Origin of the sequence: Streptomyces ferrugineus, from assembly GCF_015160855.1 — a bacterium.
In the GTDB taxonomy this organism is placed as follows: domain Bacteria; phylum Actinomycetota; class Actinomycetes; order Streptomycetales; family Streptomycetaceae; genus Streptomyces; species Streptomyces ferrugineus.
Genome location: NZ_CP063373.1, coordinates 9,277,345 through 9,333,624 on the forward strand (window position 1 = coordinate 9,277,345; position 56,280 = coordinate 9,333,624).

Genomic DNA, 56,280 nt, shown 5'->3' on the forward strand with positions numbered 1-56,280 from the left:
GCGCGCCCTGGTAGACGTCCGGCGTCCACATGTGGAACGGCACCGCGCCCACCTTGAACAGCAGGCCCATCACGATCATGGCGGCGCCGATGAGCAGCAGCGCGTCGTTGCCCATCGTGTCCGCGAGCGCCGGCGTGATCTCCGGCACCGTGCCGTCGACGACCTGCGCGATCGTCGCGTAGGAGACGGAGCCCGCGTAGCCGTAGAGCAGCGCGATGCCGAACAGTGTGAACGCGGAGGCGAAGGCGCCCAGCAGGAAGTACTTGACCGCGGCCTCCTGCGACATGAGCCGCTTGCGGCGGGCCAGCGCGCACATCAGGTACAGCGGGAGCGAGAACACCTCCAGGGCGATGAACAGCGTCAGCAGGTCGTTGGCCGCCGGGAAGACCAGCATGCCCGCGACGGCGAACATCAGCAGCGGGAACACCTCGGTGGTGGTGAACCCGGCCTTCACCGCGGCCTTCTCGCTGTCGCTGCCCGGCACGGAGGCGGCCTGCGCGGCGAAGGAGTCGACCCGATTACCGTGCGCCGCCGGATCGAGCCGCCGCTCGGCGAACGTGAACAGGCCGACCAGTGCGGCCAGCAGGATCGTGCCCTGGAGGAACAGGGCCGGTCCGTCGACGGCGATCGCGCCCATCGCCGCGATGCCCGACTTCGTCGTGGCGTATCCGTTGGCCGACAGCGCCACGACCGCGGCGAAGGCCGCGACGAGCGCCACGGCGGCGACGAACACCTGCGTGTAGTAACGCGCCTTGCGCGGCAGCACCGCCTCGATCAGCACCCCGACGACCGCCGCGCCGACGACGATCAGGGTGGGCGAGAGCTGGGCGTACTCGATCTTCGGCGTGTCGATCTTCGAGATCGGGTCGGCCGCGGTTGTCCACAGGCTGTGGACGGCTGTTGCGCTCACTTGGCCGCCTCCACCTCGGGCTGGGGATCCTTCTTCTGTACGTCGGACATGGTCTGCTCGACCGCCGGGTTGACGATGTCCGTGACGGGCTTCGGGTAGACGCCCAGGAAGATCAGCAGTACGACCAGCGGGGCGACGACCACGAGTTCGCGCACCCTGAGGTCGGGCATCGCGGAGACCTCCGGCTTCACCGGGCCCGTCATCGTCCGCTGGTAGAGGACGAGGGTGTAGAGCGCGGCGAGCACGATGCCGAAGGTGGCGATGATCCCGACCACCGGGTAGCGCGTGAACGTGCCGACCAGGACGAGGAACTCACTGACGAAGGGCGCCAGGCCCGGCAGCGACAGGGTCGCCAGGCCGCCGATCAGGAAGGTGCCGGCGAGCACCGGGGCGACCTTCTGCACACCGCCGTAGTCGGCGATGAGCCGCGAGCCGCGCCGCGAGATCAGGAAGCCGGCCACCAGCATCAACGCGGCGGTGGAGATGCCGTGGTTGACCATGTACAGCGTCGCGCCGGACTGGCCCTGGCTGGTCATCGCGAAGATGCCCATGATGATGAAGCCGAAGTGCGAGATCGACGCGTAGGCGATCAGGCGCTTCATGTCCCGCTGGCCGACCGCGAGCAGCGCCCCGTAGACGATGCTGATCAACGCCAGGACGAGGATCGCGGGCGTCGCCCACTTGCTGGCCTCCGGGAAGAGCTGGAGGCAGAAGCGGAGCATCGCGAAGGTGCCCACCTTGTCGACGACCGCGGTGATCAGGACGGCGACCGGAGCGGTGGCCTCCTGCATCGCGTTGGGCAGCCAGGTGTGCAGCGGCCACAGCGGCGCCTTCACCGCGAAGGCGAAGAAGAAGCCGAGGAACAGCCAGCGCTCGGTGTTGGTCGCCATGTCCAGCGAGCCGTTGGCACGCGCCTCGGCGATCTCCGTGAGGGAGAAGTTCCCGGCGACCACATAGAGGCCGATCACCGCGGCCAGCATGATCAGACCGCCGACCAGGTTGTAGAGCAGGAACTTCACCGCGGCGTACGACCGTTGCGTCGACGCCACCTTCTCGCCGTGCTCGTGGGCACGGTCCCCGAAGCCGCCGATGAGGAAGTACATCGGGATGAGCATGGCTTCGAAGAAGATGTAGAAGAGGAAGACGTCGGTGGCCTCGAAGGAGAGGATCACCATCGCCTCGACGGCCAGGATCAGGGCGAAGAAGCCCTGCGTGGGCCGCCAGCGCCTGCTTCCGGTCTCCAGCGGGTCGGCGTCGTGCCAGCCCGCGAGGACGATGAACGGAATCAGCAGCGCCGTCAGCGCGATCAGGGCGACCGCGATGCCGTCCACGCCGAGTTCGTAGCGGACTCCGAAGTCCGCGATCCAGGCGTGGGATTCGGTGAGCTGGTAGCGGTCGCCGTCCGGGTCGAAGCGGACCAGGACGGTGATCGCGAGGGCGAGTGTGCCGAGCGAGACGAGCAGCGCCAGCCATTTGGCGACGGTGCGCCGCGCGGCCGGTACGGCGGCCGTGGCGATCGCCCCGATCGCCGGGAGCACCGCCGTGGCTGTCAGCAGAGGAAAGGACATCGGTATCAGACCGCCCTCATCAGCAGGGTCGCGGCGATGAGGATCGCCGCACCGCCGAACATCGAGACCGCGTACGAGCGCGCGAAGCCGTTCTGGAGCCTGCGCATCCGTCCGGACAGGCCGCCGACCGAGGCCGCCGTGCCGTTGACGACACCGTCGACCAGGGTGTGGTCGACGTACACCAGGGAGCGCGTGAGGTGTTCGCCGCCGCGTACGAGGACGACGTGGTTGAAGTCGTCCTGGAGCAGGTCGCGCCGGGCGGCCCGGGTGAGCAGCGACCCGCGCGGGGCGACGACCGGGACCGGGCGGCGTCCGTACTGCGCGTAGGCGAAGGCGACGCCGATGACCATGCACGCGACGGTGGCGCCGGTGACCGCTCCCGCGCTGATGGGCGGGTGGCCGTGGGCGTGCCCGGTGATGGGCTCCAGCCAGTGGATGAAGCGGTCGCCGATGCTGAAGAACCCACCGGCGGCCACCGATCCGACGGCCAGCACGATCATGGGGATCGTCATGACCCTGGGCGACTCGTGCGGATGCGGCTCGTTGCCGTTCTCGTCGGGCTGCCAGCGCTTCTCGCCGAAGAAGGTCATCAGCATCACGCGGGTCATGTAGAACGCCGTGATCGCCGCGCCCAGCAGTGCGCAGCCGCCGAGGATCCAGCCCTCGGTGCCGCCCTTGGCGAACGCCGCCTCGATGATCTTGTCCTTGGAGAAGAAGCCGGACAGACCGGGGAAGCCGATGATCGCGAGGTAGCCGAGGCCGAAGGTGACGAAGGTGACCGGCATGTACTTGCGCAGGCCGCCGTACTTGCGCATGTCGACCTCGTCGTTCATGCCGTGCATGACGGAGCCGGCGCCGAGGAAGAGCCCGGCCTTGAAGAAGCCGTGCGTCACCAGGTGCATGATCGCGAAGACGTAGCCGATCGGGCCGAGGCCCGCGGCGAGGATCATGTAGCCGATCTGCGACATGGTCGAGCCGGCCAGCGCCTTCTTGATGTCGTCCTTCGCGCAACCGACGATCGCACCGAACAGGAGCGTGACGGCGCCGACGATCGTGACCACCAGTTGTGCGTCGGGCGCGGCGTTGAAGATGACGCCGGAGCGGACGATCAGGTAGACGCCCGCGGTCACCATGGTCGCGGCGTGGATGAGGGCCGAGACCGGGGTCGGGCCCTCCATCGCGTCCCCGAGCCAGGACTGCAGCGGTACCTGGGCGGACTTGCCGCACGCGGCGAGCAGCAGCATCAGGCCGATGGCAGTGAGCTTGCCCTCGTTGGCGTCACCGACCAGGCCGGCCTCGCCGTGGGTGCCGAGCAGCGGACCGAAGGCGAAGGTGCCGAACCACAGGAACATCAGCATGATCGCGATGGACAGGCCCATGTCGCCGACGCGGTTGACCAGGAAGGCCTTCTTCGCGGCGGTGGCGGCGCTGGGCTTGTGCTGCCAGAAGCCGATCAGCAGGTACGACGCGAGACCGACGCCCTCCCAGCCGACGTACAGCAGCAGATAGTTGTCCGCGAGGACGAGCAGCAGCATCGCCGCGAGGAACAGGTTCAGATAGCCGAAGAAGCGGCGGCGCCGCTCGTCGTGCTCCATGTACCCGACCGAGTACAGGTGGATCAGCGAGCCGACGCCGGTGATCAGCAGCACGAACGTCATCGACAGCTGGTCCAGGCGGAAGGCGACGTCCGCCTGGAAGCCCTCGACCGGGACCCAGGTGAACAGATGCTGGGTCAGCGTCCGGTCCTCGGCGCCCTTGCCGAGCAGGTCGGCGAAGAGGATCACGCCGAAGACGAAGGAGACGAACGACAGGAGCGTGCCGATCCACTGGCCGACGGCGTCCAGGCGCCGGCCGCCGCACAGCAGGAGGGCCGCTCCGAGCAATGGCGCCGCGACCAGCAGCGCAATCAGGTTCTCCACGATTCTTCCGACCCCTTAGAGCTTCATCAGGCTGGCGTCGTCGACCGAGGCCGAGTGGCGGGAACGGAACAGCGACACGATGATCGCCAGCCCGACGACGACCTCCGCGGCGGCGACGACCATCGTGAAGAAGGCGATGATCTGGCCGTCGAGATTGCCGTGCATCCGGGAGAAGGCGACGAGCGCGAGGTTGCAGGCGTTGAGCATCAGCTCGATGCACATGAACACGACGATCGCGTTACGCCTGATCAGCACGCCGGTGGCGCCGATCGTGAACAGCAGGGCCGCGAGGTAGAGGTAGTTGACCGGATTCACTTGGACGCCTCCTCGGGCCGCTTGAAGGTCGACGGCTCGATCGCGGTCCGCTCCAGCCGTTCCTCCGCGCGCTGCTCCAGTGCCCGCAGGTCGTTGAGCGCCTCGGTGGACACGTCGCGGATCTGGCCGCGTTCGCGCAGCGTCTTGCTGACCGTGAGGTCGGACGGGGTGCCGTCGGGCAGCAGGCCCGCGATGTCCACGGCGTTGTGCCGGGCGTACACGCCGGGTGCCGGCAGCGGCGGGACGTGCTTGCCCTCGCGCACGCGCTCTTCGGCCATCTCGCGCTGGGTCTTGGCGCGCTCGGTGCGCTCGCGGTGGGTGAGCAGCATCGCGCCGACGGTGGCCGTGATGAGCAGGGCGCCGGTGATCTCGAAGGCGAAGACGTACTTGGTGAAGATGAGGGCCGCCAGGCCCTCCACATTGCCGTTCGCGTTCGCCTGGGCGAGGCCGCCGAACTCCTTCAGGGAGGCGTTCCCGATACCCGCGGTCAGCAGAATGCCGAAGCCGAGCCCACAGAGAAGGGCCAGCCAGCGCTGGCCCTTGATGGTCTCCTTCAGGGAGTCCGCGGCCGTGACGCCGACGAGCATCACCACGAACAGGAACAGCATCATGATCGCGCCGGTGTAGACGATGATCTGCACGACGCCCAGGAAGTAGGCGCCGTTGGCGAGGTAGAACACCGCCAGAACGATCATGGTCGCGGCGAGGCACAGCGCACTGTGCACGGCCTTCTTCATGAACACGGTGCACAGGGCGCCGATGACGGCGACGGTGCCGAGGATCCAGAACTGGACGGCCTCGCCGGTCGAGGTGGAGTAGGCGGCGAGCTGCGCGCTCATGCGTCCACCTCCTCTTCCTCGGCCTTCTCGCCCTTGGACACGGCGACCTGGCGCTCGGTCCCCGGCGCGGCCTCCGTCACCAGCCCCCGGTAGTAGTCCTGCTCGTCGGTCCCCGGGTAGATGGCGTGGGGCGTGTCGACCATGCCGTCCTCGAGCCCCGCCAGCAGCTGCTCCTTGGTGTAGATGAGGTTGGCGCGGCTGGAGTCCGCGAGCTCGAACTCGTTGGTCATCGTCAGCGCGCGCGTGGGGCACGCCTCGATGCACAGGCCGCACAGGATGCAGCGGGCGTAGTTGATCTGGTACACGCGCCCGTACCGCTCGCCCGGCGAGTAGCGCTCCTCGTCGGTGTTGTCGGCGCCCTCCACATAGATGGCGTCGGCGGGGCAGGCCCAGGCGCACAGCTCGCAGCCGACGCACTTCTCCAGGCCGTCCGGATGGCGGTTGAGCTGGTGCCGTCCGTGGAATCGCGGAGCGGTGGTCTTCTGCTGCTCCGGGTACTGCTCGGTCAGCCGCTTCTTGAACATGGCCTTGAAGGTCACGCCGAAGCCGGCCACGGGGTTCAGGAAACCGGGCTTGGTCTCCTTGGGCTCCTCAGCCATCGGACGCCTCCTTTCCATCCAGAGATCCGTCACTCTGAGTATCGGGCCCGCCACTGACAATCAGCTCCCGCTCGCGGTGCGAGCGGCGCCGCGGCACCGGCGGCAACTCCTGTCCCGGCAGCGGCGGTACGGGGAATCCGCCCGCCATCGCGTCGAACGCGGCCGGTTCCTCGGCGGCCCTCTCGGCCCCCTTGGCCCTCTCGCGGAACATGTCGGCGACAAAGGAGAGCAGGAGCAGCGCGAGGACGCCACCGCCGACGTAGAGGGCGATGTCGGCGAAGTCGTAGTTCTCGTTCCGCAGCGTCCGCACGGTCGCGACCAGCATCAGCCAGACGACGGAGACCGGGATGAGAACCTTCCAGCCGAGCTTCATGAGCTGGTCGTAGCGGACGCGGGGCAGCGTGCCGCGCAGCCAGATGAAGAAGAACAGCAGCAGCTGGACCTTGATCACGAACCAGAGCAGCGGCCACCAGCCGTGGTTCGCGCCCTCCCAGAAGGCGCTGACCGGATACGGGGCCCGCCAGCCGCCCAGGAAGAGCGTCACCGACACGGCCGCGACCGTCACCATGTTCACGTACTCGGCGAGCATGAACATCGCGAACTTGATGGACGAGTACTCGGTGTTGAAGCCGCCGACCAGGTCGCCCTCGGACTCCGGCATGTCGAAGGGGGCGCGGTTGGTCTCGCCGACCATCGTCACGACGTAGATCAGGAAGGACACCGGCAGCAGCACCACGTACCAGCGGTCCTGCTGCGCCTCGACGATCGCCGAGGTCGACATCGAGCCGGAGTAGAGGAACACCGAGGCGAAGGCGGCGCCCATGGCGATCTCGTACGAGATCATCTGCGCGCAGGAACGCAGTCCGCCGAGCAGCGGGTAGGTGGATCCGGAACTCCAGCCCGCCAGCACGATGCCGTAGATGCCGACCGAGGCGACCGCGAGGATGTAGAGCATCGCGATCGGCAGATCGGTGAGCTGCATCGTGGTGCGCTGGCCGAAGATCGAGATCTCGTTGCCGGCCGGGCCGAAGGGGATCACCGCGATCGCCATGAAGGCCGGGATGGCCGCGACGATCGGCGCGAGGATGTAGACCACCTTGTCCGCGCGTTTGACGATGACGTCTTCCTTGAGCATCAGCTTGATGCCGTCGGCGAGCGACTGGAGCATGCCCCAGGGGCCGTGCCGGTTGGGGCCGATGCGAAGCTGCATCCAGGCGACGACCTTGCGCTCCCAGACGATGGAGAACAGCACGGTCACCATAAGGAAGGCGAAGCAGAACACCGCCTTGATGACGACCAGCCACCAGGGGTCGCGGCCGAACATCGAGAGGTCTTCAGCGGCGAGGAAAGGGCTCATGCCTCCACCTCCTCGGGGGCCTCGGACGTCAGGGTCGCCGGGCCGATGCGGACGAGTGAGCCGGGCAGCGCCCCGGTGTCGGAGGCGACGCCACCGCCCACGGAGTTCAGCGGGAGCCACACCACCCGGTCGGGCATCTCCGTGATCTGCAGTGGAAGTTCGACGGCTCCGGAGGGGCCGGTCACGGCGAGGGCGTCGCCGTCCTTCACGCCGGCCTCGGCGGCCGTCGCGGCCGACAAGCGCGCGTGGGCGGCGTGCCGGGTTCCGGCGAGCGCCTCGTCGCCCTGCTGCAGGAGGCCGTGGTCGAGCAGCAGCCGGTGCCCGGCCAGCACGGCCTCACCGGCGGCCGGCCGCGGCAACTGGGCGGCGATCGCCAGGGGCTCGGTGGCCCGCGGTCCGTCCCAGGGGCCGAGCCGGTCGATCTCCGCGCGCGTGGTGCGCAGATCCGGCAGACCCAGGTGTACGTCCATGGCGTCGGCCAGCATCTGCAGCACGCGCGCGTCGGTCGGGGCGAGGCGCCGGGTCATCTGGTCGGGCTTGAGCGCGGCCTCGAAGAAGCGCACCCGGCCCTCCCAGTTGAGGAAGGTGCCGGCCTTCTCCGCGACCGCGGCGACCGGCAGCACGACATCGGCGAGTTCGGTCACCTCGCCGGGCCGCAGCTCCAGCGACACCACGAAGCCGACCTCGGCGAGCGCCTCACGCGCGCGTGCCGGGTCGGGCAGGTCGGCGACCTCGACACCCGCGACGAGCAGGGCCTGGAGTTCGCCGGTCGCGGCGGCCTCGACGATCTGGCCGGTGTCGCGGCCGTAGCGCAGGGGGAGTTCGGCAAGGCCCCAGACGGCGGCGACCTCCTCACGCGCGCGTGGGTCGGTCGCGGGACGTCCGCCCGGCAGCAGCGACGGCAGCGCGCCCGCCTCGAGGGCACCGCGCTCCCCGGCCCGGCGCGGCACCCACACCAGCTCGGCGCCGATCGCGGTCGCGGCCCGTACGGCGGCGGTGAGCCCGCCCGCCACGGCGGCCAGCCGCTCGCCGACGACGATCACCGCGCCCTCGGCCCGCAGCTCCTCGGCGGCCTTGGCGCCCGCCTCGTCCAGGCCGACGCCGCTCGCGAGGGCGTCCAGCCACTCGGTCTCGGTGCCGGGAGCGGCGGGCAGCAGCGTGCCGCCCGCCTTCTCCAGGCCGCGTGTCGCGTGCGTGGCGAGGGAGAAGACCTTCTGGCCGTGCCTGCGCCAGGCCTTGCGCAGCCGCAGGAAGATGCCGGGCGCCTCCTCCTCGGCCTCGAAGCCGGCCAGCAGCACGGCCGGTGCCTTCTCCAGGAAGGCGTACGTGGCGCCCGTACCGTCCAGGTCGCGGCCGTGACCGGCGACCCGCGCGGCGAGGAAGTCGGCCTCCTCGCTGCTGTGCACGCGCGCGCGGAAGTCGATGTCGTTGGTGTCGAGCGCCACGCGCGCGAACTTGCTGTACGCGTAGGCGTCCTCGACGGTGAGCCGACCGCCGGTCAGCACGCCGGTCCGGCCGCGTGAGGCGAGCAGCCCCTGCGCGGCGATCTGCAGCGCCTCCGGCCAGGACGCCGCTTCGAGCTCGCCCTCGGCGTTGCGCACCAGCGGCGTCTGCAGCCGGTCGCGCTGCTGGGCGTAGCGGAAGCCGAAGCGGCCCTTGTCGCAGATCCACTCCTCGTTGACCTCGGGGTCGTTGGCCGCGAGGCGGCGCATGACCTTCCCGCGCCGGTGGTCGGTGCGGGTGGCGCAGCCACCGGAGCAGTGTTCGCACACCGACGGCGAGGAGATCAGGTCGAAGGGGCGGGAGCGGAACCGGTACGCCGCCGAGGTGAGCGCGCCGACCGGGCAGATCTGGATGGTGTTGCCGGAGAAGTACGACTCGAAGGGGTCGCCCTCACCGGTGCCGACCTGCTGCAGCGCGCCCCGTTCGAGCAGCTCGATCATCGGGTCGCCGGCGATCTGGTTGGAGAACCGGGTGCAGCGGGCGCACAGCACGCACCGCTCACGGTCGAGCAGCACCTGCGTGGAGATCGGCACGGGCTTCTCGAACGTCCGCTTCTTTCCCTCGAAGCGGGACTCGGAGTGGCCGTGCGACATGGCCTGGTTCTGCAGCGGGCACTCGCCGCCCTTGTCGCAGACCGGGCAGTCCAGCGGGTGGTTGATGAGCAGGAGCTCCATCACACCCTTCTGCGCCTTCTCCGCGACCGGCGAGGTGAGGTGGGTCTTCACCACCATGCCGTCCGTGCAGGTGATCGTGCAGGACGCCATCGGCTTGCGCTGGCCCTCCACCTCGACGATGCACTGGCGGCAGGCGCCGGCGGGGTCGAGGGCCGGGTGGTCGCAGAAGCGGGGGATCTCGATGCCGAGCTGCTCGGCGGCCCGGATGACCAGGGTGCCCTTCGGCACGCTGATCTCGACGCCGTCGATCGTCAGCGAAACGAGATCTTCCGGCGGGACCGCCGCCTCTCCCCCTCCCGAGGGAGCATTGGTGGTCACGGTCATGCGTTCACCTCCGTGCGGTGATCGGCCCAGGCCGTCGACTTGGCCGGGTCGAAGGGGCAGCCACGGCCCGTGATGTGCTGCTCGTACTCCTCGCGGAAGTACTTCAGCGAGGAGAAGATCGGCGAGGCGGCGCCGTCGCCGAGGGCGCAGAAGGACTTGCCGTTGATGTTGTCGGCGATGTCGTTCAGCTTGTCGAGGTCACTCATCACGCCCTTGCCGGCCTCGATGTCGCGCAGCAACTGCACGAGCCAGTAGGTGCCTTCGCGGCAGGGTGTGCACTTGCCGCAGGACTCGTGGGCGTAGAACTCGGTCCAGCGGGTGACGGCGCGGACGACGCAGGTCGTCTCGTCGAAGCACTGCAGCGCCTTCGTGCCGAGCATGGAACCCGCGGCGCCCACTGCTTCGTAATCGAGGGGGACGTCGAGGTGTTCGTCGGTGAACATCGGCGTCGAGGAGCCGCCCGGCGTCCAGAACTTCAGTCGGTGGCCGGGGCGCATGCCGCCGCTCATCTCCAGGAGCTGGCGGAGGGTGATGCCCAGCGGGGCCTCGTACTGGCCGGGGCTGGCGACGTGGCCGCTGAGCGAGTAGAGCGTGAAGCCGGGGGACTTCTCGCTGCCCATCGACCGGAACCATTCCTTGCCCCGATGCAGAATCGCGGGAACCGACGCGATCGACTCGACGTTGTTCACAACAGTCGGGCAGGCGTAGAGACCTGCCACCGCAGGGAAGGGGGGACGCAGCCGCGGTTGACCACGGCGGCCTTCGAGCGAGTCGAGCAGTGCGGTTTCCTCACCGCAGATGTACGCGCCCGCGCCCGCGTGCACGGTGAGTTCCAGGTCGAGGCCACTGCCCAGGATGTTCTCGCCGAGGTAGCCGGCCTCGTAGGCCTCGCGCACGGCCTCGTGCAGCCGCCGCAGAACCGGGACGACTTCACCACGCAGATAGATGAAGGCATGCGAAGACCTGATGGCATAACACGCGATGACGATGCCCTCGATGAGGCTGTGCGGGTTCGCGAAGAGGAGCGGGATGTCCTTGCACGTCCCGGGCTCCGATTCGTCGGCGTTGACAACTAGATAGTGCGGTTTTCCATCACCCTGGGGAATGAACTGCCATTTCATTCCCGTCGGGAATCCCGCGCCGCCTCGCCCGCGCAAACCGGAGTCCTTGACGTACGCGATCAGGTCGTCCGGCGACATGGCGAGTGCCTTGCGCAGGCCCTCGTATCCTTCGTGCCTTCGGTAGACGTCCAGCGTCCAGGACCTGTCCTCGTCCCAGAAGGCCGACAGCACGGGTGCGAGCAGCTTCTCGGGGCTGTTTTCCTTCAGCTCTGGTGCCAATGTCATCACTCCCCCTCCTCGGCGACAGGCCCTGCCGGGTGGGCGGGGTCGGACGCGGACGATTCCTGCGGCGCGTCGTGCGAGCTGAGGTGTTCAGCCGGCGACGGTTCGTGCACTGCCCGGTCCCGCGGTTCCTCGTGCGGGCCGCCCTCCCGCGGATGGACCACGCGCGCGGGTGCGGTCTCTCCCCTGGCCAGGCGGAGGCCCATCAGCGACGCCGGTCCCGCACTGCCGCTCTCCTCGACGGCCCCGGGCCGCTCGTCGGGGAAGCCGGCCAGGATCCGCGCGGTCTCCTTGAAGGTGCACAGCCTCGCCCCGCGCGTCGGCTCGACGGCCCTGCCCTCGCGCAGGTCGTCGACGAGCCGCTTGGCGCTCGCGGGGGTCTGGTTGTCGAAGAACTCCCAGTTGACCATCACGACCGGCGCGTAGTCGCAGGCCGCGTTGCACTCGATGTGCTCCAGGGTGACCTTGCCGTCGCCCGTGGTCTCGCCGTTGCCGACGCCCAGGTGCTCCTGGAGCTCCTCGAAGATCGCGTCGCCGCCCATCACCGCGCACAGGGTGTTCGTACAGACGCCGACCTGGTAGTCACCGCTCGGCTTGCGCCGGTACATGGTGTAGAAGGTGGCGACCGCGGTGACCTCGGCCGTGGTCAGTTCCAGTACGTCCGCGCAGAACTGCATCCCGGTGCGCGTGACATGGCCCTCCTCCGCCTGCACGAGGTGCAGCAACGGCAGGAGGGCGGACCGGGAGTCCGGGTAGCGGGCGACGATCTCGCGCGCGTCGGACTCCAGCCGGGCTCGGACGTCGTCCGGGTAGCCGGGCGCGGGCAGTTGGGGCATGCCCAGGCTGACGCCCCGCTCGGAAGAAGAGGTGGTCACCGGTCGACGCCTCCCATCACGGGGTCGATGGACGCGACGGCGACGATCACGTCGGCGACCTGGCCGCCCTCGCACATCGCCGCCATGGCCTGCAGGTTGGTGAAGGACGGGTCGCGGAAGTGGACCCGGTAGGGGCGGGTGCCGCCGTCGGAGACGACGTGCACTCCGAGTTCGCCCTTGGGCGACTCGACGGCCGCGTACGCCTGTCCCGGCGGGACGCGGAAGCCCTCGGTGACCAGCTTGAAGTGGTGGATCAGGGCCTCCATGGAGGTGCCCATGATCTTCTTGATGTGGTCGAGGGAGTTGCCGAGCCCGTCGGGGCCCAGGGCGAGCTGGGCGGGCCAGGCGATCTTCTTGTCGGCGACCATGACCGGGCCGGGCTGCAGCCGGTCCAGGCACTGCTCGACGATCCCGAGCGACTGGCGCATCTCCTCCAGGCGGATCAGGAAGCGCCCGTAGGAGTCGCAGGTGTCGGCGGTCGGGATCTCGAAGTCGTAGGTCTCGTAGCCGCAGTACGGCTGCGTCTTGCGCAGGTCGTGCGGGAGACCGGTGGAGCGCAGGATCGGGCCGGTGGCACCGAGGGCCATGCAGCCGGCCAGGTCGAGGTAGCCGATGTCCTGCATGCGGGCCTTGAAGATGGGGTTCCCGGTGGCGAGCTTGTCGTACTCCGGGAGGTTCTTCTTCATCTTCTTCACGAACTCGCGGATCTGGTCCACCGCGCCGGGCGGCAGGTCCTGGGCGAGTCCGCCGGGCCGGATGTACGCGTGGTTCATGCGCAGGCCCGTGACCAGCTCGTAGATGTCGAGAATCATTTCACGATCACGGAATCCGTAGATCATGATCGTGGTGGCGCCGAGCTCCATGCCACCGGTGGCGATGCACACCAGGTGGGAGGAGAGCCGGTTCAGCTCCATCAGGAGCACCCGGATGATCGTGGCCCGGTCGGGGACCTGGTCCTCGATGCCGAGGAGTTTCTCGACGGCGAGGCAGTACGCGGTCTCGTTGAAGAAGGACGTCAGGTAGTCCATGCGCGTCACGAACGTGGTGCCCTGCGTCCAGGTCCGGTACTCGAGGTTCTTCTCGATGCCGGTGTGGAGATAGCCGATGCCGCAGCGGGCCTCGGTGACGGTCTCGCCCTCGATCTCCAGGATCAGGCGCAGCACTCCGTGGGTGGAGGGGTGCTGGGGGCCCATGTTGACGACGATGCGCTCGTCGTCGGCGCGGGCCGCGGACTCGACGACCTCGTCCCAGTCGCCACCGGTGACCGTGTATACGGTGCCCTCGGTGGTCTCACGGGCGGATGCTGACTGCGTGCTCACGAGTACGACCTCCGCTGGTCCGGAGCCGGGATCTGGGCGCCCTTGTACTCGACGGGGATGCCGCCGAGGGGGTAGTCCTTGCGCTGCGGGTGGCCCTGCCAGTCGTCCGGCATCATGATCCGCGTCAGGGCCGGATGACCGTCGAAGACGATGCCGTAGAAGTCGTAGGTCTCGCGCTCGTGCCAGTCGTTGGTCGGGTAGACGGAGACCAGCGACGGGACGTGCGGGTCGCTGTCGGGGGCGCTGACTTCGAGGCGGATCAGCCGGTTGTGGGTGATCGAGCGCAGGTGGTAGACGGCGTGCAGCTCGCGGCCCTTGTCGTTCGGGTAGTGGACGCCGCTGACGCCGGTGCACAGTTCGAAGCGCAGGGCCGGGTCGTCGCGCAGGGTGCGGGCGACGCGGACCATGTGCTCGCGTTCGATGTGGAAGGTGATCTCGCCCCGGTCGACGACCGTCTTCTCGATGGCGTTGTCGGGCAGGAGGCCCTGTTCCTCCAGGGCTCCCTCCAGCTCGTCGGCGACCTCGTCGAACCAGCCGCCGTAGGGGCGACTCGCCGGTCCCGGGAGCCGGACGGAGCGGACCAGGCCGCCGTAGCCGGAGGTGTCGCCGCCGTTGTTGGCGCCGAACATGCCGCGCTGGACGCGGATCTCCTCGCCGCCCTGGCCGCGCTGACCGGGGAGGTTGGAGGCGGAGAGGTCCTTCTCGGGGTTGACCCCGTTGGACCCGTTCGCCCCATTGGTACCGTTCGCGTCGCTCACTGCAGCAGCCCCTTCATCTCGATCGTGGGCAGGGCCTTGAGCGCCGCTTCCTCCGCCTCGCGCGCCGCCTCCTCGGCGTTCACGCCGAGCTTGGAGGACTGGATCTTCTGGTGGAGCTTGAGAATGGCGTCCATCAGCATCTCGGGCCGTGGCGGGCAGCCCGGGAGATAGATGTCGACCGGGACGATGTGGTCGACGCCCTGAACGATCGCGTAGTTGTTGAACATGCCGCCCGAGGAGGCGCAGACCCCCATGGAGATCACCCACTTGGGGTTCGGCATCTGGTCGTAGACCTGCCGCAGCACCGGCGCCATCTTCTGGCTGACCCGGCCGGCGACGATCATCAGGTCGGCCTGGCGCGGGGATCCGCGGAAGACCTCCATGCCGAAGCGCGCCAGGTCGTAGCGGCCGGCGCCGGTGGTCATCATCTCGATGGCACAGCAGGCGAGGCCGAAGGTGGCCGGGAAGACGGACGACTTGCGCACCCAGCCCGCGGCCTGCTCGACGGTGGTCAGCAGGAAGCCGCTCGGCAGCTTTTCTTCGAGTCCCATGACTAGTGGCCCCTCAGTCCCATTCCAGGCCGCCGCGCCGCCATACGTACGCGTACGCGACGAAGACGGTGAGCACGAAGAGCAGCATCTCCACGAGCCCGAAAACACCCAGGGCGTCGAAGGTGACGGCCCAGGGGTAGAGGAAGACGATCTCGATGTCGAAGACGATGAAGAGCATCGCCGTCAGGTAGTACTTGATGGGGAAGCGCCCGCCGCCGGCCGGCGTGGGGGTCGGCTCGATTCCGCACTCGTAGGCCTCGAGCTTGGCCCGGTTGTACCGCTTCGGACCGATCAGCGTGGCCATGACCACGGAGAAGATCGCAAAGCCTGCCCCGAGGGCTCCCAGTACGAGGATGGGCGCATACGCGTTCACCGCTCCTCGCTCCTCTCAGTCGGCACTGACTGCTGGCGGTTGCACTGGGCTCACAGCCACCCCACCGGTCCCACGAGCCCCGCTCGTCCCGGCGAAGATCGAGAACATGTGAAGCAGGTCACAAGCCCAACTGCCTCGCATCTTATGCCCGCCGCTCTGTGATCTGCGACACGGGGTATTGCACAAGCTTTGTGATCTCCACCACCTGACGAAGGATCATGAAGCTGGATGAGCGGTGATCTTCGCACGAGAAGCGTCCGACTGATCACCAGAGGTGACATTTTCGCTCATCAGCGCAGCTCGGAGGGGGCGTCTCCATATCAAGAGAGTTCCCTTGCATGCAAATTGGTGCTGGACCGCACGCCTTGGTAGAGGAGTCCGTTCACACATCAGAGGGAGGCTCGGGCGCGAATGTGGACGCGTGCACGCGTTCACGAGCGACACGGGCAAGATCCACGCACAGGACGCGCACGAGCCCGTAACCGTTGCGTGACCTCCGCCACATCGATGAGAGACCTCTGAGAACCGGGCTTGGCCACCGGTCCCAACAAGTGGTAGGCGGCGGGCAATCCGGACTTAATGATGAAAGCCCGTGATCACGGGCGGAGTGAGGGGCGCCCGCAATGTCCGTTACGGCGTCAATAAGGGGCGCCCGGCCGGGATTTTCGGGCCTCCGTTGAACAACTGTGGCGCAGCACACGTTTCTTGAAGGTATGGAGGAGCCCCTGGTACCCGTTGTTCTCATGTCCCACACCGCTCACATACGCAGCCACCGGAAGCCCCGCCGCAACGCGACGACGTCCATCGCGATGCGCGCCGGAGTTGCCGGTGGCGTCCTCAGCATGGCAGCGGCAGGTGCGTCGGCCACGGCGAACGCCGCCGAGCCGGTGACACAGACCATCGAACTGCCCACCCTCACGGGTGATCTGGCGGACCAGCTCGCCCAGTCCGCCGACGCCACCCAGTTGGCGGCGGCGAACTACGAGCTCGACGCCGAGCGTGACGCGGCCGCCGCCGCGGCCGCCAAGGAAGCCAAGAAGGACCTCGCGGAGGCCAAGAAGAAGGCCGAGGCGAAGAAGAAGGCCGAGGAGGCCCGCAGGGCCGCCGCGGAGGCCGCCGCTTCGCGCAGCGCGGAGCGGGCCACCCTGTCCGCCTCCGCGTCCACGAGCACCAGCGTGGCCGCGCCCGCCAGCGGCAGCGTCGGCACGGTCATCTCCTTCCTCCAGGCGCAGGTGGGCGACGCATACGTCCTGGGGGCCACCGGCCCGGACGCGTGGGACTGCTCCAGCCTGGTCCAGGCCGCCTTCAAGCAGGTCGGCGTCGACCTGCCGCGGGTCTCTCAGGACCAGTCGACGGTCGGCACCGACATCCCGCTCTCGCAGATCCAGGTCGGCGACATCCTCTACTGGGGTGGCAAGGGCTCCGCGTACCACACGGGTGTCTACATCGGTAACGGCCAGTACCTGGACGCGGCCAACCCCTCCAAGGGCGTCGTCATCCAGGACCTGTCGGGGTACCCGGCGTCGGGCGCGGTGCGCGTCCTCTGAGTCGTACGGATCGCCGTAAGGGCCGCAGCCGCTCGGGGGCAGCGGCCCTTGCGCCGTGATCGAGTCCGTCCTGGCCGGGTACGTCCCGGCCGGGCGCCTCTCAGCCGAGGTCGAAGGTGTTGGGCAGGCCCAGCCTGTAGCGCACCTCGTCGACCCGCTTCAGGGGCTCCAGCTCCGGGGGCCGGTACAGCTCCCAGATCTCGCAGCGCTCGGCGCCCGAATTGTCCGCGTCCAGGAGCGCGTTGACCGCGAGGCGTGCCGACTCGTTGGCGCCCTCCATCGTCGCCAGGTCCACGTCGGTGCGCACGTAGTCGCCCGCGAGGAAGAAGTTCGGGACCCTCGTGCGGGCCGTGGGGCGGTTGTAGAGGGTGCCCGTGGGGTGGATCAGGAGCTGTTCGCGGTTGCGCGGCTCGGGGCCGCCGAGGCCCGTCACCGCCGGGTCCATGAACCAGCCGAGGCGGTCCTCGTCCCGGAGCGTGGTCTTGCCGGCGTCGTTGAGGCCGTCCTTCAGCTGTGCCCAGAGTTCGGCGACGACCTCCTCCTTGGTGCACTCCTTGGCCGTCTTGCCATACAGGATGCCCGGCTTGTCCCATTCCGAGATGATCGCGGAGAGACAGTCGTGGGCCCGGCCGTCGCCGTAGTCGCGCGAGAAGTCCCGCCCGGGCCAGAACTGGGCCTGGCCGACGGCGGTCACCGACCACGGTGAGTCGAGGCAGTTGATGTGTCCGTGCACGACGGGGGTGGGCGTGTCCAGGTAGAACATCACGCCGGTCATCCAGTCGGTCTCCAGGGCGTCGCAGCGCGCGAGCTGCGGGTCGGCCGCGCGCAGTCCCGAGCCCCAAGTCAGACGGGCGTGCTCCACCGGGAGTGCGGACACGTAGTGGTCGGCGGTGACCGTGCGTTCGTCGCCGCCGTCGCGGGCCGAGACGCGGACGCCGGTGACGCGTCCGGCGTCGTAGCGGACCTCGCGGACCTGGGTGCCCGGGACGAACTCGACGCCGAGGGAGCGCAGGTGCCGCTCCCAGGGGTCGATCCAGGCCTCGCTGGTGGGGGCGTTGAGGACGCGGTCGATGTCGGCGTCGCCGTCCATGCCGCGGCCGAGCAGGCCCCACAGGAGCAGGGCCTCGATGATGACGCGGCCGACGGTGCGGGTGGAGGCCACCTCCGCGCGTGTGGCGACCAGGTTGCGGGTCTGGCCGACGCCGAGGACGGTCCGGTACTCCTCGCTCATCTCCTCGGCGCGGATGAAGGCCCACCAGGCGACCTTCTCCCAGTGCTCCTCGCGGCGGGCGTCGCAGCTGGTGAGGTGGACCAGGAGGCGGTCGGCGAAGTAGGCGGCCTCGTGGGCCGGCAGGCGGGTGCCGAGGTCCAGGACCGACAGGATCTGGTCGCGGATCCAGCCTGGGGTGAGGTCGCCGGGGCGGGGCGGGGTGGTGCCGCGGCGCAGCGGGAAGTGCAGGTCGGGGCGGCCGCCTGCGCGGGCGAACAGGGCCTCGGTGCCGCTGACGAGGTTGTCGTGGACGCCGTGCGCGTTGCCGGGGACGGGGATGCGGCGCATGGTGTCCGGCAGGTTCCGGTAGAAGCCGGGGAAGAAGCGGAAGCCGTGCTCGGCGGGGAGGTCGGCGCGACCGCCGGCCGCCGTGCCGGGGACGGGCATCGAGCGGGCCTTGCCGCCGAGGGCGTCGTAGTACTCGTAGACGGTGACGGCGTAGCCGCGTTCGGCGAGTTCGTGGGCGGCGCTCAGGCCGGAGACCCCGCCGCCGAGGACGGCGACCCGCTTGCCCGCCGCCGCCTTCGCGCTTCCCGCGGGCCATAAGGCGAGGGCGCCGGCGACTCCCCCGGCACCGGCCAGAAAGCGTCTGCGGGTGTGGCCGGACGGTGTGTGACCTGTCTTCTCCTGGGGCGTCTGCGTGTGTTCTGTTGTCATGAGTCCCGGAGGGTAGGGAGGGTGCGCGGAGGCCGGAAGCCCGTTTCACGCCCGGCCACAGCATCCTCACAACCCGCGACAGCAGAAGGACAGAAGGAGAGAACAGCGATGCCGAGCGTTTTCGTACAAGGCAGGCCCGTCGAGTCGTATCCGCCGCTCGCGCCCGAGGCCCGGCGCGGGTCGGTGCGCAGGATCACCGAGGTGGGTGAGGAGGTACTGCACAAGCCGTGCCGGGACGTGACCGAGTTCGGGCCCGATCTCGCCGCGCTCATTGACGACATGTTCCTGACGATGTACATCGCCGAGGGAGCCGGACTCGCGGCGAACCAAGTCGGCGTGGATCTGCGGCTGTTCGTGTACGACTGTCCGGACGACGACGGGGCCCGGCATGTCGGGCACATCGTCAACCCGGTGCTGGAGCCGCTCGCGGCCTCGGACCGGCGGCTGCTGGACGACACGGAGGGCTGTCTGTCCGTGCCGGGCGCCGTGATGGACGTACCGCGTCCGGACCGGGCCGTGGTGCGCGGGCTCGACAAGGACGGCGCGCCGCTCGTGATCGAGGGCACGGGCTACTTCGCCCGCTGCCTCGCCCACGAGACCGACCATGTCAACGGCCACGTCTATCTGGACCGGCTGTCCAAGCGGGAGCGGAAGGACGCGCTGCGGCAGTCGGCGGACCGGCGCGAGGAGGTCTTCGCCCGCCGGACCGTCAGGGCCTCGGCCCTCAGCGGCTGATCGCACCGCCACACCGAAACGCGTGCCGGGTGCCGCTCCCGCTGGAGCGGCACCCGGCAGCGCACGAGGGTACGTCAGGCGGTGGTGCCGCCACCCTGCCCCGCCGCCCGCCGGCGCAGGTACAGCACAAGGCCTGCTCCCAGGCCGAGCGCGAGCACCGCGCCCCCGGCGATCAGCGTCACGCCGCCGGCACCGGTAAGGGCCAGACCGCCGTCGGTGTCGGTTCCCGTGTCACCGCCGGAGGTGTCGCCTCCCGTGCCGCCGCTGGAGGAGCCGGAGCCGCCGTCCGTGCCGGAGGAGGAACCGCCGCCCGTCGTGCCGCCGTTCGACGTGCCGCCGTCGGACGAGCCGGTGCCGCCGTTCGTCGACTGGCCGGTGCCGTTGAGCACGATCCAGGCCGAGTCGTTGGACTTGTCGGACTCGCGCGGGTTGTCCCAGTCGGGCAGCGCCACCTTCGCCTTGGCGTTCTGCACCACCCGGTCGATGCGCAGGTCGAACGGGAAGGTCAGCCGGGCGTCCTCCAGCAGCGGGGTGTCCACGAAGCAGAGGTAGCCCTTGGTGTTCTCGGCGATGTCCGTCTCACGGCAGGCTTCGGGAGCCTTGGTGACCTTCGCCCCCTCGGGGACCTCCACCGTGAAGCCGATCGGCTCACCGCCCGAGCGCAGGGCGCTGATCCAGGCCGGACCGTTGTTGCGGAAGCCGAGCTTCGCCGTGACGGTGTCACCCGCCGCGCCCTTGAGCGACGCGCCGGTCAGCTCCAGGTCGTACTGGTTCGTCGCGGGCAGGTCCAGCTCGGCGTAGCGGGTGTAGTCCGCCGGGTCGGCTCCGGGGACCTCCGTCAGCTTCAGGTCCGGGCCGCTGCCGGGCCGGTAGTCCTTGGCCTCGCGCAGGCTCTTCGCCTCGGCCGGGCTGACCGCGCTGAAGCCGTAGTTGAAGATGTCGAACAGGGCGAAGTCGGCGGTCTTCACCTTCAGCGGCTCGGTCAGCGCGTACGCCGTCCCCGCCTTGATGGTGTCGGGGAAGGTGCAGATCGCCTCGGTGCCCTGGTGCAGCAGGGGTCCCGTGGTCACTTCGGCGTAGGCGCAGTTGCCGTACGAGTCGGGGAAGGACAGGCCGCGGGAGCCGTGGAAGCGCAGTACCGCGCCTTCGGAGTCCATGGCGCCCTTGTTGCGCAGGCCCACGGGCGCCTCATAGGTGTCGCCGGCCTCGAGGTCCTTCGGCAGCGACAGCTCGCGGTTGACGAACTCGGCGCCGCCCACCAGCACGTCGATGTCGAGCGGCGTGAAGTCCAGCCCCTCGCCCTCGCCGGTGACCTTGATGGTGCCGAAGTCGCCGGCCGCGCTGTCGTCGTTGACGTCGACACGGATGTCGCCGACGCGGTTGTACGTCTCACCGGCGTACAGCTCGTAGCCGTCGCAGACCGCGACGAGGCCGTCGGCGTCGCAGGGCAGCTTGACGGAGGCGACGCCCGCGAGTTCGGAGGCGTCGATGCGTATCTTGTAGTCGCCGGTGAAGACGGTCGGGATGTTCCCGTCGCCCTCGAACTCCTCACCCGGGACGTTCAGTCGCAGCTGGACCTGCGGCTCCGTGGCGTCTCCGTTGTCGGAGTCGAGCGACAGGTCGACCCGGTTCTCGCCGGTGATCGTCACGGGCAGGGGCGCGTCCGCGGCCTGGGCGGTGCCCGCGAGACCGACGGCGGCCAGCCCCGTGGCGGCCAGCAGCCCCACGGATCTGAGCGGCCAGGTCCGCCGTACTGACTGGAGGGTCATCGAGTGCTCTCTCGTCGATGGGAGGGTGCCCGGGCGGGCACACACCCTTCGACCTGAGCCGGCGTCGATGCGTTGTCCACGGATGCATCACAGCAGGGTCACATTCCCGCAAACACCACCGGCCTCGACCACATCAAGGAACCCAAAGAACCCAGGGAACCCAAGAAACCCTTCACGCCTTCGGCGCCACCTTGCTCAGCCCGTTGATGATCCGGTCCATCGCGTCGCCGCCGGTCGGGTCCGTGAGGTTCGCGAGCAGCTTCAGCGTGAACTTCATCAGCAGCGGGTGGGTCAGACCGCGCTGGGTCGCGACCTTCATGACCTTCGGGTTGCCGATGAGCTTCACGAAGGCGCGGCCCATCGTGTAATAGCCGCCGTAGGTGTCCTTCAGGACCCGCGGGTAGCGCTGCAAGGCCAGTTCGCGCCCCGCGGGCGTCGAGCGGGCGTGGGCCTGGACGATGACGTCGGCGGCGATCTGGCCGGACTCCATGGCGTAGGCGATGCCCTCGCCGTTGAAGGGGTTCACCAGGCCGCCGGCGTCGCCGACGAGCAGCAGGCCCTTGGTGTAGTGCGGTTGGCGGTTGAAGGCCATCGGCAGGGCGGCGCCGCGGATGGGACCGGTCATGTTCTCCGGGGTGTAGCCCCAGTCCTCCGGCATCGACGCGCACCAGGCCTTCAGGACCTCGCGCCAGTCCAGCTCCTTGAAGGAGTCGGAGGTGTTGAGGACGCCCAGGCCGACGTTCGAGGTGCCGTCGCCCATGCCGAAGATCCAGCCGTAGCCGGGGAGCAGGCGGTCCTCTCCCGGGCCTCGGCGGTCCCACAGTTCCAGCCAGGACTCCAGGTAGTCGTCTTCGTGGCGGGGGCTTTCGAAGTACGTCCGTACGGCCACGCCCATCGGGCGGTCCTCACGGCGGTGCAGGCCCATCGCCAGGGACAGGCGGGTGGAGTTGCCGTCGGCGGCCACGACCAGCGGGGCGTGGAAGGTGACCTCGCGCTTGTCCTCGCCGAGCTTGGCGCGGACGCCGGTGATCCGGCCGGTGCGGTCGTCGACGATCGGGGCGCCGACGTTGCAGCGCTCGTGGAGCCGGGCGCCGGCCTTCTGGGCCTGGCGGGCGAGTTGCTCGTCGAAGTCGTCGCGCTTGCGGACGAGGCCGTAGTCGGGGAAGGAGGCGAGATCCGGCCAGTCCAGCTGGAGCCGTACGCCGCCGCCGATGATCCGCAGGCCCTTGTTGCGCAGCCAGCCGGCTTCCTCGGAGATGTCGATGCCCATCGCCACGAGCTGCTTGACCGCGCGCGGGGTCAGGCCGTCGCCGCAGACCTTCTCCCTGGGGAACTCGGTCTTCTCCAGCAGGAGTACGTCGAGGCCGGACCTGGCGAGGTGGTACGCCGTCGTGGAGCCGGCTGGTCCCGCGCCGACGACGATGACATCGGCGGTGTTTTCGGAGAGGGGCTCGGTCACGGCGGGATCTCCCCAAGGTTCGAAATCTGCGTGCCGACCGGCACTGGACATGGGCAGTCTATTCAGCAGCAGTGATCACCCGGCCGAAGGGATGCCTCCGTGAACCGAACTCTCCCCGTGGTGCGGCTGCGTGTCCCGACCGACGAGGACGCCGTCGCCTGGCACCGGGTCTTCGCCCACCCCGATGTCATGGAGTTCCACGGCGGCAAGGCAGCGGAGCTGTCGGTCTACGAGGAGCTCACCGCCCGGCAGCGCCGGCACGACGCCGAACTCGGGTTCTGCCTGTGGACCATGCTCGATGAGAACGATCAGGTCGTGGGCTTCACGGGCGCCCAGCCGTGGCCGCGGGACTGGGGCCCGAAGGGCGAGATCGAGATCGGCTGGCGGCTCGGCCGGGAGTACTGGGGCAAGGGGTACGCCACGACGGCCGCGCGGGTGGCCCTGGAACGGGTCCGGGCGGCAGGGGTGAGGAGCGTGGTGGCCATGGTGGACGCGCGCAACGCCCGCTCCATCGCGGTCACTCAACGACTGGACATGCACCTGACCGAGACCTTCACGACCCCCGTGACCGAGGCGACGGGCCTCTGCTACCGCCTCAATCTGTGACGCTCGGTAATCGACTGTCACAGACAGAAACCTGACGCTTCCGGACGGCACCCCCGGGCGGTTACCCTGCCAGTACCGCTGGGGGTGACATCTGTGCGCATAACACCCAAAACGCCCGAGGTGCGAGTGCCGAGACTCGTCGGACTGATGGCCATGGACGCGCGCGAGGCGGCCAAGTCGCACGGCCTGTTCCTGAACGCGCCGGACCGGCCGGACTTCCACCTCACCGTCGTCGACTATGTCGTACGCCAGTACCCCCAGCCCGGTGCCGAGGTGCCGCGGGACTCGATGGTCTACATCTGGTTCGACTTCGGCGAGGGTGAGGGCGGCGGAGGCGTACGCGAGCCACGCATACCGCGGCCGCCCTCCGGTGGGCTGCAACGCGAACTCGACGAGCCCGGAGACCCGTACCCCGTGGTCAGCTCTGCTTGAAGCCCCGGTGCAGGGCCACGACCCCGCCGGTCAGGTTGCGCCAGGCCACCTTCGACCAGCCCGCCTTGCGCAGCCGCTCGGCCAGGGCCGGCTGGTCGGGCCAGGCGCGGATGGACTCGGCGAGATAGACGTAGGCGTCGGGGTTCGAGGACACCGTGCGCGCGACCGGAGGCAGGGCGCGCATCAGGTACTCGGTGTAGACGGTGCGGAAGGGCGCCCAGGTCGGGTGCGAGAACTCGCAGATCACGACCCGGCCGCCGGGCCGCGTCACCCGGTGCATCTCGCGCAGCGCGGCGTCGAAGTCCTGGACGTTGCGCAGCCCGAAGGAGATCGTCACGGCGTCGAAGGTGTCGTCCTTGAACGGCAGCCTCGTCGCGTCGCCCGCCGTGAACGGCAGCCAGGTGTGCTTGCGCTTGCCGACCTGGAGCATGCCGAGCGAGAAGTCGCAGGGCACCACGTAGGCGCCGGTCCGCGCGAAGGGCAGCGAAGAGGTGGCCGTGCCCGCGGCCAGGTCGAGGATCTTCTGCGCGGGGCCGGCGTCGACGGCCTTCGCGACCTCCTTGCGCCATCTGCGGTCCTGGCCGAGCGACAGCACGTCGTTGGTCAGGTCGTACCGTTCCGCCACGTTGTCGAACATCGAGGCGACTTCGTGCGGCTGCTTGTCCAGGGATGCGCGGGTCACGGGCCCATTGTGGCAGTACGGCCGCCCGGCACGAGCTCCGGCTTCTTCTTCGCCGCCACGTCCTCCACCCATCCGCACGCGAGGACGAACACCGCGATCAGGATCCAGCCGACGCCGAACATGAACCACTGGCTCCCCAGCGGCAGGTACGTCTCGAACGCGGGCACGTTCCAGAACCGGTCGATCAGCGGGACGGCGAGGATCAGGGCGATCTCGTGCCAGAGGTAGATCGTCACGGCACGGGCGTTGAAGATCGTCACGAGGCGGTCGAGGAGCCGGAAGCGGGCAAGCCATGCGAAGTCGATCCGGAAGTACTCCTTCGCGTACATCAGGAGCGTGACGTAGCCCGCCGACCAGAAGGCCTGCGCGAGCGGGATGTCGTCCAGGTCGTACGAACCCGTCTCGGCCTGGTGCGTGAAGGCGTACCAGCCGCCGTACGCGATCGCCGCGAGGGAGAGGGCCACGACGGCGACGGGCCGCAGGCGGCGCAGGACGCCGTCGCGGTGCGCGAAGCCGAGGATCCAGCAGAAGGAGAAGACGGCGAGGTCGGTGAGCGCGCTGCCGAGGCGGTCGTCCGGGGGCTCCCACAGGAAGTGGCAGACCAGGATCGGGGCGAGGGACAGGACCAGCACCGCCACCGGGGCCAGGCGGAACACACGCAGCAGCAGCGGGGACAGCAGGACGAACCACAGGTACGTCCGCAGGTACCAGAGGATCTCCCAGGCCTGCTCGCCCCACGCGTCGCCCGGCGGGTCGCCGAGCGGCACGATCCAGTAGACGATCTGCCAGCCCGGCATCCAGTCGTGGATCAGCATCGCCACGACCACGAAGACGCCCCAGAACCAGAAGGGCGGCAGGAGGCGGCGCAGACGGCTGCGGACCACCTTCGCCGCAGGACGCTCCAGGGACTTCGCCATGAGGGTGCCGGCCAGGGCGAACATGACCCCCATGGAGGGGAAGACCATGCCGGCCCAGGCCCAGCCGAAGGTGTGGTACGTCACCACCCTGACGAGAGCCACCGCCCTGAGGGTGTCGAAATAGCGGTCACGTACGGGGGCACCGGCCGCGGGCGGAGTGACCGGGACCGCCACCCTGCTGTGCGCCCCCATCAGCTCACCCCTGCCGGCGTCCCCACTTCACCCGTCCGCTTCAGCTTCTGCCAGCGCAGGCGGCCGCCGGTCATGGCCGTGATGCAGGAGTGGATCAGGACCAGGTACATCATCTGGCGGTAGGCGAGCTGCTGGAGCGGCATCATCAGCAGATAGCGGTACTTCTCGCGATCGAGGCGGAAGGCGTACGCCGCGCACAGCAGTTGCACCGCCAGCACCACGAGCCAGGCCAGCAGGGCCGCCGTGAAGTCGACGAAGATCATCGAGTAGACGGTGAAGACGTCGATCAGCGGGGCGAAGACCGGCGTGACGATCTGGAAGATCACGACCAGCGGCATGCCGACCCGGCCGAAGCGGCCCGAAGGCCCCTTGTCCGTCAGCGACTTGCGGTGCTTCCACAGCGCCTGCATGGTGCCGTACGACCAGCGGTAGCGCTGCGACCACAGCTGCTTGAGCGAACCGGGCGCCTCCGTCCACGCGCGCGCGTGCTCCTGGTAGACGACCCGCCGGCCCGCGCGGTGCATGGCGATGGTGATGTCGGTGTCCTCGGCGAGCGTGTCCTCGCTCATGCCGCCGACCTGAAGCACCGCCTCGCGGCGGAAGGCGCCGATCGCGCCGGGGATGGTCGGCATGCAGCGCAGCAGGTCGTACATGCGCCGGTCGAGGTTGAAACCCATCACGTACTCGATGTGCTGCCAGGCTCCGATGACCGTGTCGCGGTTGCCGACCTTGGCGTTGCCGGCGACCGCGCCGACCTCGGGATCGGCGAAGGGCCGCACCAGCTGCCGTACGGTGTCCGGCTCGAAGACGGTGTCGCCGTCCATCATCACGACGATGTCGTGACTGGCGCTGCGCACTCCGTTGTTCAGCGCCGCCGGCTTGCCCGCGTTCTCCTGGCGGATGACGCGGACGTTGGTCATGCCGAGTTCGTGGGCGGCGCGCCGGGCGATCTCGGACGTACCGTCGGTCGAGCCGTCGTCGACCACGATGATCTCGATCGGATGGGTGCTCTTCGACAGCGACGCGAGGGTGTTGGCGATGCACTCCTTCTCGTTGTACGCCGGGACGATCACGCTCACCGGTTGGTGGACCGGCGGTCCCCAGCTGAACCGGCGCCTGTTGCGCTGCCGGTGGTGGCGCCGGGCGAGGATCAGCATCATGCCGAAGCGGCCCATGACGGCGACGCCGACGACGAGAAGGCCGACCGACAGCATCGGCACCGCCCACTCGGCGACGGCCACGGCACCGATCAGCGCCTTGCCCTCGTAGAGGGTCGCGCCGGTGGCGGCGCGGTGGGCGGCCTGGAGGTTCCCTTCCGCGGCCTGGTTCCCCTCAGCGGCCCGTCCGCCCGGGACCGGCTGCGCGGGGCCGCCGGCCTGCTGACCGTTCGCCGCCGCCTCTTGCTGGAGGACGCCGCTGATCGTGGTGAAGGTGTATCCCTTCGCCCGCATCTTCTCGATGTACTTCGGCAGCGCCTCGATCGTCTGCGACCGCTCGCCGCCCGCGTCGTGGAAGAGGACGGACGCGCCGTCGCCGTCGTCCGGAGTGGCCCATTCGATGATCTTCGAGACGCCGGGCCGCTTCCAGTCGTCGCTGTCGGTGTCGACGAAGACGCTGGTGTACCCGTCCTCGCCGAGCTTCTGGTAGACGGGCCAGCTGTAGTTGTCGATGGCGTCCGTCTCCGAGGAGTACGGCGCCCGGAACAGCGTGGTCGTGATGCCGGCCGCGCCCGCGAGCGCGAGCTGGGTCTGCTGCATCTCGCGGTTGACGCGGGCGTCGCTCTGGTAGGAGAGGTCGACGTGGGTGAAGGTGTGGATGCCCACCTCGTTGCCCTCGTCGACCATGTCCGCGACGATCGACGGGTAGCGCGAGACCATCGAGCCGACCACGAAGAACGTGGCGGGCACGTCGTACTTCTTCAGGATCTGAAGAACCTGTGGCGTCCAGGTGGGGTTCGGCCCGTCGTCGAAGGTGAGCGCGATCGTCTTGTCCGGGACGGAGACGGGGGTGGCCTGCCCGGCCCGGAAGGTGAGGATCGGCCCGCCGTCGAGGATCTCGTCGGGGACCTTGCTCGAACTGGCCCCGGTGCGCACCCGCTGGTCGCCGCCGACCTCGGCACGCAGATAGCCGTCGAGCAGCATCACGCTGGTCAGCGCGAGCAGGAGCAGTCCGGCGAGGATGACCCGGGGTTTTTGCAGGGCCGCGGCCTTGCCCGCCACCCGCTCGATACGGGAGGGGGCACGGCGGCGGCGACGTGAGGGCGTCGTCGTGGTCATGAGTGGGCCTGCGCTCCGGTCAGTCGGCGAACGCGGACGGGGCGGGGGACACGGACGGGGCGGGGGCGCCCGGAGGCGGACCGCCGGGGCCGCCCTGGCCGTTCGCGAAGGGCAGCAACTGGGACGGGGTCAGTGAGGTGCCGACGCCCATGAAGGCCATGCCCAGCACCACCGCGTAGCCGAGGCAGGCGACGCCGACCAGCAGGCCGAGCCGCCGCAGCAGCTTGGAGCGGCGTCCGGAGTTGTCGACGAACACGGGTCCCTGGTTGTCGAGGGCAGTCTCGGATTGCATTCCCCGGACGTTAGGGAACCTTTATGTGCCCAGAACTCGCTCTCTGTGTGAGACGCATATGAGAAACGCGTGAGCCTGTCCTTTGCCTGAGAGTTTTCGGCAACGCCCCGAAAAGGGTGAGAGGTTTGCCGGCATGCATACGTACCCAGGGAAATCGGCGGTCGGACTCGTCTGCCTGCTCGCGCTGACCACGGCGTGCTCCGGCTCCCGGAGCGCCTCGTCGAGCACGTCGTACGCGTCGAGCTCGTCCTACGCTCCCTACGTCAGCGCCACCGACGCCTCCGACCACGACTGGGCCGGCTCCCCGGCGACGTACAACCTGGCCTTCGTCATCTCCGACGGCAGCGACTGCACCCCCAAGTGGAACGGCACCACCGCGATCTCCGACTCGGCCGTGAAGTCCCGTATCTCCCGGCTCGCCCAGGGCGGCGCCACCGTCCGTGTCTCCTTCGGCGGCGCCTCCGGCAAGGAGCTGGCGGCGAGTTGTGACAGCGCGTCCGAGCTGGCGCGGGCGTACGGGAAGGCGCTGGACGCGGCGGGTTCCGCGCAGGCCGACTTCGACGTCGAGGGCGACGAGCTGACCGACTCCGACTCGGTGGACCTGCGTTCGGAGGCGATCGCGCTGCTGCAGAGGGAGCGTGGCGATCTGGAGGTGTCCTTCACGCTGCCGGTGATGCCGTCCGGGCTGGACGACGACGGCGTGGCGCTGCTGCAGTCCGCGAACGAGCACGACGTTCAGGTCTCCACCGTGAACATCATGACGATGAATTACGGCGAGTCGTACACCGGCGACATGGGTGAATACGCGCTCACCTCCGCGAAAGCCGCCCATGCGCAGCTGAAGGAGATCTTCGGTACGTCCGACGCGACCGCGTGGAAGGCGATGGCGTTGACGTCGATGCTCGGGGTGAACGACGTCGATGATGAGACGTTCTCGCTCGATGACGCGGCGGAGGTGCGGGAGTTCGCCGACGACAAGGGGATCGGGTGGGTTTCGATGTGGGCGACCTTCCGGGACCAGGAGTGCGGGGACGACTCCTCTGCGGAGGACGCGTTGACCGATTGCAGCGGGGTGGATCAGGAGGACGGGGCGTTCGGGGAGGCGTTCTCGGGGTGAGCTCGGGCGCCCGCGCCCCTTGAGGGGCGCCCTCAGCGCCGTCGGTACACCAGTCGCCCGGCGACCACAGTGGCCACACATGTCCCAGCGCCGCGCTCCGCCAGTTCCGTCTCGTCCGGTACGTCGAACACCGCGAACCGGGCGGCGGAGTTCCGCTCTCTCGGGGCCGCGAACTCCACCGGCAGCCCGGCGGCGTAGGGGTCGAGCGCGGGGGTTCCCCCGGGGCGGCCCAGCCGGCCCACGACCGCCAGACCGGACCGGTGCACAGCGTCCCGCACCGCTCGGTTGCGCAGTTCCTCGCAGGCCACCCGGACCGTGCCGTGGGCCAGCATGCGCTGCAGGCCCCGTCGTGCGCTCGCGCCCCAGCGGGTGTCGTCCATGGCGAGGGTCGCCAGCGCGTCCCCCATCAGTGGCTCGGTGCCCAACTCGTCGGACTCGCGGGGATCCGGGTGGTACGCCTCCTCCAGCAGCTCGTTGCCGTGGAGGTTGATCAGCCCGGGTGTGAGGATGCCCGGCCACTGGCGCACGCGCGCCCGCGGATGGGCGGCGACCAGGTCCGTCAACTGTCCGGCGCCGGCGATCCACGCGCCCTCGACGGCCAGCGCCCGCCCTCTGGAGTCCGCGTGAATCGTCAGCACGAGTACGTCAGGTGGAGTCAGCTGGAATCAGTTGGAGGCGAGGATCTTCAGCTCGGGATGTGCCGTGCCGCCCGCGATCGCCGTCGAGGAGATGTGGGAGGCGACCCGCTCGTCGACGGGGTCGTTGGCCGGGTCGTCGTGCACGACCAGGTGCTCGTACGTCGTCGAGCGCTGCGCCGGCACCCGGCCCGACTTGCGGATCAGGTCGATGATCTCCATCCGGTTGGAGCGGTGCTTGGCACCGGCCGAGGAGACGACGTTCTCCTCCAGCATGATCGAGCCGAGGTCGTCCGCGCCGTAGTGCAGGGAGAGCTGGCCGATCTCCTTGCCCGTGGTCAGCCAGGAGCCCTGGATGTGGGCGATGTTGTCCATGAACAGGCGCGCGATGGCGATCATCCGCAGGTACTCGAAGATCGTGGCCTGCGTGCGGCCCTTCAGGTGGTTGTTCTCGGGCTGGTAGGTGTACGGGATGAAGGCCCTGAAGCCCCCGGTGCGGTCCTGCACCTCGCGGATCATCCGCAGGTGCTCGATGCGCTCGGCGTTGGTCTCGCCGGTGCCCATCAGCATCGTCGACGTCGACTCGACCCCGAGGTTGTGCGCGGCCTCCATGATCTCCAGCCAGCGCTCCCCGCTCTCCTTCAGCGGGGCGATGGCCTTGCGGGGGCGGGCGGGCAGGAGTTCCGCTCCGGCGCCGGCGAAGGAGTCCAGGCCGGCCTCGTGGATGCGCGTGATGGCCTCCTCGACCGAGACCCCCGAGATCCGGGCCATGTGCTCGACCTCGCTCGCCCCCAGGCTGTGGATGACGAGCTGCGGGAACTCCTTCTTGATGGCGGCGAAGTGCTTCTCGTAGTACTCCACGCCGTAGTCCGGGTGGTGACCGCCCTGGAACATGACCTGCGTACCGCCGAGTTCGACGGTCTCGGCACAGCGCCGCAGGATGTCGTCGAGGTCGCGGGTCCAGCCCTTGTCCTTGTCCTTGGGCGGGGCGTAGAAGGCGCAGAACTTGCACGCCGTCACACAGACGTTCGTGTAGTTGATGTTGCGCTCGATGATGTACGTCGCGATGTGCTCGGTGCCCGCGTACCGGCGGCGGCGTACGGCGTCGGCGGCGGCGCCCAGCGCGTGCAGCGGGGCGTCTCGGTAGAGGTCGAGCGCCTCCTCTGGGGTGATCCGCCCGCCCGCTGCGGCACGGTCGAGCACAGACTGGAGGTCGGCCTTCTCGGTCACCGGGGCGTCCCTTTCGTCAAGGGTTGTGGACGGACCGAACCAGCCTACGCCAGGGGTTTCGCCGGGCCGACCTCAGGCCGTGTACGCCCCGATCAGCAGCCCCACGAACGCCCCGGCGAGCAGGAACGGCCCGAACGCGATCGCCGACTTGCGCCCGGCCCGCCGCAGCAGGACGCGCCCCCAGCCGTACAGCGCCCCGAACAGGAACCCGGCGAAGGCGCCCAGCATGACCGTCGCCCAGCCGTACCAGCCCAGCACCGCCCCCGCCCCGAACGCGAGCTTCACATCGCCGAAGCCGAGGCCGTCCCGGTTGATGAGGTGCAGCACGCCGTAGCCGGCACCGACCGCGAGCATGGCCCACAGCGCGGTCGGCCAGTCCCCGGCGTGCTCGGGAACGAGGGCGACCAGGCCGAGCAGTGCGAGGGCGGCGCCCGGGAAGAGCAGGGTCAGCGGGTTGGGCAGCCGCCGCACCCGGAGGTCGACCACCGTGAGCAGCACGCCGAGGGGCGCGAGGAGCAGCCAGACACCCAGCTCGGGCCGGGTGCCGGTGGCGGCGGCGAGGGCGGCGCAGACGAGGGCGGTGGCGGCCATGAGCACGGGGGCTCCGGGGTCGTACGGCACCCGGGTCCCGCAGCGCCGGCACCGGGCCCGCCCGATCCACCCGCGGATCGGATGCCCCTCCGGACAGCGGTCCCGCCATGCCTCCTCCTCCGGAGCGGAGAACCGGTACGCGGCGCGCGGCAGCAGCGCACCCGCCCCCACGCCCCACAGCCCGGCCGCGACCACCAGGGCCGACGTGCTCACCCCCACGTGCGACTCCCTACTCGACCTTCGACAGCCGCGCCTCGGGGTTCCCCTCGTCGCTGCTCTCCGAGCGGTACACCAGGTCGTCGCCGGCCGGGGTGATCCGCACGGTGTGCGGGGTCGGGTTGCAGCCGCGGTGGTTGTTCTTGCGGCCCACGGACGTCACGACGAGCTGTTTCGCGGTCACCTGCTTCAGGGTCAGTACGTCGTTGCAGACGCCGCCGAGCAGGTCGGTCTGGCGGAGGGTGCCCACCTCGTCGCCGACCTGGGCCTTGTGCACGGTGAGCCGGAAGGTGCCGGCCGGCAGGGTGCCGTTCAGGGCGGTGGCCTTGCCCTCCCAGGTGCCGAGGTAGCGGGCGGGGACGGAGCCCTTGGCCGGGGTGCTCGTGTCCTTGCCCGGCGCCTCGGACGAGGAGGCGTCGGCACCCGCGTTGGTGTCCTGGTCCCCGCCGCCGGGCAACAGGTCGAACAGGAACGCCGACCCCACGGTCACCGCGGCCATCGCTCCCGCGACCGCCAACGCCACCGTGCAGCTCACCCGCCGCCCACGGCCGCCCTCCCCCGGCGTCGAGGCCGCCGCGACGGAGACGGAGAGCTTGCCGGGCGAGGGCGCGGTGTCCGCGAGGGGCGGGGCGTCGCGCGGCTCCGGCACGGCGGCGGGCGGCGCGGCCGGGGCCCCCGGCACCGGCATCACCGGCGGCGGCCCGAACTCCCCGACCGTCAGGGGCCCCGCGTCCTGCCCACCGTCCGTCATCCGCCAGGCCCCTTCACCTCCGACCGCCGCCTGCCCGGCCTCTTCACCTCCGACCGCCGCCCGCCCGGCGCCCTCGCCTCCGACCGCCGCCCGCCCGGCCCCCTCACCTCCGACCGCCGCCAGCCCGGCCCCCTCGCCTCCGGCCGCCGCCAGCCCAACCCCCTCACCTCCGGCCGCCGCCCGCCCGGCGCCCTCGCCTCCGGCCGCCGCCAGCCCAACCCCCTCACCTCCGGCCGCCGCCCGCCCGGCGCCCTCGCCTCCGGCCGCCGACCGCCCGGCCCCATCGCTTCCCGCCGTCGCGGCTCCCCCGCCCGTAGAGTCGCCCGCCCCCACCGATGGCCGGCTGAACCCGACCGGCCCCGACGGGACATCCGTCTCCGCCTCCAGGTTCAGCAGCCGCACAGCTCCCCGGCTGACCTGCTCGACCAGCGGCCCGGGCAGCCATCCGCCCGCCACCAGCCGAGCCGCGCCCTGGGGAGCCAGTCGCCGGGCCACCTCGCCCGGAGCGGGGCGCGCGCCCGGTTCCTTCGTCAGGCAGTGCGCCACCAGTTCCCGCAGTTCGCCGTCCAGCGCGCCGAGTTCGGGCTCCTCGTGGACGACCTTGTAGAGCAGCGCCGCCGACGAGTCCCCGGAGAACGGCGGCTCGCCGGTCGCCGCGTACGCCAGCACCGCGCCCAGCGAGAAGACGTCCGCCGCGCCCGTGACCCCCTTGCCGATGATCTGCTCGGGCGACATGTAGCCCGGGGAGCCGATCGAGACGCCGGTCGAGGTCAGGGACGCCGTGCCGTCCATGGCGCGGGCGATGCCGAAGTCGATCAGCAGCGGGCCGTCCAGGGTGAGCAGGATGTTCGACGGCTTCACGTCCCGGTGCACCAGGCCCAGTTCGTGCACCGCCGCCAGCGCCTCCGCGAGCCCGGCCCCCAGCGCCCGTACCGAATGCGCGGGCAGCGCGCCCGAGTCCGCGACCGCGGACGACAGCGACGGCCCCGCCGCGTACGCCGTGGCCACCCACGGCACCGCCGCCTGCGGATCGGCGTCCAGCACGGGCGCCGTCCACGCGCCGCCCACCCGCCGGGCCGCCTCCACCTCGCGGCGGAAGCGGGCGCGGAACTCCTCGTCCAGGGCGAAGTGCGGATGCACGATCTTGACGGCGACCGTACGGCCGCCCGCGCTGCGCCCCAGGTACACCCGCCCCATCCCGCCGGAGCCGAGCCGGCCGAGCAGCCGGTACGGCCCGACGACGGTGGGCTCGTCCGCTCCGAGCGGCTGCATCGGCGTCCACCCCTCCCCCGTAGGAACGTCAGCAGGTTAGTGCGCGAACACCGCGCGCCTCACGGCTGGAGCAGATCCACCTTCACATCCGCCGGGAATCCCGTCGTCGGCCCCACCCTGCGCGCGAACTCCGCGACCGCCGCGAGCTGCGGGCCGCCGAACCGGAAGTCGAGGGTGGTGAAGTACCGCTCCAGGACCCGCTCGTCGAACGCCTCCCAGCGGGCCGCCTGCTCGGCGACCTTGCCGACCTCCTCCAGGGAGAGGTTGCGGGAGTCGAGGAACGCCTCGTGGACCTTGCGGGTGATGACCGGCTCGCGCTCCAGGTAGTCCCGGCGCGCCGCCCACACCGCGAAGACGAAGGGCAGGCCGGTCCACTCCTTCCAGAGCGTGCCGAGGTCGTGCACCTCGAGGCCGTAGCGCGGGCCGTCCAGCAGGTTCGCGCGCAGCGCCGCGTCTCCGATGAGCACGGCCGCGTCCGCCTCCTGCATCATCAGGCTGAGGTCGGGCGGGCAGGTGTAGTAGTCGGGCCGGACGCCGTAGCGCTCGGCGAGCAGCAGCTCGGCGAGGCGCACCGAGGTGCGCGAGGTCGAGCCGAGGGCGACGCGGGCGCCGTCCAGCCGGTCCAGCGGGACCTGCGAGACGATCACACAGGACATCACCGGACCGTCGCAGCCGACCGCGATGTCGGGGAAGGCGACCAGGTCGTCGGCGTTGCGCAGGAACTCGACGAGGGTGATCGGCCCGATGTCGAGGTCGCCCCGGACGAGCTGCTCGCTGAGCTTCTCCGGCGTGTCCTTGGTCAGCTCGAAGTCGAGCAGGGTGCCCGTTCTCGCGAGCCCCCAGTACAGGGGCAGGCAGTTCAGGAACTGAATGTGGCCTACGCGCGGCCGAGTGCGAGAATTGTCCACATCGCGAGACTAGACCCCATGAGGTAGCGTGCAGCCTTCAGGGTCGTGACACCCTCGTCACAGCCACCCGACGTCAACATGACGCGGGGCTTCAAACGTCCGAGTGACGTGATCTTGACCTCTATTGCTTTCGGCTGCCCACGTGCTAGGCTCGCCGCAAGTTGCAGTTTGGTTTCCCTTGCAGTACAGAGCCTGCGGAGCATGTGACCGCGGGCTCTAGTCGTTTTCAGACGTATGCAGATGTGCGGCGCTTGCTTTTCACACTTGCAGGTTCTGGAGCAGGGCAACCCTTTGGGCCCAAGGAGGGCTTATGGCTACCGGAACCGTGAAGTGGTTCAACGCCGAAAAGGGCTTTGGTTTCATCGCCCAGGAGGGCGGCGGCCCCGACGTCTTCGTCCACTACTCCGCGATCAACGCGAACGGCTTCCGTTCGCTCGAAGAGAACCAGCAGGTGAGCTTCGACGTGACGCAGGGCCCGAAGGGCCCGCAGGCGGAGAACGTCACCGCCATCTGAGGCCAGCGCCTCTGATCCGGAACGAATAGCAGTACCCAAGGAGCCCCTCGCCGCAAGGCAGCGGGGCTCCTGCCTTTTCTCAGAGTTCCCGCTCCCTCTCAGACGTGCTGCATCACCAGCACGAACGTCGTCCCGGGCGCCAGCGCCTCGTACGAGTGCGGCACGTCCCCGCGATACGACATGTAGTCGCCCGGCCCCAGATCGACCTCCTCGCCCCGGGGCCCCGCCTTCACCCGCCCGGTGCTGACGATCAGATGCTCCACACTCCCCGGAATGTGCGGCTCCGACTCACGGGCCGGGCCGGGTTCCGCGCGCAGGTGGTAGATGTCCCGGCGGGCGCCGGGCGGGCTGGCCGAGAGCAGGGTGGCCACGTAGTCCGCCCGCTCCGAGGCGACCGTCGGCCCCTCACCCGCCCGGATCACCTGCACCGCCGAGGCCGGCGGCTCCACCAGCACGCTGAACGGCACCCCGAGCGCGACCCCCAGCGCCCACAGCGTCTCCACGCTGGGGTTTCCGCCGCCCGCCTCCAGCTGGGACAGCGTGGACTTCGCGATCCCCGCCCGTTTGGCCAGCTCGGACAGCGACAGCCCGACCCGGGTGCGCTCACGGCGCAGGGCGGCGGCGATCCAGGTGAGGGGCTCGCTCATGGCTTCACTTCCCGTCGTTCGCTACACAGGTACGTTCGTTCGCCTTGACGAACGGACGCTCGCTTGTTCATTCTGGAAAACATGCGTTCACTTCTCCGAACACCGATGATGGCACCTCTGGTGCGCGACAGTGCACTGGTCTGGCTGGCGAGCGGGGTCGTCGGCGTCTCCTTCGGCGCCATCGCGGTCGCCGGCGGGCTGCCGCTCTGGGTGCCGGTGGTGATGTCGCTGGTCGTGTACGCGGGCTCGGCGCAGTTCAGCGCGGTCGGCGTGCTGCTGGCCGGGGGCGGACCGCTAGCCGCGGCGGCGACCGGGCTGTTCCTGAACACCCGCACGGCCGCGTTCAGCCTGGCCGTCGCCGATGTCATCGGCGGCCGTGGCCGCCTCGCCCGCTTCCTCGGCGCCCACCTGGTCACCGACGAGACGGTCGCGTTCACGCTCGCCCAGCGGGATCCGGCACTGCGCCGGGCGGCCTTCTGGGTGAACGGGCTCGGCCTGTTCGCCGCCTGGAACACCGGCGTCCTCGCCGGCGCGCTCGCCGGAACCGCACTCGGCGACACGGCGACCTACGGCCTCGACGCCGCCTTCCCCGCCGTACTGGTGGCCCTGGTCCTGCCGACCCTGCGCACGGACGCCCGGATACGACGGTGCGCGCTGCTCGGCGCCGCACTGGCCCTGGCGGTGACACCGGCCGTCCCGGCGGGGGTGCCGGTGCTGCTGGCGCTGGCGGGGCTGGTCCGGTACGGCCGTGGGGAGGCGTCGGCGTGAATGCCACGGTGGCCATGATCCTGGCGCTGGCGGTGGGGACGTACGCCTTCCGGCTGGTCGGCCCGGCGCTGCACGGGCGGGTGGAGCTGCCCGCGCGCGTCCAGGAGGTGCTGTCGGCGGCCGCGGTGGTGCTGCTGGTGGCGCTGCTGGCGACGGCCGGGCTGGGCCGGTGCGGCCGTGGGGAGGCGTCGGCGTGAGTGCCACGGTGGCCATGATCCTGGCGCTGGCGGTGGGGACGTACGCCTTCCGGCTGGTCGGCCCGGCCCTGCACGGGCGCGTGGAGTTGCCCGCGCGCGTCCAGGAGGTGCTGTCGGCGGCCGCGGTGGTGCTGCTGGTGGCGCTGCTGGCGACGGGGGCGCTGACGGAGGGCGGTGGCTTCGCGGGGTGGGCGCGGCCGGTCGGGGTGCTGGCCGGGGGTGTGCTGGCGTGGCGCGGGGCGCCGTTCCCGGTGGTGGTGCTGGCCGCGGCCGGGGCCACCGCGCTGCTGCGGGCGGCGGGGCTGGCGTGAGGGGGCCCATGGGAGCATCGCCGGGTGACCGATGGGGAAGAGAACGGCCAAAGGGAGAGCGGCGGGAGTGCCGCCGAGAACAAGCTGGCGACGGGGGTGTCCGTCGGGCTCTCCCTGGGCGCGAGCATCGGCCTCGTCCTCGGGATGACCGTCCTCGACGACCTGGCCCTCGGGCTGTCGCTGGGGATGTGCCTGGGCCTCGCCGTCGGCACCGGGGTCGCCGCCGGCCGGATGCGCGACGGCGAGCAGGAGGACGGAGGCGAGTAGCCGCCCGCCTTCGCTAAGGTCCCCGGCCATGACCGAAGCCGACTTCCTGACCACCACCCGCACCTTCTACGACGCCATCGCCGAGGACTACGCGACCCTCTTCAAGGACGCGCTCGCACAGCGGCCCCTGGAGCGGGCGATGCTGGCGCTGTTCGCCGAACTCGTCGACGGGGACGGCCCGGTGGCCGACCTGGGCTGCGGTCCGGGCGAGGCGACCGGCCATCTCGCCTCGCTGGGGCTGCCGGTGTTCGGCATCGACCTGTCGGAGTCGATGCTCGCGATCGCCCGCCGCGACCACCCGGGGCTGCGTTTCGAGCGGGGCTCCATGCTGGAGCTGGACATCCCGGACGGCACACTGTCCGGCGCCATGTCGTTCTACTCGTCCATCCACACCCCCGTGGCGGAACTCCCGGCGCTCTTCGCCGAGTTCCACCGCGTACTGGCCCCGGGCGCGCCGCTGCTCGTCGCGTTCCAGGCCGGCGACGAGCACCGCCACCACGACCGGCCCTTCGGTCACCCGGTCGCGCTCACCTTCCTGCGCCGCCGCCCGGAGGACATCGCCGAGCTGCTGACAGCGGCCGGATTCGCCCTCGTCTCCCGGACGGTCCGCGAGCCGGACCCGGCGTTCGACGAGACGGCCGCGCAGGCGTTCCTGATCGTCCGCAAGCCCGCCGTCTGAGGCCGCTCAGAGTCCCGGCGAAGTCCTTCCGAGGCCGCTCAGAGAGTCCCGGCGATGTCCTTGGCCGCGATGTACCCGAACGTCATCGCCGGGCCGATCGTCGAACCCGCGCCCGCGTAGCTGTGCCCCATGACGGCCGCGCTCGCGTTGCCGGCGGCGTACAGGCCCCGGATCACCGAGCCGTCCTCGCGCAGCACACGGGCGCGGGCGTCCGTGACCAGGCCGCCCTTGGTGCCGAGGTCGCCGGGGACGATCCGGAAGGCGTGGTACGGGGGGAGCCAGAGGGGCGCCAGGCAGGAGTTGGGGAGGACCGACGGGTCCGTGTAGTAGTGGTCGTAGGCGCTGTCGCCGCGGTGGAAGTCGGGGTCCTCACCTTTCAGGGCCTGGGAGTTGAAGCGGTCCACCGTGCTGCGCAGCGCCGCCGCCGGGACGCCGATCGAGGCGGCGAGCGCGTCCAGGGTCCAGGCCTTGTGGGCGGCGCCCGAGCCGTACCAGTCGGCGGGGAGGGGCAGGGCCGGGGCGACGTCCTTGAAGAGATACCGGTTGCGGTAGTTCTGGTCGACGATCAGCCAGGACGGGATGGCCGGGCTGGTGTCGTTCACGTCGTACATCGTGTGGACGACGTCGCCGTAGGGGGCGGCCTCGTTGACGAACCGGGCGCCGGCCGCGTTGATCAGCAGACCGCCGGGGAGGGTGCGTTCGGCGAGGCAGAAGTACGGCCGGTCGGGGAGCGGGATCGCCGGGCCCCACCAGGCGTCGTCCATGAGGCCGAGCGCGGCGCCGAGACGCTGTCCGGCCCGGATGCCGTCGCCGGTGTTCTCCTTCGCGCCGACGGTCCAGTCCGTGCCGATGGGCCGGCGCTGGTAGCGCTCGCGCATCGCCGCGTTGTGCTCGAAGCCGCCCGAGCCGACGATCACGCCCCGGCGGGCGCGGACCAGGCCGGGGGTGCCGTCCCGGGTGACGACGGCGCCGCTCACGGTGCCGCCCTCGACGTAGAGGTCGGTGAGCGGCGCGCCGAGCCACACGGGAACCCCCGCCGACCGCAGCCCCAGGCGCAGTCCGGCCGCCAGCGACTGCCCCATGGTCAGCGGCTTCTCCCCGCGCAGGGCCGCCGCCGTGCCCCGCGCCAGGCACTGGGCGGCCACCGCGGCCCCCTTGAGGTTCACCGCGGCCAGGGCCAGCCACTTGTAGTCGGCGCTGAAGACGACCAGTCCGGCCGGCACCTCCAGGTACGGCGGGTTCAGCCGGGCCAGTTCGGCGCCCAGGAGGTTGCCGTCGAGCTGGTCGGGCTCGATGGAGCGGCCGTTCGGCAGGCCGCCGGGCAGCTCGGGGTAGTAGTCGCTGTAGCCCTCCATCCAGCGGAACCGCAGCGGGCTGTTGGCCATGACGAAGGAGAGCATCGCCGGGCCGTGGGCGAGAAAGGCCCGCTGCCGGTCCGCGGGAACGTCCGGGCCGACGACGGCGGCGAGGTAGGCGGCGGCCTTCGCGGGCGTGTCCGGCACGCCCGCCGCGAGGATCACGGAGTTGTTGGGGATCCAGATCCCGGCACCGGACCGGGCGGCCGACCCGCCGAAGGTGGGCGCCTTCTCCAGCACCACACAGCTCAGGCCCTGCTTGGCGGCGGTGAGGGCGGCGGTCATGCCGGCGGCCCCGGAGCCGACGACCACGACGTCGTACGTACCGAGCAGGGGCAGATCGGCCGCATGGGCGGCGGTGAACCCGAGGGAGGCCGTGACCGTGCCCGCGGCACCGGCGGCGAGGAGGTGTCTTCGGGAAGGGTGCGCGCTGGTGGTCATGGGACAGCTCCCGCCTGGACGACTCCGCATATCTGAGGATGTGTCAGAAGTGCGAATGTGACGCGGATGCCTTGTGAAGTCAAGTGCGGGGAGAGGGAGTTGAGCGCCGCTTCCCACCCTTTTGGGTCGGCACCCGCCCCCTCCCCGCCATGGTCCGGACTCCGGCGAGGGCGAGGAGCGGGTTGCCGCCCGGGCCCGTCCAGGATCGTCGTACATCGGGCAAAGCCCAGTCAATCCTTGGGATTTGTGGCGACCTCCAAGAGTTAGCTTGGGTGTCATGACTCTCGACGACCTGCGGGTGTTCGTGGCCGTGTGCCGGGCCGGAAGTCTCAGCTCGGTGGCGCGGGAGCTGGGGTGTACGCAGTCGGCCGTGAGCCAGCATGTGAAGCGGCTGGAGCGGGAGACCGGGGTCGCGCTGCTGGAACGGCAGCCTCGCGGGGTGGTGCCGACACAGGCGGGGCGGGTGCTGGAGGCGGCGGCCGCCGAGGGGATGTCCGGGCTGGATCTGGCGCTGCGGCAGCTGCGGGATCTCGTCGACGGCGACAGCGGGTACGTGCGGGTGGCGACGGGCGCGACGACCGTACGGCACTTCATGTCGGAGGCGGTCGTCGCGTACCGGCGGCGCCACCCCCGGGTCAACCTGGAGTTCCGTACGGTGAGTTCGGGCCGCGGCAGCTTCGACGCGCTGGCCGACGGCACGCTCGACCTGGCCTGGATCACCCTCGGCCCACCGGTGCGCGGCATCGAGCAGCGGCCGGTGGTGGGGCTGCCGTGGGTGCTGGCGGTGCGGTGCGACGATCCGCTGGCCGGGCGGCCGTACGTCGATGCCGGTGCCGACATGGGTGACGTACGGCTGATCCGGCTGCCGCCGAACTCCGCCTCGGCGGCCCATCTGGACGCCGCCTGCGCCGAGTTGGGCGTCCGGTTCGCGCACGACACCAGCGTCGCCGACTGGGACACGGCGCTGCTGCTGGCCGAGCTGGGGGTCGGCCGGGCCGTGGTGCCCGCGCTGCCCGGACTGTCCGTCCCGGGCGACGGCGACCTGCGTCTGATCCCCGTCCCCGCGCTGCGGCCGCTGCCGGTCGGCTGGGCCGTGCGCCGCTGGGAGGCGCTCGGCCCGCCCGCCCGGGCGTTCGCGGACCTGGTGGAGAGCTACCGCCGGGCCCCCGGAACCGGCCGCTGACCGTCCGGGCGGCTACTTCAGGCCGATCTCCGCGCAGTCCGCCGCGTACTCGGAGGTGCAGATCTGGTCGACGGTGTAGACGCCGTCCTGGATCACCGTGTCCTTGATGTTCTTCTTCGTCAGGGCGACCACCGACACCAGCTGGGCCGGGATGTCGTCCTGGGTCGGGCTGTCGACCGAGTCCTGGGTGAGCGCGTCGAACTCGATGTTGCGGCCCTGGACCTTGTACACGGCCATCTTCGCGGCGTTGGTCGCCTCCAGCAGGAAGGACTTGTACACGGTCATGAACTGCTCGCCCGAGACGATCCGCTGCACCGCCTCCAGGTTCGCGTCCTGCCCGGTCACCGGCGGGATCCTGCCCGCACCGGCCTCCTTGAGCGCGTCGATGACGGCGCCCGCCATGCCGTCGTTGGCGGAGTAGACGGCGGCGACGTCGCCGACCCCGACGGAGGCGATCGCCTTCTCCATGTTGGCCTTGGCCACCGCCGGCGACCACTTCTCGGTGTCGTACCTCTTGACGATGTTCACCTCGCCCTCGAGCTCCTCGAGGGCGCCCTTCTTGAACCGCGCCGTGTTCGGGTCGGCGGGGTCGCCGTTCATCATGACGACCTTGCCGGTCGCGGCCTTCGAGCCGAGTTCCTCGACGATGGCGCGGCCCTGGACCTCGCCGACGAGCTCGTTGTCGTGGGAGACGTACGCGTCGATGGGCCCCTCGGCGAGGCGGTCGTAGGCGATGACCGGGATGCCCGCGTCCTTGGCCTTCCGCACGTCCGGCGCGATGGCCTTGGAGTCCAGCGCGTCCACCAGGATGACGTCCACCTCGTCGTCGATCATCTGCTGGAACTGCCGGCTCTGCTTCTTGGGGCTCGCCTCGGCGTTGGCGTAGACGACCTTGCCCTTGTTCTTGGTGAGGGTGCCGACCTCCTTCTTGATGAGCGGGTAGTCGAACTTCTCGAAGCGGGCGGTGTCCTTGTCGGGCAGCAGCAGGCCCACCGTGATGTCGTCCCCCTTCTCCGGCGACGCCGAGCTCTCACCGCCTCCGATGCCGTCGATGACGCCGCACGCGGTGAGCGACATCGCGGAGGCGGAGGCGGCGAGGGCTATGCCGAGACGGCGCATACCGGAGACGTGGGGGGTACGAGCGTTCACTACTGGGCCTTCCGAGCGGAGGAGCGGTGTTGCTACCCGGGCTGGCGGTAGCCAACGCGGGGACGTCATGTCACGTCAAGAGGTTGTCGTAACGACATGGCAACCGTTTCCCCCTGGAAGGCGACGACCGGGCGATCCCGCCGATCGAGGGTCAGATCAGCTCCTCCTTGAACCCCTGCCGCCACGAGGGGTACCGCAGCTCCCAGCCGAGCTCCCGCTTGGTCCTGGCGTTGGAGAAGCCGTGGCCCTCCGTCATCAGGGACACCGCGAACTCCCCGGCCAGCAGCTTGGCCAGCCACCGGGGAACCCGCATCGGCCGCTTCGCCCCGGCACACGCGGCCAGATACGGCAGCCAGTCGCGGACCTGGGCCGGCTCGTCGTCGACGATGTTGAACACGCCCCGCGCCTGCTTCTCCACGGCCAGGACGGTGGCGCTCGCCGCGTCGTCGAGGTGGATCCACGAGTTCCAGCCGGTGCCCTCCCCGACGAGCGGGAACTTCCGCTTGCGCACCATGTCGACCACGTCGTCGCTGGCGCCGGGGCCGTAGAACCCGCCGTATCGCAGGACCGTGCCGCCTGCCTTGGGCACCACGTCCTGGATGTGCAGGACGCCCGCCGAGAGCCTGCGCACCACCGGCACCGGGCCCGGGTCGATCGGGTCCTCCTCGGTCAGCAGCCCCGCGCCGGGCCCGTAGCTCTGCGCGAAGCTCTGCACCACGACGTGGGGTACGCCGGTCGCCTCGGCGGCGGCCAGCAAGTGGTCCGTGCCCTCGATACGCAGCCGGTTGGTGGGGGCGAAGAACCGGTCGGGGTGCCGCATGTTGGGCTTGCCGCTGCCGAGCCCGGTCATCTCGTGCACGATCGCGTCCGGCCGGGCCTGGGCCACCGCCTCGCCGACCGACATCGCGTCCAGCCCGTCCATCACGACACCCTCGGCGCCCAGCCGCTCCAGCAGCCCCAGCTTGGCCGCGCTCGTCGTCGTAGCCGTCACCTGATGCCCCCGCGCCACGAGCTGCGGCACCAGCCGCCGCCCCAGGGCCCCGGCCCCACCTGCCACGAACACCCGCATGACCATCACCTTCCGGTTTCGGACCGTGTCCTGTCGAAACCTTGGACGAGATGGCCCGGCCGTCTGTGACATGGGAGGCGTGGCATCCGGGTGGAGATCGCCGCCGAAGCGACCCGAGCCGCGACGAGGAGCGCCGCGAGTGTGCGGAAGGGACCCGCGCCCGCCGCGTCACCGCTCGTACAGCCCCTCCACCTCCGTCGCGAAGTCCCGCATGATCGCCTCCCTGCGCAGCTTCATCGACGGGGTCAGATGGCCGTCCATCTCGGTGAAGTCCGCCGGCAGGATCGCGAAGCGGCGGATCGACTCCGGTCTGGACACCAGCTTGTTCGCCTCGTCCACCGCGCGTTGCAGGATCGCCCTGAGCTCGTCGTCGGTGACGAGGAGTTCGGCGGGCACGGAGTGCTTGCCGTTCATCCGGCGCCAGTGGGTGACGCCGTCCATGTCCAGGGTGATCAACGCGGACACATACGGCCTCCGGTCGCCCAGGACGATGCACTGGGAGATCAGGGGGTGCGAGCGCAGCCAGTTCTCCAGGGGCGCCGGGGCCACGCTCTTGCCGCCCGCCGTGATCAGCAGTTCCTTCTTGCGGCCGGTGATCGTCAGATAGCCCTCGTCGTCCAGGGCACCGATGTCCCCCGTCGGCAGCCAGCCGTCCGCCGCCGCCGGGACGACGCCGCCCGCGGCCGGGTCCCAGTAGCCGCGCAGCACCTGGTCGCCGGCGATGAGGATCTCGCCGTCGGAGGCGATGCGGACCCGGGTGCCGGGCAGCGGCCAGCCGACCGTGCCGAGGCGGGGCTTGAGCGGCGGTGTCACCGTGGCCGCGCCCGTGGTCTCGGTCAGTCCGTAGCCCTCGTAGATCTCGATGCCCGCCCCGGTGTAGAAGGCGGCCAGGCGCCGGCCGAGGGGTGAGCCGCCGCAGATCGCGTACTTCACACGGCCGCCCATCGCGTTGCGGATACGGCGGTAGACCAGGGGGTCGTAGAAGGCGCGGGCCGTCTTCAGGGCCGTGCTCGGACCCGACCCCGTGCCGCCCGCCTTGGCCTCCAGTGCCTCGCCGTAGCGCTCGGCGACCGACGCCGCACGGTCGAAGGACGAGACGCGGCCGCCCGTCTCGGCCTTGGCGCGGGCACTGTTGAAGACCTTCTCCAGCATGTAGGGGATGGTCAGCAGACAGGTCGGGCGGAAGGCCGCGAGGTCCGGCAGCAGATCCTGAGCCTTCAGGCTCGGCGCATGGCCCAGGCGCACCCTGGCCCGCACGCAGGCCACCGCCACCATGCGGCCGAAGACGTGCGACATGGGCAGGAAGAGCAGCACCGACGCCTCTTCGCTGGTCCTCGCCTTGAAGATCGGGTAGAGCAGTTCGATGGCGTTGTCCACCTCGGCGAAGAAGTTGCCGTGGGTCAGCGCGCAGCCCTTGGGGCGGCCCGTCGTGCCCGAGGTGTAGATCAGCGTCGCCAGCGTGTCCGGCACCAGCATGCCGCGCCGTACGCCCACCTCCCCGTCCGGCTGCTGTGCGCCCAGTTCCCCGAGCCGCTCCACGTGGCCCTTGTCCATCACCCACATGTGGCGCAGGTCGGGCACCCGGTCCAGTTCGGGGCCGAGGGCGGCCGCCTGGGCGGCGGTCTCGGTGACCAGGGCCACCGCGCCGGAGTCCTGGAGGATCCAGCGGGTCTGGAAGACGGAGGAGGTGGGGTAGACGGGGACCGTCACCAGGCCGGCCGCCCAGGCGGCGAAGTCGAGGAGGGTCCACTCGTAGACGGTGCGCGCCATGACGGCGATCCGGTCGCCGGGCGTCAGCCCCTCCGCGATCAGCCCCTTCGCCACCGCCTGCACCTGCTCGGCGAACTGAGCCGCCGTCACGTCCGTCCATTGCCCGTCCTCGCCCCTGCGGCTGAGGACCACGGCGTCGGGGGCCGCCGCCGCGTTGTCGAAGGGCAGGTCCGCGAGCGACCCATGGGTCACCGGCGGCGCGAACGGCGGTACGTACGCCTCCCGTACGGCACCGTCGAGCCGCCGCGTCTCGGGCTGGACCAGGTTCGGTCCGGGGGCGTCGCCGTAGGCGGCCGAGGGGGCGAAGGACGGAAGCGGGGTGGACACGGGCGGCTCCTGCGGCGGGCGTGCAGCGGGAAAACTGCTTGCTGCATGACGTACGTGCCTCGCGCACCGTGGCGTTCACCTGCGGAGGCCTGCGGAAACGGGTTACCGCTGGTTAGGCAGGCGATCGTACGGTGCCCGCGTGTGGGGGTTGTGCGGGTTCGGGGGTGGTCCGGGGCCGGGTATGTGCAACGTCGGGGGTTATGTGAGGGGCACTCAGCTTCGCCTCACCTTCTTCTTACCTTCGTTCCAGAACCGCCGTGACACCCTGCCCGCCCGCCGCACACACGGAGATCAGTCCGCGTCCCGAACCGCCCTTCTCCGCCAGCGACTTGGCCAGCGTCGCCACGATCCGCGCACCGGTCGCCGCGAACGGGTGACCGGTCGCCAGCGAGGAGCCGGTGACGTTCAGCCGGGCGCGGTCCAGGGGGCCGAGTCCCCGCTTCTCCCACGCCGCCAGCGTGGCCAGCACCTGGGAGGCGAAGGCCTCGTGGATCTCGACGAAGTCGAAGTCGCCGAGGGCGAGTCCGGTGCGCGCCAGCATGCGCGGGACAGCGTACGCCGGTGCCATCAGCAGCCCGTCCTCGCCGTCCGCGACATCGCCGCGGACGAAGTCCACGGCCGCCGTCTCGTAGGCGGTGAGATACGCCAGCGGTTCCAGGCCCCGGCGCTCGGCCCACTCCTCGCTCGCCAGCAGCACGACCGCCGCGCCGTCCGTCAGCGGCGTCGAATTGCCCGCCGTCATGGTGGGGGCGGGCCGGTCGACGCCGAACACCGGCTTCAGCGCGGTGAGTTTCTCCGGCGTCGAGCCGGGGCGCAGGTTCTGGTCCCGCTCCAGGCCGCGGAAGGGCACCACCAGGTCCTGGAAGAACCCGCGCTCGTACGCCGCCGCCAGCCGCTGATGACTGGTGGCCGCCAGTTCGTCCTGCGCCTCGCGGGTGATGCCGAAGGCGCGGGCGGTCACGGCGGCGTGCTCGCCCATGGACAGCTTGGTGCGGGGCTCGGCGTTGCGCGGGATGTCGGGGACGAGGTGGGAGGGCCGGACGCGCGCCAGCGCCCTGATCCGCCCGCCCAGCGACTTGGCCCGCCGCGCCTCCAGCAGGATGCGGCGCAGTTCGTCGTTGACGCCGAGGGGCGCGTCGCTCGTCGTGTCCGCGCCGCCCGCGATCGCCGACTCGGTCTGGCCGAGCGCGATCTTGTTGGCGGCGGCGATCACGGCTTGGAGGCCGGTCCCGCAGGCCTGCTGGATGTCGTACGCGGGCGTGCGCGCGTCCAGCTTCGAGCCGAGGACGGTCTCGCGGGCGAGGTTGAAGTCGCGGCTGTGCTTGAGCACGGCCCCGGCGACGAACTCGCCGACCGCGCCCGGATCGCCCAGCCCGTAGCGCTCGACCAGCCCGTCGAGCACGGCCGTGAGCATGTCCTGGTTGGACGCGGTGGCGTACGGGCCGTCGGAGCGTGCGAACGGAACACGGGTGCCGCCGATGATCGCCACGCGCCGCACCGTCGGCGCCAACAGGGAGCTCATCTCCACTCACTCCTCACGTCCACATGGGCTTACCTCGGGTAACCTTACTCCGGAGTCAGCATCGGAGCGCACTGGGAGTGGGACATGGCCGACCGCTATCTGAGCTTCACCGGCACGGCCCCCGGCCGCTTCCTCACCCGCCGCCTCGGACTGCCGCAGCCGGCGGCCCTCAGACGCTGGTCGCCGGAGCACCCCGCGCTGAAGGGCGACCGGCTCCTCCTGACCGCCGGCAAGTCGGACCTCGACCTGTCCGGCGCGGGGCTGGAGCTGACGTCCTCCTCCGACAGGCCGGCCGCCGTCCTCCTGGACGCCACCGGGGTCCGGGACGTCGAGACGCTCGCCGAGGTGCACGCCGCCCTCCACCCGGTCCTGCGATCGGTCGCGGACAGCGGCCGGGTCGTCGTCCTGGGCGCGCCCCTCGATCCCGCCGACCACCACCAGGCGGCCGTCCAGCAGGCCCTGGAGGGCTTCACCCGCTCGCTGGGCAAGGAGATCGGGCGCGGCCGTACGGTCAATCTCGTACGGCTCGCCGACGCGCGTGCCGCCGGGTCGACCCTGCGCTTCCTCCTCTCCCCCAAGTCGGCCTACGTCAGCGGCCAGGTCGTCGAGGTCGGCCCGGCGGACGGCATGGACGGCACGGATGGCACGGATGGCGCTTTCCCCGCGGCCAACGCCACCGACCGCCCGCTGACCGGTCGCACCGCCCTGGTCACCGGCGCCGCGCGCGGCATCGGTGAGGCGGTCGCCGAGACGCTGGCCAGGGACGGCGCCCGGGTCGTCGTACTCGATGTGCCGCAGGCCGAGCAGGACGCCCGGCGGGTCGCCGACCGGCTCGGCGGCACCGCCCTCGCGCTCGACATCACCGTCCCCGACGCGGGCACGCGCATCGCAGAGGCGCTGCCGGACGGGCTGGACGTGCTGGTGCACAACGCCGGCATCACGCGTGACCGTCGGCTGGTGAACATGCCCGCCGAGCACTGGAGCTCGGTGCTCGACGTCAATCTCGCGAGCGTGCTGCGCACGACGGACGCGCTGCTGGCGAGCGGGACCCTGCGGCGGGGCGGCCGGATCGTGGCGACGGCGTCGATCGCGGGGCTGGCGGGGAACGCCGGGCAGACCAACTACGGCGCGAGCAAGGCGGGCGTCGTCGGCCTGGTCCGCTCCCTCGCGCCGCGTGCGCTTGCCGAGCACGGGGTGACGGTCAACGCGGTCGCGCCCGGCTTCATCGAGACGAAGATGACCGCCGCGATCCCGCTGTTCATCCGGGAGGCGGGGCGCCGGATGAACTCGCTCGCGCAGGGCGGACTGCCGGTCGACGTCGCCGAGACGACCGCATGGCTGGCGGACCTGGGCTCCGGGGCCGTCAACGGACAGGTCGTACGCGTATGCGGCCAGAGCCTGTTGGGGGCCTGATGGATCTCGTGCTCACCAGTACTCCTTCCCTTCCGCCGCTGCTCACCCAGGGCGCCCTGCTGTCACCCTTCAAACGACCCGGCCCCGACGCGGAGTTCCCGCGCACCCGCCTCGTGCTGCCGGGACTTCGGGTCGACCTCGCCCGGCTGGCCTCGTACGAGAGGGTGTGCGGCTTTCCCACCGGGGAGGACGCGCTGCCGGTGACCTATCCGCACGTGCTCGGCTTCCCGCTGACGATGCGGCTGATGAGCGGCCGGGACTTCCCGCTGCCGCTGCTCGGGCTCGTCCACACGTCGATCACGATCACCCAGTACCGGGCTCTCGCGGCCACCGGGGAGTACGAACTCTCCGTGCGCGTCGACGGGCTGGCGCCGCACCGGCGCGGCACGGAGGCCGCCGTGCTCACCGCGATCCGGGCGGGCGACGAGGTGGTGTGGGAGTCGCGGAGCACCTATCTGGCCCGGCATCGCACCTCGCCGCACCAGGGTCCCGAGCCGACGAGGGAGGCTACCGAGCCGGCGAAGGAGGCGCGCGAGCCGGTGCCCGCCGTCGCCGAGTGGCGCATCGCCGGTGACGTCGGCCGTCGCTACGGCGCCGCCTCGGGTGACCGCAACCCCATCCATCTGCACCCCCTCACCGCCCGCCTGTTCGGCTTCCCGCGCGCCATCGCGCACGGCATGTGGACGGTGGCCCGCTGCCTCGCCGCGCACGGGGTGCCCGAACGGGTCCGGGTGGATGCCGAGTTCCGGGCGCCGGTGCTGCTGCCGGGGACGGTGACGTACGCGGCGGAAGGCGGGCGGTTCGAACTACGGGGCGGCGGGCGCGTTCATCTGGCCGGGGAGGTCTGGCCGCTCGCCTCGTGAGCGGCGTCCGGCGCGGTCCAGGGCTTGCCGTCCATCAGGTTGCCCAGCCCGGACCAGGCGAAGTTCATCAAGGTGGCCGCCGCCTGTCGCGCCGTCACGCCCGACGCGGCGTTGGCCCAGTCCGCGAGCGACTCGGCGGCGCCCACGAGGGCCTCGGCGAGACCGGCGACCTCGCTCTCGGGGAGGTCGGGGTCGCGGTGCGCCTCCCGGGCGGCCGCGACGATCAGCTGGGTCACGAACGCCACGATCTCCGCCCGCATCGCGGCGACCTCGGAGGCGAACGGCTCGCCGTGGGTGCGGGCCTGGAGGTGCAGGACGGACCAGCCGTCCGGGTTCTGGGAGGTGTGCGCGAAGAACGCGCCGAGGCCTTCCCAGAGTTGGCGGTCGGCCGGCAGCTCGCGCCGGACTCCGGCCCGCACCGCCGCGGTGAGCGCGTCGGCCTCGCGGCGGATACAGGCGGTGAACAGATCTTCCTTCGAGTTCAGATACAGGTACACCAACGGCTTGGACACGCCCGCGAGTTCGGCGATCTCGTCCATCGACGCGGCCATGTACCCGCGCTGCCCGAACGTCCGCACGGCGGCGTCCAGCATCTGCTGCTCACGGACGGCCCGCGGCATCCGTTTGGTCTTCACGGCACCCATGCCGATTAGCGTACGGGCCGGGAGGGTCGATCCCACCCGGCCCGCTGCGAACCGCTGCCCTACTCGTCGCCGCTCATGTCGTCCACGAGCCGCGCGAGCCGCTCCGTCCGGTCACCCCACGGCTGCCCGTCCCCGGCCGGCAGGGCCGTCATCCGGGGCAGCAACTGCGCGGTGAGGAGGGTCGACAGGGCCGAGGTGTCGGCGCTCGTGCCGTCGGTGCGCACGACCACCGGCTGCGGGGCCTTCCCGGCGAGCTTCGCGCCCACCTCCAGGCGGCGCCGGGCCAGTTCGTACTGCAGGACGGCGCGGTTGTCGCGGTAGGCCTTGGCGAGGGCGCGCTGGGCGCGGGCCTCGTTCTCCGCGGCGATCAGTCCGCTGCGGCCACGCGTCTCGATCTCGAACCGCACGCGCTGGGCGTTGGTCTCCTGCTGCTCCAGGAGCTGGGCGACCTCTTCGCGGGCCCGGTTCAGCGCGGCCTTGACCTCGACGATCCGGGCGTCGCGCACCTTCTTGGCCCGCTCGATGTCCATGCCGAGCTGGTCGATCCGGCGCTTGCGGATCAGGCCCCACTCCTGATCGTAGGCGGTGCGCTCCTTGGCGACCCGCTCCCGGGTGGCCAGGTGCTGCTGGTACTGCGTCGGCAGCTGCACGTCCGGGATGTTGGAGCCGGTGATGCGCACGCCGTAGACGGAGAGCTGGCGGTTGAGCAGCTCCTGCATGTCGGCCACGTCCGAGCCGCGCAGGTCGTAGGCGCGCTCGGTGCGCATCTTGCGGGCGCGCTGACGGATCGCGTCCTGTACGGCGCTGGAGAGCACCAGGTCGAAGTTGCCCGCGCCGATGGTGCGGACGAACAGCACGGCGTCGGTGATGCGGAACTTCAGGAAGAACTCGATCGAGCGCAGCGGCACGTTCTCCTGCGTCGGGCAGGCCATCACCGGTGCCGAGTACGGGATCTCGGTGGCCGTGTCGACGACGAAGTCCACCCGGGACCACGGGTGCCACAGGTAGTGGCGGCCGGCGTCCAGGGTGCGGGTGACGGCGCCGTAGCGGGTCAGCACGCCGTTGGTGCCCTGCTCGATCTCGACGATCGAGGAGCGCCACCACCACAGCGCGCCGATCAGCAGCAGCACCACGCCGCCGGCGTAGGAGACGGTGGCCAGGGCGCCGTAGGCGAGGTCCCCGGCGGTCGAGTCGGACTCCGCCTCGCCCACGGACAGCATCACGCCCATGAGCAGGGCGTAGACGCCGAGCCACAGCGGCAGCATCCACCACAGGCGGCGCCGGTGGCGCGGGATGATGACCGGGATCAGGGTGTCGGCCTCGCCGCCGCGCAGCAGGCGCGCGATGTCGCTCCAGGGGGCGACGGCCTCGGAGATGACCGACCTGCGGTTGGTACGGGCGCTGCTCACTGGGCGGCCTCCTCGGATGTGTCGGAGCTGTCGGCCGATACGGCCGGGTCGGGCACCTGCGGCACCGTCGGCCGCTCGGCGGCGAGCAGTGCTCCGATCTCGCCCTCGCGCGCGGCGATCCGCTCGGACACCTCGGCCAGGCGCCCTCGTACGGCGGCCATGTCCTCTTCGCTGAACAGTTCCGTGCCGCGCTCGCCGACCAGTTCGCGGGCCAGCTCCAGGAAGTCGATCCCCGCGTCCGCCGTGCCGCCGATGCGCACGAGCCGCGGCAGGTGGTCGGCGACCTGCTCCAGGGTGTCCAGCACCTGCTGCTGGTAGCGGTACTCCAGGATCTCCGGCGCCTCGGCCGCGGTCACCGCGCGGATGTCCAGGGCCTGCGCCTCCAGGAGGGCCGCGTTCGCCTTCGCCTCCGACTCGGCCTGGACATAGCGCTGTCGGGCGAGCGCCTCGGCGCGGTTGGTCTCGCGCTCGACGGCCGTGTCCATCTGCGCCTGGTACTGGGCGATGTCGGCCTGGATCGCGGAGAGCGTCTCCTGGCTGGAGGCGAGCTCGCGGGTCAGGTCACCCTCGTCCTGCTCCTTGCGGAGCTGGAGCGCGTACTCGTGCGTGTACGCCTCCTTGGCCACCCGCACCATCTCGGGCGCCGCCAGGTCCATGCGGTAGCGCTGGTCGGAGGGCTCGGCGTGGGTGATGTTGGCGTTGGTCAGCTCGACGGCCGGGCGGAACTGCTGGTTGAGCTGCTCCAGCAGCCGGCCGGTGTCCTCGCCGACCATGTCGTAGATGCCGGCGGCCTCCTGCTCGTAGATGAGGCTGCGGATGGTCTCGCTGACGGCGTTGCTCAGCTTCTCCTCGAAGCCGCGCACCGCGCCGAGGGTGTAGACGAACTCGGTGGGGTCGCTGATCCGGAACTGGATGAACAGGTCGATCGACGCCTTCACGCCGCCCCGGGTCGGCGCCTCGCGCACCGGCGCGTTGAAGGGGTACTCGCGCGTGGTGTTGACGATGTACGACACCCGCTTCCACGGGCTCAGCAGCACGACCCGGCCCGGCCCCACGACCTTCTCCAGCTTGCCGAACCGGGTGATCAGCGCCTGGCAGCCGTCCGGCACCATGACCATGCCCTGCCGCCACCACACGAAGGCGACGGCGAGGACCGCCACGACCCAGTAGTGCGCGCCGAACAACGGGTTGGTCAGGACGTCGGCGCCGGAGGCTCCGACGATCGACGTACCCACCGCGCCCAGCACGAGCAGCATCAGCACCGGCAGCATGGAGATGATCGAGCGGCCCTTGGGGATCACCATCGGGCAGATGGCATGCACCATCTCGCCGTCCTCGCGCACCTGCTCGCTTCTGCCGAGCGCCTCCCCGGCCTCGTCCAGCGGCACGGTCTTCTGCCGCATGACGGTGGCGGTGGAGCCCTGTTCCCGGGCAGCCGGGAAGTCGGCCGGGTCGATGCCCTGGCCCTGGACGTCGTACTGCTCGTCGCCGCCGGTCGCTGTGGCTCGTCCGCCGGTCTGCCGCCGCAGTTCCTGCTGCGCGGCCGCCCGCGGATCGGTGCCGGAAGCGACGGCTTGGGCGACGCGCTGTGCGCCCTGCTTCGCGCGGGCTCGCGCTTGTGCCACGGTTCCCCCTTGTGGTTCCGATGCCCGTTGGATGCGGTCCTACTGGTCATACACCGGTCGACCCGATGTGGTTCCAGCCATCTCACATCATGATCCGGACAAGGGTAAGGGAGGGGCCCGGCACAGTTACCCAGCGGTATCGCTGCCGGAACCCGGCAACGACCGTGCGGCGGCCCTACGAGGTCCGGGAAGCCTGCCCCTGTGCGCGAGCCGTGTCGTCGGCCGTGTCCTCCTGGCTGCGGTTCGCCTCCAGGTTGGCCTTCATCCGGTCGACGCGCTGGACGATCCCGGCGGACGCGCGGTCCCGCTCCTTGCGCAGCACGACGAAGCTGATCGGGGCCGAGAGCACCAGGGCGAGCAGGACGATCCACATGCCGTTGGAGTCGCCGAGGCCGCGCGGGGCGAGGCCGGAGTAGACGAGGCCCCAGACGACCACGAGGCAGCCCACGAAGATCCCGAGGCGCATCAGTGTGTAGCGGAGCATCTCAATCCACTCTTCCGAATCCAAACAGGGCCACCGTCCAGTGAAGCACGGCGGGCCACCGATCTTGCACGGGGGTCGGTACGGCTCAGTCGAGCGGCAGCAGCATGATCACGTCGTCCCGGTCGTCGCCCGGGGCGACCCGGATGGCGTCCGGGATCCGGCCGACCTCCTTGTAGCCGCAGGAGCCGTAGAAGCTCTCCAGGCCGAGGCCGCCGCGACAGGTGAGCCGGATCGCGTCGACGCCGTCGAAGGAGCGGGCCGCTTCCTCGGCGACCGCCAGCAGGTCGCGGCCGTAGCCCCTGCCCTGGTGGCGGGGGTGCACCATCACCGTGTACAGCCACACCCAGTGCGTCATCAGGCGGTGCGCGTTGAAGGTGAGGAAGGCCGTCGCGGCCACCTCGCCCGCCTCGTCGTGGCCGACCAGCAGCCGACTGCACCCTTCCGCCATCGCCACGAAGTGCCGCACCAGCTCCGGCCGGATCTCCTCCCGTGCCGCCGGCGGCACGAAGCCGACGGCTCCGCCCGCGTTGGAGACGTCGGTCCACAGGTCGAGGATGCCGTCGCGGAGGGCGGGGGTGACGGCTGGATCGAGTGTGAAAGTAAGAGGCACCGAGCCATCGTACCCATTACGACAGTGCTCGTGCCGCCACTTTCAGATCGGAGACCAGCCCCTCATACGCGGCCTTCCGGTCCTCGTCGTCCTGTGCCCGCAGCACCGACGACGGATGCACCGTCGCCACCAGCCTCTCCGGCCGCCCGTGGATCTCGCGCTCCAGCAGCGCCCCGCGCGACTCCCCGACCCGGAACGACGACCCCAGCAGCGCCTTGCCCGCGCTCGCGCCCAGCACCACGATCAGCTCCGGCTCCACCACGGCCAGTTCGGCGGCCAGCCAAGGGCCGCACGCCGTCATCTCGCGGAGGGACGGCGCCTTGTGGATACGGCGCTTGCGGGGCTCCGCGCGCGTGAACTTGAAGTGCTTGACGGCGTTCGTGACATACGCGTCGCCGGGATCGATGCCGGCCTCCGCGAGAGCCCGGTCCAGCAGCCTCCCCGCGGGGCCGACGAACGGCTTGCCCTGGCGGTCCTCCTGGTCGCCGGGCTGCTCCCCGACGAGCATGACGCGCGCGTCCGCCGTCCCGGCGCCGAACACGGTCTGGGTGGCGTCGCGGTGCAAGGGGCAGCCGCGGCAGTCGGCGGCGGCTCGGCGCAGGGCCGGAAGGCCGCCGCGATCGGGAAGGAAGGGTTCGGCGGTGTAGGCGTCCTCGGGTGCCTTCGTGCTCACCATGGGGCCCGAGTACCCGCCGTGGGGCATCGGACCCGTGCCGGCCGGGTCAGACGCGCATGGGCTGCGGGGACTCCCTGCGCGCCGGATCCGGGCCGTCGTACTCGCGGATGACCTCGTACCGCGTGTTGCGCTCCACCGGGCGGAACCCGGCGTCCCGGATCAGGTCCAGCAGGTCCTCGCGGGTCAGCTTGTTCGGCGTGCCGTAGTTGTCCGCGTCATGGGTGATCTTGTACTCGACGACCGAGCCGTCCATGTCGTCCGCGCCGTGCTGCAACGCGAGCTGCGCGGTCTGGACGCCGTGCATGACCCAGAAGACCTTGACGTGCGGGACGTTGTCGAAGAGGAGACGGGAGACGGCGAAGGTCTTCAGGGCCTCCGCGCCGGTCGCCATCTGAGTGCGCTCCTGAAGGCGGTTGCGGATCTTGCCGTCCTTCATGTCCACGAAGTCGTGCTGGTAGCGCAGCGGGATGAAGACCTGGAAGCCGCCGGTCTCGTCCTGCAGCTCGCGAAGCCGGAGCACATGGTCCACCCGGTGGCGCGGCTCCTCGATGTGGCCGTAGAGCATGGTGCACGGGGTCTTCAGACCCTTCTCGTGCGCCAGGCGGTGGATACGGGACCAGTCCTCCCAGTGGGTGCGGTGGTCCACGATGTGCTGCCGGACCTCCCAGTCGAAGATCTCCGCGCCGCCGCCGGTCAGCGACTCCAGACCGGCGTCGATGAGCTCGTCGAGGATCTCGGACGCGGACAGGCCGCTGATCGTCTCGAAGTGATGGATCTCGGTGGCCGTGAAGGCCTTCAGGGAGACGTTCGGCAGAGCGGCCTTGAGCTCCCGCAGGGAGCGCGGGTAGTACCGCCACGGGAGGTTCGGGTGCAGCCCGTTGACGATGTGCAGCTCGGTGAGGTTCTCCGACTCCATCGCCTTGGCGAGCCCCACGGCCTCCTCGATGCGCATCGTGTACGCGTCCTTCTCGCCCGGCTTGCGCTGGAAGGAGCAGTACGCGCAGGAGGCCGTACAGACGTTGGTCATGTTGAGGTGCCGGTTGACGTTGAAGTGCACGACGTCACCGTTCTTGCGGGTGCGCACCTCGTGGGCGAGACCGCCCAGCCAGGCCAGGTCGTCCGACTCGTACAGCGCGATGCCGTCCTCACGGGTCAGGCGGACACCCGCCCTGACCTTGTCCTCCAGCTCGCGCTTGAGCCCGACGTCCATGCGTGCACCTCTCTCAGACAGACTCCGTAAACCGTACGCCTATACCTCTTCCGGAAGTTCCCCGACCCGGTTCTCCCACTTGGTGGAGAGCACGATCGTGGTACGCGTCCGGGAGACGCCCTTCGTCCCGCTGAGCCGCCGGATGATCTTCTCCAGGCCGTCCACGTCCGCCGCGCGCACCTTGAGCATGTACGAGTCGTCGCCGGCGATGAACCAGCAGTCCTCGATCTCGCTCAGGTCCCGCAGCCGGCTCGCCACGTCCTCGTGGTCGGTGGCGTCGGAGAGCGAGATGCCGATCAGCGCGGTGACGCCGAGGCCGAGCGAGGCGGCGTCGACGGTGGCGCGGTAGCCGGTGATGACGCCGGC

54 protein-coding genes (2 of these 54 cut by a window edge) are annotated in these 56,280 nt (G+C 70.5%); 14 read left to right on the forward strand and 40 right to left on the reverse strand.

Annotated features, from left to right (window positions below):
• The 14 genes in view from nuoN to IM697_RS41225 are tightly spaced (at most 15 nt apart) and all read right to left on the reverse strand, a layout consistent with a single transcriptional unit that may run on beyond the window.
• Positions 1-910, reverse strand: the 5' portion of a protein-coding gene (gene nuoN, locus IM697_RS41160; protein WP_194042137.1) for an NADH-quinone oxidoreductase subunit NuoN. It extends 740 nt beyond the left edge of the window; only the first 910 of its 1,650 coding nucleotides appear in the window; its start codon is at positions 908-910; its stop codon lies beyond the left edge, outside the window.
• Positions 907-2,478: an NADH-quinone oxidoreductase subunit M gene (locus tag IM697_RS41165; RefSeq protein ID WP_194042139.1), complete on the reverse strand. Its 1,572-nt coding sequence runs from the start codon at positions 2,476-2,478 to the stop codon at positions 907-909. The genes nuoN and IM697_RS41165 overlap by 4 nt, the downstream gene beginning before the upstream one ends.
• Before the next feature lie 5 nt (positions 2,479-2,483).
• Positions 2,484-4,397: an NADH-quinone oxidoreductase subunit L gene (nuoL, locus tag IM697_RS41170; RefSeq protein WP_194042141.1), complete on the reverse strand. Its 1,914-nt coding sequence runs from the start codon at positions 4,395-4,397 to the stop codon at positions 2,484-2,486.
• 15 nt (positions 4,398-4,412) lie between these two features.
• Positions 4,413-4,712: an NADH-quinone oxidoreductase subunit NuoK gene (gene nuoK, locus IM697_RS41175; RefSeq protein WP_019756142.1), complete on the reverse strand. Its 300-nt coding sequence runs from the start codon at positions 4,710-4,712 to the stop codon at positions 4,413-4,415.
• A complete protein-coding gene (locus IM697_RS41180; protein ID WP_194042143.1) occupies positions 4,709-5,551 on the reverse strand; it encodes an NADH-quinone oxidoreductase subunit J in 843 nt (280 codons plus the stop codon). The genes nuoK and IM697_RS41180 overlap by 4 nt, the downstream gene beginning before the upstream one ends.
• A complete protein-coding gene (gene nuoI, locus IM697_RS41185) occupies positions 5,548-6,150 on the reverse strand; it encodes an NADH-quinone oxidoreductase subunit NuoI (RefSeq protein ID WP_194042146.1) in 603 nt (200 codons plus the stop codon). The genes IM697_RS41180 and nuoI overlap by 4 nt, the downstream gene beginning before the upstream one ends.
• Complete coding sequence (nuoH, locus tag IM697_RS41190; RefSeq protein ID WP_194042148.1) at positions 6,143-7,507, reverse strand: NADH-quinone oxidoreductase subunit NuoH; 1,365 nt, start codon at positions 7,505-7,507, stop codon at positions 6,143-6,145. Before nuoH ends, nuoI begins: the two co-directional genes overlap by 8 nt.
• The gene (locus IM697_RS41195; RefSeq protein ID WP_194042150.1) at positions 7,504-10,008 is read right to left on the reverse strand and encodes an NADH-quinone oxidoreductase subunit G; all 2,505 of its coding nucleotides are present in this window, start codon (positions 10,006-10,008) and stop codon (positions 7,504-7,506) included. The genes nuoH and IM697_RS41195 overlap by 4 nt, the downstream gene beginning before the upstream one ends.
• Positions 10,005-11,354 carry an NADH-quinone oxidoreductase subunit NuoF gene (nuoF, locus tag IM697_RS41200; RefSeq protein ID WP_194042152.1) on the reverse strand — a complete coding sequence of 450 codons (1,350 nt, stop codon included), beginning with the start codon at positions 11,352-11,354 and terminating at the stop codon, positions 10,005-10,007. Before nuoF ends, IM697_RS41195 begins: the two co-directional genes overlap by 4 nt.
• Positions 11,354-12,226 (reverse strand): NADH-quinone oxidoreductase subunit NuoE, encoded by an 873-nt coding sequence (gene nuoE / locus IM697_RS41205; protein ID WP_194042154.1) that lies wholly within the window; start codon positions 12,224-12,226, stop codon positions 11,354-11,356. Before nuoE ends, nuoF begins: the two co-directional genes overlap by 1 nt.
• Complete coding sequence (locus IM697_RS41210) at positions 12,223-13,545, reverse strand: NADH-quinone oxidoreductase subunit D (protein ID WP_194042156.1); 1,323 nt, start codon at positions 13,543-13,545, stop codon at positions 12,223-12,225. Before IM697_RS41210 ends, nuoE begins: the two co-directional genes overlap by 4 nt.
• Positions 13,542-14,303, reverse strand: a complete 762-nt coding sequence (locus IM697_RS41215) for an NADH-quinone oxidoreductase subunit C (protein WP_194042158.1) — start codon at positions 14,301-14,303, stop codon at positions 13,542-13,544. Before IM697_RS41215 ends, IM697_RS41210 begins: the two co-directional genes overlap by 4 nt.
• Positions 14,300-14,854, reverse strand: a complete 555-nt coding sequence (locus tag IM697_RS41220; protein ID WP_165262588.1) for a NuoB/complex I 20 kDa subunit family protein — start codon at positions 14,852-14,854, stop codon at positions 14,300-14,302. Before IM697_RS41220 ends, IM697_RS41215 begins: the two co-directional genes overlap by 4 nt.
• A gap of 13 nt (positions 14,855-14,867) precedes the next feature.
• Complete coding sequence (locus tag IM697_RS41225) at positions 14,868-15,227, reverse strand: NADH-quinone oxidoreductase subunit A (RefSeq protein ID WP_007383963.1); 360 nt, start codon at positions 15,225-15,227, stop codon at positions 14,868-14,870.
• Positions 15,228-15,940: 713 nt separating this feature from the next.
• Between IM697_RS41225 and IM697_RS41230 the strand changes: the two genes are divergently transcribed.
• Positions 15,941-16,774 carry a C40 family peptidase gene (locus IM697_RS41230; protein ID WP_194042160.1) on the forward strand — a complete coding sequence of 278 codons (834 nt, stop codon included), beginning with the start codon at positions 15,941-15,943 and terminating at the stop codon, positions 16,772-16,774.
• A gap of 100 nt (positions 16,775-16,874) precedes the next feature.
• Here IM697_RS41230 and IM697_RS41235 read toward each other — a convergent pair whose 3' ends face one another.
• On the reverse strand, positions 16,875-18,701 hold the full coding sequence (locus IM697_RS41235) for a hydroxysqualene dehydroxylase (RefSeq protein ID WP_194042162.1): 1,827 nt from the start codon (positions 18,699-18,701) through the stop codon (positions 16,875-16,877).
• Positions 18,702-18,809: 108 nt separating this feature from the next.
• Between IM697_RS41235 and def the strand changes: the two genes are divergently transcribed.
• On the forward strand, positions 18,810-19,436 hold the full coding sequence (gene def / locus IM697_RS41240) for a peptide deformylase (RefSeq protein WP_194042164.1): 627 nt from the start codon (positions 18,810-18,812) through the stop codon (positions 19,434-19,436).
• Between the two features lie 74 nt (positions 19,437-19,510).
• Here def and IM697_RS41245 read toward each other — a convergent pair whose 3' ends face one another.
• Together IM697_RS41245 and IM697_RS41250 are read right to left on the reverse strand one after the other, a co-directional pair.
• Positions 19,511-21,205, reverse strand: coding sequence for a hypothetical protein (locus IM697_RS41245; protein WP_194042166.1), 1,695 nt, complete (start codon positions 21,203-21,205; stop codon positions 19,511-19,513).
• A gap of 172 nt (positions 21,206-21,377) precedes the next feature.
• A complete protein-coding gene (locus IM697_RS41250; protein WP_407699582.1) occupies positions 21,378-22,715 on the reverse strand; it encodes a geranylgeranyl reductase family protein in 1,338 nt (445 codons plus the stop codon).
• A 48-nt stretch (positions 22,716-22,763) separates the two neighbouring features.
• On the opposite strand from IM697_RS41250, the gene IM697_RS41255 reads away from it, so the two are divergent.
• Positions 22,764-23,270, forward strand: a complete 507-nt coding sequence (locus IM697_RS41255) for a GNAT family N-acetyltransferase (protein ID WP_194042170.1) — start codon at positions 22,764-22,766, stop codon at positions 23,268-23,270.
• Positions 23,271-23,390: 120 nt separating this feature from the next.
• Positions 23,391-23,702: a PASTA domain-containing protein gene (locus IM697_RS41260; RefSeq protein WP_194042172.1), complete on the forward strand. Its 312-nt coding sequence runs from the start codon at positions 23,391-23,393 to the stop codon at positions 23,700-23,702.
• On the opposite strand, the gene IM697_RS41265 is transcribed toward IM697_RS41260, so the two are convergent.
• The 4 genes from IM697_RS41265 to IM697_RS41280 are packed head-to-tail and all read right to left on the reverse strand — an operon-like array spanning position 23,689 to position 28,061.
• The gene (locus IM697_RS41265; protein WP_194042174.1) at positions 23,689-24,384 is read right to left on the reverse strand and encodes a demethylmenaquinone methyltransferase; all 696 of its coding nucleotides are present in this window, start codon (positions 24,382-24,384) and stop codon (positions 23,689-23,691) included. The genes IM697_RS41260 and IM697_RS41265 overlap by 14 nt on opposite strands.
• Positions 24,381-25,493 (reverse strand): acyltransferase family protein, encoded by a 1,113-nt coding sequence (locus IM697_RS41270; RefSeq protein ID WP_194042176.1) that lies wholly within the window; start codon positions 25,491-25,493, stop codon positions 24,381-24,383. The genes IM697_RS41265 and IM697_RS41270 overlap by 4 nt, the downstream gene beginning before the upstream one ends.
• Positions 25,493-27,769: a bifunctional polysaccharide deacetylase/glycosyltransferase family 2 protein gene (locus tag IM697_RS41275; protein ID WP_194042179.1), complete on the reverse strand. Its 2,277-nt coding sequence runs from the start codon at positions 27,767-27,769 to the stop codon at positions 25,493-25,495. Before IM697_RS41275 ends, IM697_RS41270 begins: the two co-directional genes overlap by 1 nt.
• A gap of 19 nt (positions 27,770-27,788) precedes the next feature.
• Positions 27,789-28,061 carry a hypothetical protein gene (locus IM697_RS41280; protein ID WP_407699583.1) on the reverse strand — a complete coding sequence of 91 codons (273 nt, stop codon included), beginning with the start codon at positions 28,059-28,061 and terminating at the stop codon, positions 27,789-27,791.
• Between the two features lie 133 nt (positions 28,062-28,194).
• On the opposite strand from IM697_RS41280, the gene IM697_RS41285 reads away from it, so the two are divergent.
• Positions 28,195-29,178, forward strand: a complete 984-nt coding sequence (locus IM697_RS41285) for a chitinase (RefSeq protein ID WP_194042181.1) — start codon at positions 28,195-28,197, stop codon at positions 29,176-29,178.
• 32 nt (positions 29,179-29,210) lie between these two features.
• Here IM697_RS41285 and IM697_RS41290 read toward each other — a convergent pair whose 3' ends face one another.
• The 5 genes from IM697_RS41290 to IM697_RS41310 form a co-directional block, all read right to left on the reverse strand.
• Positions 29,211-29,816 (reverse strand): hypothetical protein, encoded by a 606-nt coding sequence (locus IM697_RS41290; protein WP_194042183.1) that lies wholly within the window; start codon positions 29,814-29,816, stop codon positions 29,211-29,213.
• 27 nt (positions 29,817-29,843) lie between these two features.
• Positions 29,844-31,043, reverse strand: a complete 1,200-nt coding sequence (gene mqnC / locus IM697_RS41295; RefSeq protein WP_194042185.1) for a cyclic dehypoxanthinyl futalosine synthase — start codon at positions 31,041-31,043, stop codon at positions 29,844-29,846.
• A 72-nt stretch (positions 31,044-31,115) separates the two neighbouring features.
• Positions 31,116-31,847, reverse strand: a complete 732-nt coding sequence (locus IM697_RS41300) for a prepilin peptidase (protein WP_194050095.1) — start codon at positions 31,845-31,847, stop codon at positions 31,116-31,118.
• 16 nt (positions 31,848-31,863) lie between these two features.
• Entirely contained in the window at positions 31,864-33,873 is a 2,010-nt protein-coding gene (locus IM697_RS41305; protein ID WP_194042187.1) for a serine/threonine-protein kinase, read from the reverse strand.
• A gap of 59 nt (positions 33,874-33,932) precedes the next feature.
• The gene (locus IM697_RS41310) at positions 33,933-34,781 is read right to left on the reverse strand and encodes a menaquinone biosynthetic enzyme MqnA/MqnD family protein (protein ID WP_194042189.1); all 849 of its coding nucleotides are present in this window, start codon (positions 34,779-34,781) and stop codon (positions 33,933-33,935) included.
• A 310-nt stretch (positions 34,782-35,091) separates the two neighbouring features.
• Between IM697_RS41310 and IM697_RS41315 the strand changes: the two genes are divergently transcribed.
• Positions 35,092-35,295 carry a cold-shock protein gene (locus tag IM697_RS41315; protein WP_043442843.1) on the forward strand — a complete coding sequence of 68 codons (204 nt, stop codon included), beginning with the start codon at positions 35,092-35,094 and terminating at the stop codon, positions 35,293-35,295.
• Between the two features lie 98 nt (positions 35,296-35,393).
• Here IM697_RS41315 and IM697_RS41320 read toward each other — a convergent pair whose 3' ends face one another.
• Complete coding sequence (locus tag IM697_RS41320; RefSeq protein WP_194042191.1) at positions 35,394-35,942, reverse strand: helix-turn-helix domain-containing protein; 549 nt, start codon at positions 35,940-35,942, stop codon at positions 35,394-35,396.
• An 81-nt stretch (positions 35,943-36,023) separates the two neighbouring features.
• Between IM697_RS41320 and IM697_RS41325 the strand changes: the two genes are divergently transcribed.
• Genes IM697_RS41325 through IM697_RS41345 form a run of 5 tightly spaced genes read left to right on the forward strand, consistent with a single transcriptional unit; the run spans position 36,024 to position 38,164 of the window.
• Complete coding sequence (locus IM697_RS41325) at positions 36,024-36,710, forward strand: AzlC family ABC transporter permease (RefSeq protein ID WP_194042193.1); 687 nt, start codon at positions 36,024-36,026, stop codon at positions 36,708-36,710.
• Complete coding sequence (locus tag IM697_RS41330) at positions 36,707-36,907, forward strand: AzlD domain-containing protein (RefSeq protein WP_194042195.1); 201 nt, start codon at positions 36,707-36,709, stop codon at positions 36,905-36,907. Before IM697_RS41325 ends, IM697_RS41330 begins: the two co-directional genes overlap by 4 nt.
• Entirely contained in the window at positions 36,904-37,218 is a 315-nt protein-coding gene (locus IM697_RS41335) for an AzlD domain-containing protein (RefSeq protein ID WP_194042197.1), read from the forward strand. Before IM697_RS41330 ends, IM697_RS41335 begins: the two co-directional genes overlap by 4 nt.
• A 24-nt stretch (positions 37,219-37,242) precedes the next feature.
• Positions 37,243-37,485 (forward strand): glycine zipper domain-containing protein, encoded by a 243-nt coding sequence (locus tag IM697_RS41340; protein WP_194042199.1) that lies wholly within the window; start codon positions 37,243-37,245, stop codon positions 37,483-37,485.
• Between the two features lie 28 nt (positions 37,486-37,513).
• Positions 37,514-38,164 (forward strand): class I SAM-dependent DNA methyltransferase, encoded by a 651-nt coding sequence (locus IM697_RS41345; protein WP_194042201.1) that lies wholly within the window; start codon positions 37,514-37,516, stop codon positions 38,162-38,164.
• Positions 38,165-38,202: 38 nt separating this feature from the next.
• Here IM697_RS41345 and kstD read toward each other — a convergent pair whose 3' ends face one another.
• Positions 38,203-39,960: a 3-oxosteroid 1-dehydrogenase gene (kstD, locus tag IM697_RS41350; RefSeq protein ID WP_194042203.1), complete on the reverse strand. Its 1,758-nt coding sequence runs from the start codon at positions 39,958-39,960 to the stop codon at positions 38,203-38,205.
• 277 nt (positions 39,961-40,237) lie between these two features.
• On the opposite strand from kstD, the gene IM697_RS41355 reads away from it, so the two are divergent.
• Positions 40,238-41,143, forward strand: a complete 906-nt coding sequence (locus tag IM697_RS41355; protein ID WP_194042204.1) for a LysR family transcriptional regulator — start codon at positions 40,238-40,240, stop codon at positions 41,141-41,143.
• 12 nt (positions 41,144-41,155) lie between these two features.
• On the opposite strand, the gene IM697_RS41360 is transcribed toward IM697_RS41355, so the two are convergent.
• The 4 genes from IM697_RS41360 to IM697_RS41375 form a co-directional block, all read right to left on the reverse strand.
• Complete coding sequence (locus IM697_RS41360; protein WP_194050096.1) at positions 41,156-42,262, reverse strand: sugar ABC transporter substrate-binding protein; 1,107 nt, start codon at positions 42,260-42,262, stop codon at positions 41,156-41,158.
• A 181-nt stretch (positions 42,263-42,443) separates the two neighbouring features.
• The gene (locus IM697_RS41365) at positions 42,444-43,361 is read right to left on the reverse strand and encodes an NAD-dependent epimerase/dehydratase family protein (protein ID WP_194042206.1); all 918 of its coding nucleotides are present in this window, start codon (positions 43,359-43,361) and stop codon (positions 42,444-42,446) included.
• Between the two features lie 168 nt (positions 43,362-43,529).
• Positions 43,530-45,458 (reverse strand): AMP-dependent synthetase/ligase, encoded by a 1,929-nt coding sequence (locus IM697_RS41370; RefSeq protein ID WP_194042208.1) that lies wholly within the window; start codon positions 45,456-45,458, stop codon positions 43,530-43,532.
• A gap of 235 nt (positions 45,459-45,693) precedes the next feature.
• Positions 45,694-46,980 (reverse strand): acetyl-CoA C-acetyltransferase, encoded by a 1,287-nt coding sequence (locus IM697_RS41375; RefSeq protein WP_194042210.1) that lies wholly within the window; start codon positions 46,978-46,980, stop codon positions 45,694-45,696.
• Between the two features lie 84 nt (positions 46,981-47,064).
• Between IM697_RS41375 and IM697_RS41380 the strand changes: the two genes are divergently transcribed.
• Entirely contained in the window at positions 47,065-48,393 is a 1,329-nt protein-coding gene (locus tag IM697_RS41380; protein ID WP_194042212.1) for a 3-oxoacyl-ACP reductase, read from the forward strand.
• Entirely contained in the window at positions 48,393-49,256 is an 864-nt protein-coding gene (locus IM697_RS41385; protein ID WP_194042214.1) for a MaoC/PaaZ C-terminal domain-containing protein, read from the forward strand. The genes IM697_RS41380 and IM697_RS41385 overlap by 1 nt, the downstream gene beginning before the upstream one ends.
• Here IM697_RS41385 and IM697_RS41390 read toward each other — a convergent pair.
• From IM697_RS41390 to IM697_RS41425, 8 genes are all read right to left on the reverse strand, one after another.
• The gene (locus IM697_RS41390) at positions 49,220-49,900 is read right to left on the reverse strand and encodes a TetR/AcrR family transcriptional regulator (protein ID WP_194042217.1); all 681 of its coding nucleotides are present in this window, start codon (positions 49,898-49,900) and stop codon (positions 49,220-49,222) included. The genes IM697_RS41385 and IM697_RS41390 overlap by 37 nt on opposite strands.
• A 59-nt stretch (positions 49,901-49,959) precedes the next feature.
• Complete coding sequence (locus IM697_RS41395) at positions 49,960-51,309, reverse strand: SPFH domain-containing protein (protein WP_194042220.1); 1,350 nt, start codon at positions 51,307-51,309, stop codon at positions 49,960-49,962.
• The gene (locus IM697_RS41400) at positions 51,306-52,934 is read right to left on the reverse strand and encodes an SPFH domain-containing protein (protein ID WP_194042222.1); all 1,629 of its coding nucleotides are present in this window, start codon (positions 52,932-52,934) and stop codon (positions 51,306-51,308) included. The genes IM697_RS41395 and IM697_RS41400 overlap by 4 nt, the downstream gene beginning before the upstream one ends.
• A gap of 175 nt (positions 52,935-53,109) precedes the next feature.
• Positions 53,110-53,418: a DUF4229 domain-containing protein gene (locus tag IM697_RS41405; protein WP_194042224.1), complete on the reverse strand. Its 309-nt coding sequence runs from the start codon at positions 53,416-53,418 to the stop codon at positions 53,110-53,112.
• A gap of 85 nt (positions 53,419-53,503) precedes the next feature.
• Positions 53,504-54,028: a GNAT family N-acetyltransferase gene (locus tag IM697_RS41410; protein ID WP_194042226.1), complete on the reverse strand. Its 525-nt coding sequence runs from the start codon at positions 54,026-54,028 to the stop codon at positions 53,504-53,506.
• Between the two features lie 16 nt (positions 54,029-54,044).
• The gene (locus IM697_RS41415) at positions 54,045-54,704 is read right to left on the reverse strand and encodes a UdgX family uracil-DNA binding protein (RefSeq protein ID WP_194042228.1); all 660 of its coding nucleotides are present in this window, start codon (positions 54,702-54,704) and stop codon (positions 54,045-54,047) included.
• A gap of 46 nt (positions 54,705-54,750) precedes the next feature.
• A complete protein-coding gene (gene mqnE / locus IM697_RS41420; RefSeq protein ID WP_194042230.1) occupies positions 54,751-55,914 on the reverse strand; it encodes an aminofutalosine synthase MqnE in 1,164 nt (387 codons plus the stop codon).
• A 39-nt stretch (positions 55,915-55,953) separates the two neighbouring features.
• On the reverse strand, positions 55,954-56,280 hold the 3' portion of the coding sequence (locus IM697_RS41425; protein WP_194042232.1) for an Lrp/AsnC family transcriptional regulator. It continues 129 nt past the right edge of the window; only the last 327 of its 456 coding nucleotides appear in the window; its start codon lies off the right edge, out of view; its stop codon occupies positions 55,954-55,956.

Coding starts and splice junctions, on each gene's coding strand:
- nuoF (WP_194042152.1), bottom strand. CDS start 11,354: ATGACATTGGCACCAGAGCTGAAGGAAAACAGCCCCGAGAAGCTGCTC.
- IM697_RS41285 (WP_194042181.1), top strand. CDS start 28,195: ATGCATACGTACCCAGGGAAATCGGCGGTCGGACTCGTCTGCCTGCTC.
- IM697_RS41390 (WP_194042217.1), bottom strand. CDS start 49,900: ATGGGTGCCGTGAAGACCAAACGGATGCCGCGGGCCGTCCGTGAGCAG.
- mqnE (WP_194042230.1), bottom strand. CDS start 55,914: ATGGACGTCGGGCTCAAGCGCGAGCTGGAGGACAAGGTCAGGGCGGGT.
- IM697_RS41280 (WP_407699583.1), bottom strand. CDS start 28,061: ATGCAATCCGAGACTGCCCTCGACAACCAGGGACCCGTGTTCGTCGAC.
- IM697_RS41180 (WP_194042143.1), bottom strand. CDS start 5,551: ATGAGCGCGCAGCTCGCCGCCTACTCCACCTCGACCGGCGAGGCCGTC.
- IM697_RS41360 (WP_194050096.1), bottom strand. CDS start 42,262: ATGCGCCGTCTCGGCATAGCCCTCGCCGCCTCCGCCTCCGCGATGTCG.
- IM697_RS41270 (WP_194042176.1), bottom strand. CDS start 25,493: ATGGGGGCGCACAGCAGGGTGGCGGTCCCGGTCACTCCGCCCGCGGCC.
- IM697_RS41345 (WP_194042201.1), top strand. CDS start 37,514: ATGACCGAAGCCGACTTCCTGACCACCACCCGCACCTTCTACGACGCC.
- nuoH (WP_194042148.1), bottom strand. CDS start 7,507: ATGAGCCCTTTCCTCGCCGCTGAAGACCTCTCGATGTTCGGCCGCGAC.
- IM697_RS41315 (WP_043442843.1), top strand. CDS start 35,092: ATGGCTACCGGAACCGTGAAGTGGTTCAACGCCGAAAAGGGCTTTGGT.
- def (WP_194042164.1), top strand. CDS start 18,810: ATGCCGAGCGTTTTCGTACAAGGCAGGCCCGTCGAGTCGTATCCGCCG.
- IM697_RS41275 (WP_194042179.1), bottom strand. CDS start 27,769: ATGACCACGACGACGCCCTCACGTCGCCGCCGCCGTGCCCCCTCCCGT.
- IM697_RS41250 (WP_407699582.1), bottom strand. CDS start 22,715: ATGTCCAGTGCCGGTCGGCACGCAGATTTCGAACCTTGGGGAGATCCC.
- IM697_RS41355 (WP_194042204.1), top strand. CDS start 40,238: ATGACTCTCGACGACCTGCGGGTGTTCGTGGCCGTGTGCCGGGCCGGA.
- IM697_RS41325 (WP_194042193.1), top strand. CDS start 36,024: ATGCGTTCACTTCTCCGAACACCGATGATGGCACCTCTGGTGCGCGAC.
- IM697_RS41380 (WP_194042212.1), top strand. CDS start 47,065: ATGGCCGACCGCTATCTGAGCTTCACCGGCACGGCCCCCGGCCGCTTC.
- kstD (WP_194042203.1), bottom strand. CDS start 39,960: ATGACCACCAGCGCGCACCCTTCCCGAAGACACCTCCTCGCCGCCGGT.
- IM697_RS41195 (WP_194042150.1), bottom strand. CDS start 10,008: ATGACCGTGACCACCAATGCTCCCTCGGGAGGGGGAGAGGCGGCGGTC.
- IM697_RS41405 (WP_194042224.1), bottom strand. CDS start 53,418: ATGCTCCGCTACACACTGATGCGCCTCGGGATCTTCGTGGGCTGCCTC.
- IM697_RS41320 (WP_194042191.1), bottom strand. CDS start 35,942: ATGAGCGAGCCCCTCACCTGGATCGCCGCCGCCCTGCGCCGTGAGCGC.
- IM697_RS41230 (WP_194042160.1), top strand. CDS start 15,941: ATGGAGGAGCCCCTGGTACCCGTTGTTCTCATGTCCCACACCGCTCAC.
- IM697_RS41305 (WP_194042187.1), bottom strand. CDS start 33,873: ATGCAGCCGCTCGGAGCGGACGAGCCCACCGTCGTCGGGCCGTACCGG.
- IM697_RS41375 (WP_194042210.1), bottom strand. CDS start 46,980: ATGAGCTCCCTGTTGGCGCCGACGGTGCGGCGCGTGGCGATCATCGGC.
- IM697_RS41365 (WP_194042206.1), bottom strand. CDS start 43,361: ATGCGGGTGTTCGTGGCAGGTGGGGCCGGGGCCCTGGGGCGGCGGCTG.
- IM697_RS41245 (WP_194042166.1), bottom strand. CDS start 21,205: ATGACCCTCCAGTCAGTACGGCGGACCTGGCCGCTCAGATCCGTGGGG.
- nuoI (WP_194042146.1), bottom strand. CDS start 6,150: ATGGCTGAGGAGCCCAAGGAGACCAAGCCCGGTTTCCTGAACCCCGTG.
- IM697_RS41385 (WP_194042214.1), top strand. CDS start 48,393: ATGGATCTCGTGCTCACCAGTACTCCTTCCCTTCCGCCGCTGCTCACC.
- IM697_RS41220 (WP_165262588.1), bottom strand. CDS start 14,854: ATGGGACTCGAAGAAAAGCTGCCGAGCGGCTTCCTGCTGACCACCGTC.
- IM697_RS41235 (WP_194042162.1), bottom strand. CDS start 18,701: ATGACAACAGAACACACGCAGACGCCCCAGGAGAAGACAGGTCACACA.
- IM697_RS41165 (WP_194042139.1), bottom strand. CDS start 2,478: ATGTCCTTTCCTCTGCTGACAGCCACGGCGGTGCTCCCGGCGATCGGG.
- IM697_RS41415 (WP_194042228.1), bottom strand. CDS start 54,704: ATGGTGAGCACGAAGGCACCCGAGGACGCCTACACCGCCGAACCCTTC.